Origin of the sequence: Brevibacterium sp. 239c (assembly GCF_900169365.1) — a bacterium.
GTDB lineage: Bacteria > Actinomycetota > Actinomycetes > Actinomycetales > Brevibacteriaceae > Brevibacterium.
The window spans coordinates 1-57158 of record NZ_FXZH01000020.1; the positions used below are offsets into that span (position 1 = coordinate 1).

The following is a 57158-nucleotide window of genomic DNA, read 5'->3' on the forward strand; positions in this document are numbered from 1 at the left end:
GTTCGGGGCTCAGAATTTTCCCCGCGCCACCTCGTTCAAAATGTCGATGGCCAGTTCCTTTTCCGCCACCAGCTTCTTCAATCGGGCGTTTTCTTTCTCGAGGTCCTTGACCGCTTTGGTCTGCGTGTCAACGACGCGTGAATAATGACCCCTAGACGACGAGTGAAAACTGACCCCCTGTCGCATGCTAGGAGGCATGATCACGATGGAGAACTGGGCCGAGATACGCCGACTACATAATGCCGAGAACGTTCCGATCAAGGAGATCGCTCGACGTCTCGGAATTGCGAGAAACACTGTGCGAGCAGCACTGGCAGCAACCGAGCCGCCCCGCTACACGCGTAAGCCCACCGGTTCGGTCGTCGATGCGTACGAGACCGAGATTCGGAAGCTGTTGCGAGACTATCCGACGATGCCAGCAACCGTCATCGCCGAACGCATTCACTTTCCTCATTCGTTGACGGTCCTCAAGGACCGTTTGCGCGACGTCCGTCCCGAGTACGTCGGCATCGACCCGGCTGACCGTTTGGTCCACGAACCCGGACAAGCAGCGCAGATGGACCTGTGGTTCCCCGAACCCCGGATCCCCACCGGGTGGGGCAACACGCTGATGCTGCCGGTGCTGGTGATGACGTTGACGTTCTCGAGGTTCCTGTCCGCGGTGATGCTGCCATCCAGGCAGTCCGGGGACCTGCTGGCCGGTATGTGGCAACTCATCGAGTCGGTCGGGGCGACGCCGAAGACGCTCATCTGGGACCGGGAGGCCGCGATCGCGCCGAAGGGCAAACCGTTGGACCCGGTGGCCGCGTTCGCCGGCACGTTGGCCACTCGCATGGTCATCGCCCCGGCGAGGGATCCGGAGTTCAAAGGCATGACTGAACGCAACAACGGTTACTTCGAAACCTCGTTCCTACCCGGCCGTAATTTCACGTCCCCGACCGATTTCAACACGCAACTGAGCGAGTGGATCCAGGCCACCGCGAATACTCGAAAGGTGCGTTCGCTGGGCGCCCGTCCTGTGGAGAAGCTTGACGAAGAGCTCGACGCCATGACACCTCTGCCGCCGCATGCCCCGACGACAGGGCTGAGGACCAGGGTGCGTCTGCTCCGGGACTACTATGTGCGCCTTGATAGCAACGATTACTCCGTTGACCCACGTCATGTCGGCAGACTCGTCGATGTCATCGCGACGCCGACGAGGGTGCGTGTGACCTGTGAGGGGCAGCTGGTCGCCGATCATGATCGGTGTTGGGATCACCATCAGGTGATCAGAGACGACACGCATGTTCAGGTCGCGAAACGCTTGCGCGCCCAGTACTCGGCTCGTCCGCTCAGGCCAGTGGTCGAACCGCGAGGCATTGAGGTTCCCACACGGAAGTTGACCACCTATGACAGTGTGTTCGGACTCGAGACAACCATTGTGTCCGGCGACGCGGAGGCAGTGGCATGAGCGGGACGGGGGTGCGGATCGAGTCGACGCTGGGACATCTGGTCAAAGCGCTGAAAACTCCGACGATCGGGCGGGTCTACGCCGAGCTGGCGGCCACCGCCCGTGACCAGGGGTGGTCGCACGAGGAATATCTCGCCGCGGTCCTCGAGCGACAAGTCACTGACCGGGAAGCCAACGGCACAGCACTGCGCGTCGCTGGTGCTCATTTCCCGGCGGTGAAGACACTCGAGGACTTCAACACCGACTACCAGCCGGGACTGCGCCGAGACGTGCTGGCACATCTGGCGTCGTGTGGGTTCGTTGCCAAGGCCGAGAACGTGATCCTGCTGGGCCCGCCTGGGGTGGGTAAGACCCATCTGGGGATCGGATTGGGGATCAAAGCCTGCCATGCCGGGTATCCTGTCGCGTTCGACACGGCCACAGGATGGGCCGACCGGTTAGCTGCCGCGCATAACAGCGGGGCCGGAGTCGAGAAGGAGCTGAAGCGTTTGCGTCGGTACCGGTTGCTCATCATCGATGAGCTCGGGTACCTGCCCTTCGATGCGCAGACAGCGAACCTGTTCTTCCAACTCGTCGCTGCCCGCTACGAGCAGGGATCAATCCTGATCACCTCGAACCTGTCCTTCGGGCGATGGGGCGAGGTCTTCGGCGACGATATCGTCGCGTCAGCTATGATCGATCGCCTGGTCCACCATGCCGAGGTCCTGCCCCTGGACGGGGAGTCCTACCGGACGAAGACGCGGCGTGAGCTGCTGACCGAAACCAACTGAAACTGATTGATCAACCAATGAAGAGGGGTCACAATTCATCCGTCGCTACGGGGTCAATTTTCAGCCGTCGTTGACACTGCGTGGCGTTCTTCTCGGACCCGTACTGCTGAAGCCACCGATACCAGGTCGCCTCGGTGATCTGCAGCTCCTTGATGACCTCGATCATCGGGCGACCTTCATTGAGCATCTTCTGGCCCTGACGCACTTTCGCGATGACCTGATCCGGGGTATGTCTACGTGCCATGATCTGTGAATTTCCTCCTTGCATCCATTATCGGATGCGAAACTCACATAGTCACCGGACTCCTACTCGGGGACCCAACCAGGGGCACTATGTAGTGACCGCTGACATCGAAGTCGGGCTGGGATCACCCGCTTGTCGCTTTGTACAACGCTGGGTGGTCTTAACGACGCCGCACTGGGGAAACTGTCGGGGCGACTTCACCAGCCCCGTACAGGTCCCTCGTCAGCCATGATTTGGGTCGGCAACTACTTCGGCGTTCGTCGAGTCAGAGGCACGGCCGTCGCAGCACCTGACGATCATCCCAGCGGATGCAGGCGCGGCCTACAGCCCAAAGCCCAATAGGGGGCGCTTCCTGTTGCTCAGAGCGCGAGGAGACGGCACTTCAGGGTCTATGGAACGTCCGTCATCTTCTTCAGCGGCATTCGCCCAGCGGTCGTCAGCTGTCAACAGTCGGTAGGAAATGCCCATAGGGGGTCACGAGAATTGCCCACCAGTGGCCAAGAGAACTGCCCACGGGCGGCCACGATTTCTGCCCATCCACTCCTCGTGATTGGTCGTGACCACCAGGCACAACGAGCTCACCGGCCCAGGCACGAAGCTGGCAGGAGAATTCTCGACAGCCGGCAGTCTCAGCGGGTGGGCAGATGCAGACGGAATCTAGCACCAAGGGGATGAGTACCCGCAATCGGCCGCCGTCCGAGATGGCAGAGTCTAACCCACTCATTACGCGGTGAATTCTCTAAGGCACAGGGGTCACTCGAGCAGCGGGGCGCTGAGGCAGTTCGCTGTGCAGAATAGGCGGAGCCCGATGCAGCGCAGCCGAGTCCAACGGAGTGCACCTCAGTCCAACGCAATGCAGCGCGGCCCTCCTGGAGGCATGAGGTGGCATCGTGACGTGGCTGAATCGGACCGCACTCTGCGACGGCACTGTTCACAGGTGATCCACTCTTCCGCCAGCTGCACCCTGTTTGTGCGCCCGCATTCTCAGACAGACCGGGCACCGTACGGGCATGGCTTCATGGCGTATTGGAAATTCTCTTTGGCCGCCGAGCGGAACTGATGGGAGGGAGAGCCCCGTGGGTACGAAAGAGGGGTCCAGCATTGATGCTGGACCCCTCGATCAATCGCCCGCTTTCTCAGGGCGCCGAGATTGGAACTCTGGCTCGATCAGTGACCGATCTGGTTGTGAGTGTCTGATTCAACCGAATCATGGTGGTGATGCGAGGCTTCGAGCTCCTGCTTCGTCACCGGAGCGACACGGTCTTCGAAGAAGAACTTGGAAAGCTTCGCACGGAACTTCTCGAGTCCGGTGATCTTACCCTCCGCGTTCGGCTCCGCAGGCGTGTACATAGGCGATTCAAATCCTGTCAGCTTCCACAGTTTGTGTGGAGGCAGAGCCTCGTGCCGCTCAAGGAACTCGCCGTGGGGGAGTCGGATGATGTTGGCCGTCTCCCGCCCGTGCAGTGCAATCTCGCGATCCTTGCGCTGCAGGCCGATGCACACACGTTTCGTGATCATGTAGCCGAAGATCGGTCCAAGGAAGAACAGAATTCGGAAAATGTAGATCATGTCGTTCAGTGACATCTGGAAGAACACAGCAACAATATCGCCCGAAGCTGCAGCCCACATGTTGCAGTAGAAGATGATGCCTGCAACACCGATGGCTGTACGCGTCGGGTTGTTGCGTGGACGATCCAAGATGTGGTGCTCGCGCTTGTCCTTCATCAACCAGGACTCGAAGAACGGATAGATGAACATGGCGCCGAAGACACCGCCCATGACAACGACCGCGCTGTTGATATTCAACGAGATCGGCCAACCGGCAATGTAGAACTCGAGCCAACCGGGAACAATGCGCAGGAATCCGTCGGCCCAACCGATATACCAGTCAGGCTGGGTGCCTGCAGACACTGGTGATGGATCATACGGGCCGTAGTTCCAGATCGGGTTGATCGTGAACAGTGCCGAGATCAGTGCCACCAGGCCGAAGATGAGGAAGAAGAATCCTCCTCCCTTCGCTGCGAATGTCGGCAGAACAGGCTCGCCGACCACATTCTTCTCGGTGTTGCCTGCACCGGGGTACTGCGTGTGCTTATGCACGACCACGAACACCAAGTGGATACCGATCAGAGCGATCAGCAGTGCGGGCACGATCATAATGTGGAGCGAATAGAGCCGGGCCACAATGTCATTGCCGGGGAACTCACCGCCGAAGATGAAGAACGACATATACGTTCCGACCAAAGGCAGTGACTTGACGATGCCGTCAATGATTCGCAGACCGTTACCTGACAGGAGATCATCGGGCAGCGAGTAGCCGGTGAAGCCAGCCGCCATACCCATGATGACCAGGAGCACACCGACGATCCAGTTGAGCTCGCGAGGGCGACGGAACGCACCGGTGAAGAACACGCGCAGCATGTGAATGCTGAGTGCGGCAACAAAGAGCAGCGCACCCCAGTGGTGCATCTGGCGGATGAACAGACCGCCGCGGATCTCGAAGGAGATCGCCAAGGTCGAGTTGTACGCCTCTGAGATCTCGATGCCGCGCAGTGGAGCCCAAGGACCTTCGTAGTGCATCTCTCCCATTGCGGGGGTGAAGAAGAAGGTCAGGAACGTTCCGGAGAGGATAACGATGACGAAGCTGTAGAGAGCGACCTCACCGAGCATGAACGACCAGTGGGAAGGAAAGATCTTCCGTCCGAACTCGCGCACGAGGACCGAAGCCCCGACTCGAGTCTCGGCGAAGTTCGCGGCCTTCCCGATGGTGGTTGTGGGTTGTGTAGTACTCATGGGTGATTGATCTCCCAGAACGTAGGACCGACGGGCTCAGGGAAGTCTGACTGCGCGACCAGGTAGCCGTCGCTGTCGACCGAGATCGGCAGCTGCGGCAGTGGACGCTTGGCCGGGCCGAAGATGACCTTGCAGTGTTCGGTCACATCGAACGTCGACTGGTGGCACGGGCAGAGCAGGTGGTGCGTCTGGTGCTCATAGAGTGCAACGGGGCAACCGACATGGGTGCAGATCTTGGAATACGCGACGATGCCGTCGTGCGACCACTCCTTGCGATCCGGATCCTCTTTGAGTTCCTTAGGATCGATGCGCATGAGCAGAACAGCAGCCTTCGCCTTCTCCTCAAGAGGGTGCTCGGCATTCTCTTCGTCGCCGATGCCGGCTGGCAGCACATGGTACGCCGAGCCGATGGTGATGTCGTCTGCCTTGATCGGTCGTTCAGATTCTACCGATGGAATGCCGCCCGGATCCTGGATCAGGCGAACGCCTTTGCCCCAGAGCGTGTTGAACATCTTGTCACCGGGCAGTGGGCCCAGGTCACGGAAGACGAGAACTGCAGGCAGGGGAGCGATGGCCAATGCGGCGATCAGCGTATTGCGCAGGAGAGGGCGTCGGGCGATCCCGGACTCTTCCTTCGCCTGGTGAAGAATCTCCAGGGCGACAGCCTGATCTTCTTCGCTGCCGCCGATGTCGTGGCGCTCGTCGATGCCCTCATGATCACTCATGAGGTTCTTCGCCCACAGCACAGCACCGACACCGATGGAGAACATCGCTACCGCGGCGCCGAGGCCGATGGAGGTGTTGTGGAGTCGAATGCTCTGCATGGTCTCGCCAGGGGTGAACAGGAAGTAGGCGACGATGAACCAGATGGTTCCGACCATCGACAGGACGAACCACAACGCAACCTGGCGTTCGGCGACCTTCGCGGCTTTCGGATCACGGTCAGCGAGCCGGGGCTTGTGTTCCGGCAGCCCCGGGTTCGTGAACCCATTCAACTCCTCGAGCTGGCTGCCGCCGCCGAAGTGGTCTTTCGAGGTCATTGAATTCCCCGTCTTTTCTCGTGGTGGTTACTGAACGACATTGACTGACTCACTTTGCCCTGGATGACAGCCATACTGTCAGTCCGATGACTGCGCTGAGTCCGAAGAACCAGATGAAGAGGCCTTCAGCCACAGGTCCCAGTGATCCCAGCTTGAAGCCACCGGGTGAGGGAGTATCCGAGACCTCTTTGACATAGGCGATCACGTCGCGCTTATCGTCGGGAGTCAGGTTTGCGTCGTTGAAGATTGGCATGTTCTGCGGACCGGTCTGCATGGCTTCGTACATATGCTTCTCGGATACATCCGACAGGTTTGGAGCGTACTTGCCTCGGGTCAGGGCACCACCGGCGCCGACCACGTTGTGGCACATGGCGCAGTTGGTGCGGAAGAGACTGCCGCCGACGGCAGGATCGCCCTTCGACGCGTCGAGGTCCTCGCCCTCAGGTACCGCAGGGCCAGGGCCAAGCGACGCAACGTAGGCAGCGAGCTGAGCCGTCTGCTCCTCATCGAACTGAGGTTCCTTGACACGTGCCTGCGGTCCATTCGCCTGCAGCGGCATGCGTCCGGTTCCGACCTGGAAGTCGACAGCTGCTGCGCCGACTCCGATGAGGCCCGGTCCGGATTTCGAGCCCTCGCCGCTGAGCCCGTGGCATGTTGCACAGTTCGCGGCAAAGAGCTTCTTGCCTTCGTCGACGTCCGATGCGCTGGCTGTATCTGCCTTGGCGCTCGAGGTCTGGGTGAAGAGTGCGTAGGCTCCGCCAGTCATCAGCAGGGCCACCAAGAGCAGCACAACCAGTGCCATTGGATGCCTGCGGCGATCTGCTAAAAGCTTCACGTGATCGTCCTTTGCTTAATATGTTGTGAGTCCGAATGGCCGAGCATCTCGAGCCGACTACTGGAGGAGGTAGATGACTCCGAAGAGACCGACCCAGACGACGTCGACGAAGTGCCAGTAGTAGGACACGCAAATCGCGAATGTGGCCTCATGATGACCGAACTTCTTTGCTCCGTATGCTCGTCCGATCACGAGCAGGAAGCAGATGAGTCCGATGGTCACGTGGATACCGTGGAACCCGGTGGTCAGGTAGAAGACAGAGCCATAGCCATCAGTGTTGATGGCGATGCCCTCGCTGACCAGGGTGGCGTATTCCATTACCTGACCGGAGACGAAGATCGCACCAAGGAGGAAGGTGAGGTAGAACCACTCGACCATCCCCCATTTGGCGATGTTTAACAGAGATCCCGTCCGGCGCGGCCGGAACTTCTCTGCTGCGAAGACGCCCAGCTGGCAGGTAAATGAAGACGACACCAAGATGAGCGTGTTGCCGAGCGCATATGGAATATCGAGGACCTCAGTCTGGGTCTCCCATAATTCCGGCACGACGGATCGAATGGTGAAGTACATGGCGAAGAGCGCGGCAAAGAACATCAGGTCGCTCGCGAGGAACACGATGAAGCCCACCGTGGTCACATTCGGACGATTGACAACCGGATGTGCTGGCGCTGTTTGAGATGCAGTGGCAGTTGACACAACCCCATTATTACTCGTCTCGGGGTAAGTTTTCATCTTTTACCCAGCATTCGGTGAATATTTTTCTACACGATGTAGCGAAACCCTTGATTTGATGCCGGAATCTCGTATTCGGACCGGCTGGCCCCCGCGTGTCGAAGACAGGATAAGATGCCGCAGGTAAGTTCCACCTCGTAGTCACTCGTAGTCAGAGGTGGTGGAAGTCCCTTAAGGAGAGTTCATTCGGATGACGGAGACACCGCGTACGACAGCCACGGAAACACTGGATTCCGGGTTCCGATCCGCATTTCAGGGCGCGACGTACAGCTGGCCCGATCTCCTTATGGCACTCATGCACCAGCAGGATCTCGATGAGACAGCTGCTGCATGGGCGATGGACCAGATCATGTCGGGTCAGACTCCCGATGTGACAATGGCCGCATTTCTCGCGGCCCACCATACGAAAGGTGAGACTGTCGCCGAAATAGCCGGCTTGGTCTCCGCCATGATGGAGCACGCGGTGCGGTTGCCAGGTCTCGAGGACTCCGTCGACATCGTCGGCACAGGCGGTGATCGGGCGAAGACCGCCAACATCTCCTCAACCGCGGCGATGATCATCTCTGCCAGCGGTCAGCGCGTCGTCAAGCACGGTAACCGCGCGACGTCGTCTGCCTCCGGCTCTGCCGATGTGCTCGAAGCTCTCGGAGTTCGCTTCGACATCACGCCGGAACAGACAGGAATCATCGCAAAGGAAGTCGGTCTGGCGTTCTGCTTCGCCAACGTCTTCCATCCCTCGATGCAATTCGTGGCGGCAGTACGTCGTCAGATCAGTGTGCCGACCGCCTTCAACATCCTGGGACCACTGACGAATCCGGCGCGTGCCCGTCACACCGCGATCGGCGTCGCTGATGCCCAGATGGCTCCCCTAGTCGTCGGTACCTTAGCCAAGCGGGGGCACCAGGCGCTCGTATTCCGATCACGCGACGGTCTGGACGAACTGAGCAACACCGACGTCAACGATGTGTGGGAGATTCGACACGGCGAGGTCGAACATATGACGTTCGATGCCTTGGACCTGGGCTTTGAACGCGTCACCAAAAACGATCTGCGCGGTGGCGGGCCCGAGCAGAATGCCGATATCACTCGGTCCGTACTCAACGGGGAGAAGTCGGCGGTACGTGACATCGTCCTCATCAATACGGCAGCGGCGCTCGTCGCAGCCGATGAGTCAGCGGTGGGGAGTCTGACCGAGCGGATGGCGGCGAAGGTCACCATTGCAGAGGAAACGGTCGATGCCGGTCTCGGTGCGAAGAAGCTCGATCAGCTGATCGAGGTCTCACACCGGGTCGCCGAGACGAACCGTTCCTGACTCCTGCGCGTGGAAGTTGGCCCCGGTGCGGGGGAGCGACCAGGCTCCCTCCATCGAGGTCGAGGTCGCGGACTGCAGCCATTGGGCCAGGAGCCGGGTCTCTTCTGGCAGAGGGTCGGATACTGCCGGAAGTCTCCCTGGGGCCTGAACCCATTCCGCGGTCGCACGGATGGCGGTGAAGCTCTCATCTATGCCCCGCGTACCTCGAGTGTGTGCGGCTGCCGCCAGCTTCCCATGTCGGATGACAGCGAGATCGAACCCGCCTTCGGCTCCTGGGCGGTAGGCGAGAACCTCAGGCAGGTCACGCAACGCACGAACAGACTCGGCCCGTGCGGCATTTGAGAGTGCCGCACGCATGGCATCACGGACCTCGGCGGCTGTTTCGTATCTGGCTTCGGTGGCCAGTCTCGCCATGCGCTGTGTACACAGACTGCGCAGCGATGAGAAGTCGCCGTCCATGGCAGCGAACAGCTCCGTGATGTCGGCGAGGTAGGCCTGTTTGTCGGTCACCCCGGCGCAGGGGCCTCCGCATTGGCCGACTTGAGAACTTACACACGGACGGTGAGATGCAATGTTGGCGGCTGTGATCTTCGCCGTGCACCTTTTGACCGGGTACAGGGTATCGAGGAGCTCCTTCACCGCTTGAGCCGTTTTTCGTGACCGGAACGGACCCAGGGGAGTTGCCGGTGACTTCTCCAACGCCGTGTTCGACCGGACAACTGAGAGTCGGGGGTAGGCCTCGTCGCTGAGCACGATCCAGGAATTGCGTTCGGGGTTCTTCGAACGACGGTTATAAGGCGGGGCGAGCTCTCCGATCAGTCGAATCTCTCTGACCTCGGCCTCAAGCGCGTGCACGCACGGAAGGCAGCTGACTTCTTGCGCTGCTGTGATCATCTCGGCCATCCGGCCGCGATTTTCCGAAGCATTGAAGTACCCGCGGACTCGGCGAGCCATATTGCCCGACTTGCCGATATAGAGGACCCGGCGAGTTCCATCGAGGAACATGTAGACGCCCGGTTCTGACGGAACTCCCTTGGCCAGATGCGATTTGGCTTGGCGCTTGGCCCACCCTGCCTGACGCACCGTCGCCAATTCTTCGAGAGTCGTGATGCCGTAGCCGCCGAATCGTTCGAGCACTCGATGCAGAACTTCCCCAGTGGCCTTGGCGTCGGAGAGTGCCCGGTGGTCGGGAGAGACTTCGGTCCCGAAGTGTGCGGCGAGAGTTGAGAGCTTGTGGTTGCGGACCTCATCGCGACTGACCACTCGCCGCGACAGGGTGACGGTATCTAGGACTCTCGGCTGGGGCCAGTGATAGTCGAGCTTCTCGCAGGCTGATCGGAGGAAGCCGATGTCGAAGGGGGCATTGTGTGCAACGAGAACTGCGCCGGCGGAGAACTCGAGGAAGCTGGGCAGCACTGAACGGATGGAAGGTGCATCGTCGACCATTGCATGTGTGATTCCGGTCAGGCGTGCCACAAACGGGCTGATGACCGATTCCTCAGGTTTGACCAAAGATTGGAACTCGCCGAGGACTTCGCCGCCGCAGGTCTTGACCGCTCCGATCTCTGTGATCTCCGACTTCCCGGCGGTCGTGCCGGTGGTCTCCAGGTCGACGATGACGAAGGTGACCTCGTGGAGCGGGGTGCCAAGACTGTCGAACGACAGCTGCGAGGACTCAATGGCTGTCGGAATACGGTCAAACGGGGTGGACATGCTCCCCAGTCTTCCACTCGCCCCTGACACAGAAGGACGTCGGGCATTCGACAGCGGCATCAGACCGACGCGCCGTTGTCTCCGTCGGAGGTTCGGCTCGTTGGGAGATGAAAGAAGAGTCCGACTGCTCCGCCGAGGCAGACGGTGATGCCGATCAGCAGAAACCACCCGGGCAGAGGTCGGAAGAAGATCGCGCCGAGGACCAGCAGCAGGACAGCCCCGAACGTGGCGACCACAGAGAGCACCAGAGTCGGCGAGGCGGTGCGCCAGCCGATGGGCTCGGCCGGTCCGGGTTCCCACCCTTCTTCCTCTTCGAGCCGCTCCCTTACTTCTTCGACGGGCATATCGCCCATGAACGCGCTGGGTTCGGCAATCTGATTGACGAGATCTTCCCAGTGACTGTCACTGATGCGCGAGGAATCGCCGAGTCGCTCCGATTCCGGAACCTCGTCGCGCCAGTCCTCGTTCTTCTCGTCGTCCATGTTCTCTATCAGCAATCTTCTCGGTGTCTCTATTCCCCGACTCCGGGGGTGTCTGTCGATGCACGATCGGCGGATGCAACCTTCTGCAGGATCGCCTCGGCGATGGTGTGGGCATCATTGTCCAAGGTGGCGACGTGCTTGGACCGACGCAGCGAGAGGATCGTCGGTCGCTGCGGCAGGCGCGACCTCAAGGTCCGGAGCGTACGTGGCCCGACTACGCCGTCACGGCCGGAGACGAAGAGAGTGACCGGGCACTCGATCCGCCAGAGATCTTCGCGCAGAGTCTTCTGTGCCGATGCGAACGAGGCGATGGCGGAGACAGGTGTGCGGTCGTAGGCATATTCACAGCGGTCCGGATGCTCGATATCTCCGGCGATCGCCGGCACCGAGGCGACGAAGTGTTTGAGGACCGGCAGCAACGGTGTCAGTGGGGAATCGATGTAGAGGGCCGGATTGATGAGGACGAGTTCGTCGGGGGGCGAATCGCCGGCCCCCAGCGCCAATGCCAGTGCACCGCCCATCGACAATCCGGCCACCACCACCCGGGAATGAGTGTGGGACAGCGTTTTCAGCTCTGCCCTCGCTGCGTCGAGCCAATCGGACCAGGGCGTGGCATTGAGGTCCTGCCAACGCGTACCGTGACCAGGAAGCAATGGCACGCTGACACTGATTCCGTACTGACTTATACTCCGTGCGATCGGGAACCACGCGGCAGCAGAACCCGTGATTCCATGGAGAAAGAGCACCGCAGACGAAGAGTCCGGAACAATCTGCCGGTAAGGTGCAGTCGGCACCGATTGTGGCGAGTAGTCGATCTCCATAGCTTCAGCATGGCATGAATGTGCGGTGATGGTGTCGATATATGATGTCCGAGGACGACAAAGAGTCGTGACAGGGAAGGGTGCTCGTGTTCTACTGGTTTCTCAAGCGAGTCGTGGCCGGACCCATTCTGCGGATCCTCTTCCGCCCTTGGGTGCGTGGGCTGGACAATCTCCCGTCCGATGGGCCTGCGATCATCGCGGGAAATCACAACCACTTCATGGATTCGATCTTCGTGCCTCTGCTGGCACCACGACCGGTCGTCTACCTGGCGAAGAAGGACTATTTCACGGGACGCGGGCTCAAGGGAGCCGTCACCCGCTGGTTCTTCAAACTCAACAATCAGCTGCCGATGGACAGGGCAGGGGGATCCGGGTCCCAGGCATCCCTGGAATCCGGTCTCAAGGTCCTGCGGGAGGGCAACTCCCTGGGTATCTATCCGGAGGGCACCCGGTCACCGGACGGCAAGCTTTACCGGGGCCGAACCGGCGTCGCCCGCCTGGTCCTCGAGTCTGGCGCCCCGGTCATTCCAGTCGCGATCATCGGCACGGACAAGATTCAGCCCCCTGGTCGCCTGATCCCGAAGTTCCGGCGCGTGGGCATCGTATTCGGGTCCTCGATGGACTTCTCCAAATATGAGGGGCTTCCGAACGACAGGTTCCTTCTTCGCTCGGTCACCGACGAGATCATGTATGAGATCATGCGACTGTCGGGGCAGGAGTACGTCGACAAATACGCATCGAGCGTCAAAACCAAACTCCTCACCAGTTCCAAGGCAAAGAAGGCAGAGGCACGGAAACCGGGGGATGAAAAGCCCCAGGGGCCTACTGCTGGCACCGACGGCCCAGCACAGCCTGAGGCTGACTGAGTGCGTCGCCAACCGGGTTGCGAACCCCTCGTTCGACCATGAATCAGGTGTTCGAATACTGCGATAACGGCGACACGCAGAAATTGTTACCTTGAGGTGTTTGTCCTGGAAGCCCGGGGAGAATAGCTTGGAGATGTTGAATCCCACTGTAGGTTCGCTGAGAAGAGAGCTAGAATGGATATGTTCTCTGCCCTTCAAAGCGACCTCGCTTCCCCCAGGGACTATAAGGAGGAGTCGGTGTGAACCGCTCAAGTCATGAAAGCGTCGAGCCGACGCCAATACCACCAGCCGCTCAAGGACTGTTGTTCGACGACGATCTGCCGGTCCTCGACGAAGAGGCTGGCTACCGTGGTCCAACGGTGTGCAAGGTCGTCGGCATCAGCTACCGCCGTCTCGATTACTGGGCGCGCACCGACCTGGTGACCCCATCGATCCGCAATGCAACGGGATCAGGCAGCCAGCGGCTCTACAGCTTCCGTGACATCCTCGTACTCAAGATCGTCAAGCGTCTCCTCGACACCGGCGTCGGACTGCAGTCGATCCGTACCGCAGTCGACCACCTGCGTTCGCGCGGCGTCCGAGACCTTTCACAGATCACCCTGATGTCAGACGGTGCGAGCGTCTTCGAATGCACCTCGCCCGATGAGGTCGTCGACCTCCTGCAAGGCGGACAGGGCGTCTTCGGCATTGCCGTTGGACGTGTCTGGAACGAAGTCGAAGGCAGCCTCTCCGAACTGCCGAGCGAACGGCTTCCCGAAGACGATTCCGTCAGCGTCGAAATGGATGAACTCGCACAGCGAAGAGCTCAGAAACTCGGCTGAACAGCATGTTGCCCGAATAACGGGCAGTCCCTTAACGGGACACCATGGGGGAATGATGAGTGTGGCCCGTCCGAAAGGACGGGCCACACTCATATTCATCAACAGCATTCAGGACCTCTAGGACACTGCACCACGTCTCCACAACACTGTGCCACGGCAAGGTACGTCTTGCCGTGGCACATTCTAGCCCGATGAGATTGGGCGTATGACTGGAAACCTACTGATTATTAGGTGCCTTGCGCGAGCGGATATTCTCCGAGCGCAGAGCACGTTCCAGCAGTGAGTCGAATGATGTCGCGACTTCTTCTGCTGGCTTCCCGGGCCACGAGTGGATCGGGCGGGCTGACCCCTGAGCCTGCTGCATCACAGCACGTTCGGCCAACGGCGGATTGAGCACCAGGGGACCGAACATCTCCCGCATCTCGCTGATGCGATAGTCATGCTCGTTCGAACCCGCGCGAACCCGGTTGACCACGAGCCCCAGAGGCTGGATATCCGAAGTTCCACGTTGACGCAGTTCGTCGGCAGCTCGAAGCGCGCGATCCGCGGCCGCCACAGAGAACAGGCTGGGCTCGGTCACGACGGCAACCCGACTGCTGGCCGTCCACGCTGTGCGTGTGAGTCCATTGAGGCTGGGCGGACAGTCGATGAGTACGAGCCGATAACCCTTGGCGACGCGACTCAGCGCATCTTCAAGGCGTCGGAGGTACCTCTCTGACAACGAGGGTCGATCGAACTCCGCGGCTCTGGGCGAGCCGGAGATCACATCGAGGTGTCCGAGCTTATCGCCCACCCACCCGGAGGGGATGATCGCCTCGGAGAGGATCTTCTGGGACTTAGGAGCAGCGAGTACATCGGCGATGTCGACACGCGTCGACGTCGGAACATCGAGGCCGGTCGAGGAGTCCGCTTGCGGATCCATGTCGACGACCAAGGTCGGAATTCCCCGGTTGTATGCGGCCGAGGCAAGACCGAGTGTCACGGACGTCTTACCGACTCCGCCTTTGAGGCTGCTGATACTTAGGACAAGCACTCTCCTACGTTAACGTATCCGGCCGTGCTGAGCAGTCACGACCACGCCGGGCGTGGCAGTCGAGCGAAAATGGGACCCCCTGTATTCGAGTGGCCTAGGTCACTGAGTAGAGTAGTTCCTCGACAGCCCGTCGAACATCGCTGTAGAGCGATCGATACAGAAGTGAGAGACACAGATGTTCTCTAAAGTTCTTGTGGCAAATCGTGGAGAGATTGCCGTTCGCGCGTTCCGTGCAGCGTACGAACTCGGTGCCTCCACTGTCGCTGTTTTCCCTTATGAGGATCGGAACTCCGAACACCGAATGAAGGCCGACGAGGCCTACATGATCGGCGAGGAAGGGCACCCAGTTCGTGCCTACCTCAGCGTCGAAGAGATGCTGCGCGTCGCGAAGGAATCCGGCGCCGACGCCATCTACCCCGGCTACGGCTTCCTGTCGGAGAATCCGGACCTGGCGCGAGCCTGCCATGAGGCAGGAATCACCTTCGTCGGCCCCAAGGCCGATGTGCTCGAACTCGCCGGGAATAAGGTTCAGGCTCTGACAGCCGCACGCAACGCCGGGATTCCCGTACTTGACTCGACTCGCCCCTCAGCCGACATCGCCCAGCTGCTGGCCGATGCGGAATCCATGGAGTACCCGCTCTTCGTCAAGGCCGTTGCCGGTGGCGGCGGGCGCGGAATGCGCCGCGTTGGGCAGTCTTCACAGCTGGAGGACGCACTCAAGGCCGCAATGCGCGAGGCCGAGGGAGCCTTCGGAGATCCCACGGTCTTCATCGAACAGGCCGTGCAGCGTCCGCGTCACATCGAGGTTCAGATCCTCGCCGACAACGACTCGAATGCGATTCACCTCTTCGAGCGTGACTGCTCCGTTCAGCGTCGTCACCAGAAGGTCGTCGAGATCGCGCCAGCTCCGAACCTGGACCCGGCCATCGCCGACGCACTGCACACAGATGCTCTGAAGTTCGCCGAGGCCTTGGGTTACCAGAACGCAGGAACCGTCGAGTTCCTCCTCGAGACCGATGGTCCACGCAAGGGTCAGCACGTCTTCATCGAGATGAACCCGCGCATCCAGGTCGAACACACGGTCACCGAGGAGATCACGGACATCGACCTGGTCGCCTCGCAGATGCGTGTCGCCTCCGGTGAGACTCTGGCCGAGATCGGTTTGGCCCAGGAAGACATGCGGATCAAGGGCGCAGCCCTCCAGTGCCGCATCACCACCGAGGATCCGGCCAACGCTTTCCGACCCGACACCGGAATCATCACTGCCTACCGCTCTGCCGGTGGTGCCGGTGTCCGCCTCGACGGTGGAACCGTCCACGCCGGTGCCGCAGTCAGCGCACACTTCGACTCGATGCTGGTCAAGCTCACCTGCCGTGGACGTGACTTCGAGCAGGCCATCTCTCGTGCACGTCGTGCCCTGGCAGAGTTCCGAATCCGCGGCGTTTCGTCGAACATCGGGTTCCTGCGCGCCGTCTTGGAAGATGAGTCCTTCATCGCAGGCGACCTCGCCACCTCATTCATCGAAGAACGCCCACATCTGCTCGACGCTCGTGTCAGCGCAGATCGCGGTTCGAAGATCCTCGACTACCTGGCCGGCGTCACCGTCAACCGTCCCCACGGCGAGCCAGATGTGCGCATCCGTCCGGGGGAGAAACTTCCCGACATCGACCTCAGCACAGATCCGACACCAGGAAGTCGTGACCGACTCCTCGACGTCGGTCCTGTCGAGTTCGCCCAGTCGCTGCGGAGCCAGACTCCGTTGGCAGTCACGGACACCACCTTCCGCGACGCTCACCAGTCTCTGCTCGCCACCCGCGTGCGTACCCGTGACCTGCTGGCCGTCGCCGGACACATCTCTCGGATGACACCGGAGCTGCTGAGCATCGAAGCCTGGGGCGGAGCCACCTACGATGTGGCACTGCGCTTCCTCGGCGAGGACCCCTGGGAGCGATTGGCCGCACTGCGAACTGCTGTGCCCAACATCAACCTCCAGATGCTGCTGCGCGGTCGCAACACCGTCGGTTACACCCCCTACCCGACCCAGGTCACCGACGCCTTCGTCGACGAGGCAGCACGTACCGGCATCGACATCTTCCGCATCTTCGACGCCCTCAACGACGTCGAACAGATGCGTCCGGCCATCGAAGCAGTCCGGGCCACGAACACCACGGTCGCCGAGGTTGCCCTGTGCTACACCTCCGACATCCTCGATCCGCGAGAAGAGCTCTACACGCTCGACTACTACCTGAAACTCGCCGAAGAGATCGTCGAGGCCGGAGCCCACGTGCTCGCGATCAAGGATATGGCCGGTCTCCTTCGCCCTGCTGCTGCGACGAAGCTCGTCACAGCGCTGCGGGAGAACTTCGACCTGCCTGTCCATGTCCACACCCATGACACTGCGGGTGGTCAGTTGGCCACCCTCTGCGCTGCCGCAGCAGCCGGAGCCGACGCAGTCGATGCGGCCTCTGCCGCCATGGCCGGGACCACCAGTCAGCCGAGCCTCTCCGCTCTGGTGGCAGCGTTTGAGAACACCGAACGCGACACCCAGATCAGTCTCAACGCCGTGAGCGATCTCGAACCGTACTGGGAGTCTGTCCGTAAGGTCTATGCACCCTTCGAGTCCGGACTGGCAGGACCCACCGGTCGCGTCTACCGGCACGAGATCCCGGGCGGACAGCTGTCCAACCTGCGCCAGCAGGCCGTGGCGCTGGGCCTGGGGGAGCGGTTCGAGGAGATCGAACGCATGTACGCGGCAGCGGACGCGATCCTTGGCCACCTCGTCAAGGTCACACCTTCGTCCAAGGTCGTCGGAGACCTAGCACTCCACCTCGTGGGTGCCGGCGTCGATCCCCAGGAATTCGCAGAGAATCCCGACAGGTTCGACATTCCGGATTCGGTGATCGGCTTCCTCAGCGGCGACCTCGGTGATCCTCCAGGCGGATGGCCAGAGCCGTTCCGTACGAAGGCTCTGGCAGGGCGCACACATAAAGCTGTGTCCGAAGACCTCGCACCCGAGGATGCGGCAGCTTTGGAGACGCCGGGCAGCGAACGACAGGCCAAGCTCAATTCGCTCCTGTTTCCTGGCCCGACCAAGGAATTCGAGGCGATGCGCGCCAACTATGGCGACCTGTCCGTCGTCGAGACCTCGGAATACCTCTACGGCCTGACTGCCGGCGAGGAGCACGCGGTTGAGCTGTCGAAGGGCAAGGATCTCCTCATCGGAGTCCAGGCCATCAGCGGCACCGACGAGCGAGGCATGCGATCGGTGATGTTCACCCTCAACGGTCAGCTGCGTCCGCTGCAGGTTCGCGATCATGCGGTCGAAAGTGACGTCAAGGCAGCTGAGAAGGCCGATCCAGCGAACTCAGGTCATGTCGCCAGCCCGTTTGCAGGCGTTGTCACTCTCCAGGTATCGGAGGGTGACCAGGTCGAGGCCGGCGCGACCGTTGCCACGATCGAGGCCATGAAGATGGAAGCCTCAATCACCACTCAGATGGCCGGCACGGTCTCGCGCATCGCCATCGGCGACGTTCAGCAGCTCGAAGGCGGCGACCTCGTCGTGGTCATTGGTGGCTGAGCGCGACATCCGCTTGTGGGGCGACCCGGTGCTGCGCAGTATGTGTGCACCGGTGACCGTCTTCGACGAGGGGCTCAAGGCCCTGGCCCAAGACCTCGTCGACACGTCTCTGCCGGAGGGTCGGGCCGCTGTGGCGGCACCGCAGATCGGCGTGGGCGTGCGGGCATTCGGCTATGACCTCGACGGCCGCACGGGGTATGTCATCAACCCCGAGGTTGTCGAGGTCAGTGGAGAGCTGCGTGACATCGAGGAAGGCTGCCTCTCAGTTCCGGGCCTGTTCTTCCCCACACCGCGCTACGAGTTCGCTCGTGTGCGCGGTGTCGACGCGGAGAACTCACCTGTGGAGATCTCGGGTACAGAGGTCTTCGCTCAGATGCTCCAACACGAGGTCGCTCACCTCGATGGTCAGGTCTACGTTCAGACCCTGCCCAAGGAACGTCGACGAGAGGCCATGAAGGCCATTCGCGGCTCAGACTGGTTCCTCGCCAGACAGCCGTGATGCAAATGACGAACAGACACCTCAACAGAAGGAGCAGCAGATGAGCATTCAACGTACCGCCGTCATCGGAAGCGGACTTATGGGAGCCGGCATCGCCGAGGTGCTCGCGAAGTCAGGTCTCGACGTCATCGTCCGCGAGATCAACGACGAAGCATCGTCCGCGGGCCGTGCTCGCATCGAGAGGTCCCTGGCTCGTGCCGTCGACAAGGGAAAGCTCGACGCCGAGGCCCGTGATGCGGCCTTGGGCCGACTGCGATTCACCACCGACATCGGCGAACTCGCTGATCGGCAGCTGGTCATCGAAGCCGCGAGTGAGAATGAGGACATCAAGAAGTCGATCTTCGCCGAGCTCGACGAAGTCGTGACCGATCCGGACGCGATTCTCGCCTCGAACACGTCATCGATGCCGATCATCCGGTTCGCACAGTCGACCTCACGTCCGGAACGAGTGCTCGGGGTTCACTTCTTCAACCCGGCCCCGGTTCAGCCACTCGTTGAGGTCGTGTCCTCCGTCCTCACCTCCGATTCGGTTCGTGACACGGTCACGGAATTCGTCGCCGAGGTGCTGGGCAAGAACCCGGTCCACGCACAGGATCGTCCCGGATTCATCGTCAACGCGTTGCTCATCCCATACCTGTGCAGCGCGATTCGCATGCTCGAGTCCGGGTTCGCAACGAAGGAGGACATCGATGCGGGAATGGTGGGAGGTTGCGCACACCCGATGGGCCCGATCAAACTGGTCGACCTGGTCGGACTCGACACCTGCCTGTACGCAGCAGAGAGCATCTACTCCGAGACCGGCGATCCTGCTGCCAAACCACCGGTGCTGCTCTCACGCATGGTCGATGCCGGTCTGCTGGGCGTCAAGTCCGGTCGCGGCTTCTACGAGTACTGAGGCGCGGCTCGTACAGCACAGCAAAAGCGCTGACAGCAGCCCCTGAGCCCTGACAGCACGAAAGAACTCCTGGTTGGCTATTGACACCGACCAGGAGTTCTTTTGTTGCATTGGCCGTTGGCCTCAGCCAGCCAGGAGCTTCTCGTAGCTGGCGAGCTTCACACAGGCGACGAGACCCTGTGCCGCCAATTCGACGTCCTCGGCGGTGGGCATGGTCGGAGCGATGCGGATGACATTGTTGTGCGGATCCAAACCATAGGGGTGTGTGGCACCGGCCGGAGTCAGCTTGACCCCCGCCTCGGCGGCCAATTTCACGATCCGATCCGCGGTGCCCTCCAACGTGGTCAGAGTGATGAAGTACCCGCCGTCCGGCTGAGTCCACTGAGCCAGATCCTTCCCACCCAGCTCCCGTTCCAAAGTGTCCAGGACAGCGTCGAACTTCGGCGCGATGATCTTCGCGTGCTGACGCATGTGCTCCTCGACTCCGGCAGGGTCTGAGAAGAAGCGCAGATGGCGCAGCTGGTTGACCTTATCGGGGCCGATCGAGATCTTTCCGAGATTCGCCCGGATCCAATCGCTGGTTTCCGGCCCTGCACCGAAGAAGGAGACTCCGGCACCGGCATGTGTGATCTTCGACGTCGATGCGAAGATCCACGGGCGCTCCGGGTGCCCGGCTTCGGCGCAGATGCTGAGGATGTCGAGAACCTCGGGATGCTGATCGCGCAGGTGGTGGAACCCGTAGGCGTTGTCCCACAGCAGGGTGAAGTCGGGTGCCGCTGCCGGCATGGCGGCCAGTTCACGCGCTCGCTTCTCCGTGATGGTGATGCCTGTCGGGTTCGAGTACATGGGCACCAGCCACATGCCTTTGACCGTCTCGTCTTCGGCCAGACGCTGCGCCTCTGTGACGACCGGGCCTTCGGAATCCATGGGAATGCTGAGGAGTTCGAATCCCAGAGATTCGGCCAGGGTGAAGTGACGGTCATAGCCGGGGACCGGGCAGATGAGTTTGTGCGGGCCTTGGCCCCAGGGACGTGAGTCCCCGACGGTTCCGTGCAGGAGGGCAAAGGTCAGCGCCTGAGCCATGAGAGTCAGGGATGCATTGCCGCCCGCCAGCAGCTGATCCGAGGGGACCTTGAGCAGGGGAGAGAAGAGTTCGCGCAGCTCGATGATTCCGTCCAGGCCGCCGTAGTTGCGGGTATCGACACCCCCTGGAGTCATGACGTCATCCCCGGTCACTGCGTTCAGAAGATCTGCCGACAGATCGAGTTGCGCGCTTGCCGGCTTGCCTCGGGTGATATCGAGTTTCAACCCGCGCGAAGCGAATTGTTCATAGGCGCGAGAAGCGCTCTCCAGCTCTGCCTGCAGCTCGGACGTGGGGGACATCGATGCTCCTTGTCACTGTTGTTTGACCGGTAGAACCATCTTAGTCACTTCCCGACATCTGTGCGGCTCGGGACCGCACACCGGAGGGCAGTTGGGGACGAGTTAGAGTTGACCACGATCAATGAACTTCACGAGTCAGGATGGGCGAACTGTGAGACCACGTGCGCAGGCAGCTCATGGGCGCAGCTTCGGCCAGCAGGCGGGCCTCTACGACGAGGTGCGTCCACATTATCCCGCTCCTGCCATTGAACTGGCGACCACGAGCTGGATGGGTCTCGACGTCTGTGACCTGGGCGCGGGAACCGGCATCCTCAGCAATGCACTGCTAGAGCGCGGCGCGAACGTCACCGCTGTCGATCCCGACGAGGTGGCCTTGGCGAAGAATCCTGCGCGCAGTCTCATCGGCAGCGCCGAGGATACGGGCCTACCGGAAGCCAGCGTCGATGTCGTGAGCGTGGCACAGGCCTGGCACTGGTTCGACGAATCATCTGCTGCGGCCGAGATTGCACGAATCCTACGACCGAGTGGTCACCTGGTCATCCTCATCAACCAGCTCGATGTGCGCATCGAATGGGTGCTGCGTCTGAGTCGGATCATGCACGCCGGCGACGTGTACCGCCCCGCATACCGTCCGAGTCCCGCAGGTTTCGATCTCATCAACCATGAACTGGTCGAGTTCACCACACCACTGACCGTCGACGGCATCATCGATCTGGCTCGGACCCGCTCCTATTGGCTGAGGTCGAATCTGACGACCAGAGACCGGGTCGAGTCGAATCTGCGCGAATACTTCACCCTCGAACATCCCGTCGACGGGGAGCTGGAACTTCCGTACATGTGTCTGGCATATGTTCTTCAGGTGGCTGGCTGAGCCAGGGCAGCTGTCGGGGCGTCTGCCGTGTTATGCGTCCAACCACACGACCTGCGCGTCTACCAACAACAAACGGGCCGCACCATGGGGTGCGGCCCGCTTCTACAGGTTGAGTCAAACGGCTACGTCAGCCGAAATGATTATGCCTTCTGATCAGGCGCTGGCCGGATCCTCATCCTGTGCTGGTGAAGTTTCGACAGCCTCGGTGACTCTGGTCGTCGGGTTTGAGTGCGAGACGGTGATCTTGCGCGGCCGAGCTTCCTCAGCCACGGGGATGGTCAGCGACAGCACGCCGTCCTGGTAGTCAGCCTGGATCCGGTCGAGCGCGACCCTGTTGCCCAGAGTGAGCTGGCGGGCATAGGTGCCGGTTGTGCGTTCCCGGGTCAGCCACTTTACATCCTTGTCCGCGACTTCGGACTGTCGCTGAGCACGAACTGTCAGCGTGCGATCCTCGACGTCGACATCGATGCTGGAGGGGTCAACACCGGGCATATCGATACGTGCGACGAAGACCTCTCCATCGCGGTAGAGATCCATGGGAAGCGAAGTGGAGTTCGGGGTGCGAGTCACTTCCGAGAAGAATCGATCGAGGTCACGGATGGGGTCAAAACGTGTAGCCATGAGCTTCCTTTCGTTTAGGTCGTTACATTGAGTCAAACACACTCAACTTTGAAATGATTCCCAACTCATGAAATTCTCAGTCTCGTGAGTCTGGTTCCGGTTCTTCTAGCCCTTGTTCCTGTCGCTGCTCTGATCCTCGGTGGCAGCGCACTCAAACGACTCCCAGGTTTCACGAACGCCGAATTCTGGTCGGGGGCAGAGAAGCTCGCCTATTTCGTCCTATTGCCGGTGCTGCTCTTCTCCTCGGTCGCAGAGGTCAGCGTCGCACATGTTCCGCTTGGGCGCCTGGCGATCGGCCTCATCGCCCCGACAGCGGTCATCTCTGTCCTCATCATCGTGCTGCGACGCCGCGTGGCACGTGATCTGCCGTCCTTCACGTCTGTGCTGCAGGGCGGGATCCGCTTCAACACGTATATCGGCCTATCGATATCAGCCAGCCTGTTCGGGGCCGAAGGCAGCGCCCTGGCTGCCATCGTGGCGGCGATCCTCGTGCCCACGGTGAACATCGTGTCCAGCCTTGGGTTCGAATTTCTGCGTACCGGTCCCAGCTCAGTTGTAGGGATCGTGCGCGTCGTCGTGACGAATCCGCTGGTCATCGGCTGTGCTGCCGGGGGACTGTTCAATCTCACCAGGGCTCAGGTGCCCGACGTCGTCGATTCGATCCTGTCGCCGCTGGCGGCCGCGGCCCTGCCGATCGGCCTCCTGTGCGTCGGAGCGGGCCTGCGCCGGTTCCCGCTGCGGACTCATCTGGCTGCAATGATCAATTCCACCGTCGCCAAGCTCATCGTCCTGCCTGCGGTGACCTTGCTCGTGCTGGTTCTGCTCGACGTTCCCTCCACGCCTGCCTTGATCGCCATGATCTTCCAGTCGATCGCCACGGCAAGCTCCGGCTATGTGATGGCCCGCCAGCTCGGTGGAAACTCGGAGCTGATGGCCGCGCTCATCGCGGTCCAGACGGCCCTGATGCTGTTGACCCTTCCCTTCGTGCTGCTCATCTCTCAGGCTGTGCTCGGAAGCTGAGCAGATGCCCGTGGTTGGCCAGAACATCCCGGGACCTTGGGCAGGACGAACAACAGCGAGCGGCCGAACCCCGTGTGGGGTCCGGCCGCTCGCTGTATCTGCGACGGTGACTATTCGGTCATTCGTCGCTGCTCATCACCTTTTGGTCACTCGTTGTCAGCCTTGATATCTGGGTGACGTGATCCGAGTTCGGAGTCGATCCGGAGCAGTCCGGATCCGCTGTCGCCGACGTGGTCCAGGCGGCCGATGATCTCGGAGATGGTTGATTCCTCTTCGACCTGCTCGTCGATGAACCAGTGCAGCAGCGGCAGAACGTCGAGGTCGCCCTCGGTCTGCGCGGTGCGGTAGAGGTTGCGGATCGATTCGGAGACCTTCTCCTCATGGGCCAAGGCTGCCTTGAAGTAGTCAATGGGCTGTGAGCCCGAGACCTTCGGAGCAGCGATGTCACCGATCTGCGGAGCGAAGTCGCGATCCTGGCAGTGCTGGATGAACTTCGCGGCGTGGACCTGTTCCTCTTCGGCCTGCGCACGCATCCAGCGTGTCATTCCGGGGAGGTCGTGATCATCAAGCTGGATGGACAGCTGCAGGTAGACCATCGACGCCTCGAGTTCGAGGGTGACCTGCTCGCCGAGTACTTTCTGCATTGCGGGGCTCAACTGCATATGTTTCTCCTTCGCGATACGAGACGGATTGGTTCCGTCCTTATGTTCTAAAGCCTGACACCTTTTCTAGAATCGTTCCAGTGTGGGAAGGCTCGGCAAACAATGCTGAGGCATGGCATACCTGACCTAGGTTTACCTGACCCAGTCGACTCGGCGAGTTTGCCGATCCCATGACTATGGACACCGCGCGGTCAGCGGTGCCAAGCTGGATCCATGCAGGATCGAATTGACGAACTCACACAATGGCAATCAGCCGACGATGCGCTCCACGCACGGTTCCTGACGGGGTCCTTCGTCAGTGGAGTGACCTTCATCAACGCTATCGCCGACGCAGCGGAAGCCGCAGGGCACCACCCGGATGTGGACCTGCGATTCCCGCACGTTGACATCTCGTTGACCACCCATGACGCCGGGTCGATCACCGACAAGGACATCGATCTGGCCACCGAGATCTCCCAGATCGCACAGTCTCAGGGAATCGACGCAGACAACTGAGGACGGCGGCGATGGAACTGCGTCACTGCTTCGAAGGCATGTGCCATGCGCAGCAGATCCACGTCGGCACCCGGCTTCGCGACGAGCTGGACACCCACCGGAAGGCCTGACTGCGAGAAGCCGGCTGGCACGGAGATGGCAGGACACCCAGTAGCCGAGATCAGACATAGAGCTCGCATCCAGTCGAGATAGTTCTCGAGTCCCACCCCGTTGATCTCCGTGGGGTATTCGATGCCCGCGTCGAAGGGGAGCACCTGGCAGGTGGTGACGACCAGCAGATCGTGCTCCCCGAAGAAGCGTTCGACCTCACCGTGGAGACGGGCGCGCGCACGATCAGCAGACACCACCTCGGCGCCGGTCAGCCTCAGTCCCATCTCGATGTTCCAGACCACAGAGTCCTTGATCTGGTCCGGGTGTTCTTCGAGCAACGGCCCCCAGGAATGGACGAAGTCAAGGGCACGGCGGACATTGAAAACCTCATCGGCATCGCCGAGGTCGGGGATCGTGTCGAGGACACCGGCGCCCAATGAGGAGAACACGTTTGCCGTGTCTGCCACGATCTCGTGGACTTCGCTTTCAAGCGGGAGCAACCCGTTGAGATCTGGGCTGAACCCGATCTTCACGCCGTTCAGATCGGGTTCGATGTCGGTGCCCAGACCGAACTCGGGGAGATCGAAGACGTTGCCGGGTTCGTCGATCGAACGGGGGCCACCCCGCTGCGGTCCGGCCGTCGCACTCATCGTCAGTGCCACATCGGAGACCGTGCGGGCCATAAACCCGCTCTGTGCCAACCATGCGAACGGATTACCCGGCAACGTATGTGGAATTCGTCCGTTCGAGGGGCGAAAACCCACCACGTTGTTGAACGACGCGGGGGAGCGCAGCGAACCTCCCGTATCCGAACCGTCTCCGGAGGCTTGGATGCCCGATGCCAAGACAGCACCGACTCCTCCGGAAGACCCCGAAGCTGATTTGGATGTGTCATAGGGGTTGAGGGTGGTGCCGAAGACCGGGTTGAAGGTGTGTGAGCCGGCCGCGAATTCGGGCACGTTCGTCTTGCCCGTGGTGTTGACTCCGGCGGCTTTGAGGCGGGAGATGCTCAGCGAGTCCGTATCCGGAACACGATCGGCCATGATCGGCGAACCCCACGTCGTGCGCAGGCCCGCGGTGTCATGTGTGTCCTTGTGAGTCATCGGCACCCCATGCAGAGGTCCGATCGGCTCGCCCTTGGCCACTGCCTGGTCAGCGGCGTCTGCCCGTGCCGCAGCGGCCTCATCGTCTCGGGTCACGACCGCGTTGATCGCCGGGTTGATCGCATCGATGCGTTCCAAGTGATCGCTGAGTGCTTCCCGGGCGGAGATCTCCTTCGTCGCGATCTTCTTCGCCAGTTCGCGTGTGGACAGCCAGCGCAGTTCCTCGCTCATCGTCACCTCACTTCCCGACCGTGCTGAGGACGGCGCTCAGTGCCGCGCGAATACCGGTCTCCAGCGTGGTCTCGACAGCGTCGGGGGCGAAGAACGGTGAATGATTGCCTGCTGGGGGTTCATCACCGTCGAATTTGGCGGGAGAGTAGCCCCCGAAGAACCAATACACGTAGGGCACGTCGATGTCATCTCCGAAGGCACCGAAGTCCTCGCTGCCGGTAACGGCTTGATCCAGGTGGACCTGATCCTCACCGAGTTCAGCTTCGAGCGCTTCGAGGAACTGATCCGTGGTTGCGGGATCGTTGTAGCAGCGCGGGAAGCGATACATGTCTTCGATGAGCGGTTCGGGTGCTCCGGAGGCCTGAGCCTCAGCGCGGATGATCCGTTCGACACGGTCGAGTACGACCGCGCGGACCTCCTCGTTGAAGGTGCGGATGTTGAGTTTGAATTCGGCGGAGTCGGGAATGATGTTCTCCTTCAGACCACCGTGGAAGGTGCCCACGGTGACCACAGCCATATCGCGACCCGAGATCTCACGCGACACGATGGACTGGAGCCTGGTGATCATATAGGCGCCGAGGACGATCGGATCGACCGCGCTCTCGGGTTGCGAACCGTGGGCCTGCTTGCCCTTGACGGTGACTTTGATGCAATCGGACATCGCCATGGCAGTTCCCTTGGCCACGTAGATGTGGCCCGCCTTGCCCGGCCACACGTGCTGACCGTAGATCACCTCTGGCTTGACGATCGAATCCCAGAGACCGTCGTCGAGCATCGCCCGCGCGCCCTCCCCGGTCTCTTCACCGGGCTGGAAGATCATGACCACGCTTCCCGACCACAGGTCCTTGTGCTCGACGAGGTAGCGGGCCAGATACAGTCCGACGGTGATGTGTGTGTCGTGGCCGCAGCCGTGCATCACCTTGGTCGTCGACCCGTCGGGCAGAGTCCCCTCCGCGGTCGATGCGTAGTCGTAGCCGGTGTCCTCAGTGATCGGAAGACCATCGGTGTCGGCCCGGTAGGCCACAACTGGGCCTTCGCCGTTTTCGATGACGCTGACGATGCCTGTGTCGCCGAAGGTGTGTGTCTTCAGTCCGAGCGCTTTGAGCTTGGAGGCAATCGCTGCAGCTGTCTGGGTCTCCTGCATCGACAGCTCAGGTGTGCGATGGAAGTCCTTGTAGTCGGCAACCGTCTGCGCGAGATTCGCCGCAATCGTGTTCCGGAGTGTGGTGTTGAGCGACATGATGTCCTTTCACGGTGGGTGTCTTCGATGATCTCAGGTATTCGGAACTGAGGTGCCAGGCGATCGTCAGTTGATTCCGACGTTGTCGCCGTCTGCCGGCCCCTTCTTGTCGGTCATGGCCTTGTTACGTGTGAACCAGGTGATAGCAATCGTCAAGATGACGACGATGGCGACGTCCCCGGAGGCCAGGATCGGGACGAACGGAATGAGGACGAGGATGACAAGAGCGGCCGCCCCCAACGCGATGAGCGTGGATTTGACCTGCCGGAGTGAAGCGATTAGCTGGACCGTGACTCCGCCGAGGATGGCGGGCAGGATATAGAGCTTGGCCACGAGTGTCACAGGCTCGGGAATGATCGAGACCAACCAGGTGCCGAGGATGCCGACGAAGAGGACCATGGAGGCCACGTGGATCAGTGCCGCACCGCAGATGGCCATGGTGGCCGCGTACTCGCCCTTGCGTGTGCCCGGTTTCACTCCGAGCGAGTCCTGGGCGACGATAGCCGAGGGCAGCAGCTTGTTCGAGATGTTGCCGATCAGGAATGCCTGGTACATGCCTGCTGGTCCCAGGATCGGGAAGTAGGTCAGCGGCTCGACGACGTAGAAGACACCGTAGACGGCGAAGACGGCAAGGAAGCCCTTGAAGATCTCCCCGAAATTGACGTTCGCATCGGCAACGAACAGGAGATAGAAGGGCACCGAGGTGGCGATGAGAAACCCGATGAAGAGCGTGAGAGAACCCCATTTGGTCGTCGTCCGCTCAAAGGCTGCGTGTGAAGGTGACGTGATGATGTTGGACATGATGTTCTCCTCAGGCTTCGGGGGCGCCGAGGCCGGCGTAGTGGGCGAAGTAGGACGCGATGAGTCCCACAAGCAAGGAGATTCCGAGTCCCCATTCCTTGAGCCACGGCTGTTTCAGGGTCTTGGCGAGGAAGAGACAGATCGTCATCACCACTGCAGACACGAGGATCGCGATGACATGTGTCGGTGACTTCGGAAGCTCCCGGAACGTCAGCGCCGCGAATGCTGCGAGCAGGGCTGCACCGGGAACGATGGACATCAGCGCAGGGTTGACCTTCTCCAGCTTGTGAGAGCTGCGTTTGAACACGGGAGTCAGAATCAGGGTGGAGATCATCCAGCCGGCGCCTGAGAGGCTCATGGCCATGAGCGCAACGATGAAGACGCCGCGGGTGAATGTCTCATCGCCGAGACTCGAGCCCATGGTGCCTGCCGCGATCGAGGCCGAAGCGACCTCTGTGGCTGCGGAGCCGATGAGCCCGACACGTACCACAACCGGGGGAGTGCCGAACAGGGGCAACAGGGCGATGGCAACAAGAACCACGGAGAGAGACGGCCCGATCGCTGCGACTCCGCCCGCCCTGAAGGCGGACCTGACCTCGTGTTGGCTCATTCCCGCCGACTCGGCGTTCTTCTTCACCGCATTCATATAGATCAATGACTGGACCACGACGACGCCCATGACTGCCATTGCCAGAATCCAGAGAACGGGGGCATTCGCGAGACCGAGATAATCGGCCGATCCACTTGCCATCACCATAACGGGGCTTCTCACTTCCTTGTCGGAGTTGCTCACAGCGACCGGGCTACCTCGTTGTTGCCCGCACCGCTGGTGTCAGTAACTTATCCCGAGGCACACCCCAAAAGATGCTCTTTACCGAGACTTCCCGATTGGCGAGAACAGACTTCTCAATGCTGACCATCAACGAATTCGATGAGTATCGTGAAGGGGACATCATCACAGTGAAGGGTGACTTGCACAATGGATCTTTCGGATATCGATAAGTACCTCGACCGGGCAGAGACCTGCTGGGAAACCGCGCTGTCACGAGTGGTCGAAGCGGACCTCGATTCGCCGAGCGGATGTCGGGAGTGGACCAATGAGCAGCTGATCAACCACCTCATCGGCGGGGGACTGCGCTATGAGAAGCTTCTGGCCCAGGCTCCGCCCGCAATAGTCGAGGCAACGCGCGGGCAGAACCACCTCGGCGAGGATCGATTGGAGTCCTTCCGGGCACATGAACGAGCGTTCCGAAAGACCACGGGGGAGTGTGACCTCGACGCCGAGGTACCCCATCGGATCGGCCCGATATCCGGCCACCAGCTCGTGAAGATGCGCATCCTCGAACTAGCCCTGCATGCTGCCGATCTCTCGGCCGGAACCGGCGATGAGTGGCCGATCGATGACTCGCTCGCCGAATTCATGTCCACAGAACTCAGCGGCCTCATCGTCGAGCTCGGGTCGACCGGGGGATACGCGCCTCCGAGCGCCGACGACCACGCGGACGAGGGCGCCCCAGTCTCATACGCGCAACGAGTGCTCAACATATCCGGCCGCGGAGAAATAGCGATTGCCGTGCTGCCAGGTCATTGAGGCAAAGCCACCCGGCCACGCACTGCGGACTTGTCTCTCTCAGGATCTGCAAAGATGAGGGTCAGAACCGCGGAGACAGCGGAGGTGAGCCCGAGTGCTTGAAACGCCTTCGCATAACCGAGGCCAGGCGTCGCGGCGGCATCGACGATGAGACCGGTGACATACGGGCCGACGAGTCCGCCGATGGCCATGAGTGCCAGGAAGATCCCGAGCGTTCCTGCCGTCTGTTGTGGCGGGCAGATCTCAGAGACGGCCGCGTTGCACAACGGCAGGACGACCACACCGACGCCGTATCCGATGGACACGATGGCAACAGCTCCGGGCGAACTGGAGATCGAGGGCAGGAAGAAGAGCATCCCGCCGCCGATCACCACGCAGATCGAGGGAGCTGCGATGCGCACGAATCGTGACGACCATCCTCTGGCCGACAGCCGATCGGAGAGCAGAGTCCCGCCGATGAGGCTGATCAGTCCTGCAACCGAGGGAATTGCCAGCATGGATCCAGACTGCAGGCGACTGTACCCGAGGCCGACTTCGAAATAGGACGGCAGCCAGGTGAGGACAACGGTCACGAGCGCATAGATGCTGGCGACCAAGAAGGCTGCGCTGATGAATGTCCGAGTCAGCAAGATCTTGTGCCAAGGAACTCGTGGCTCCTCGTTGGGATCAACCGCATCCTTGGACGCCTTGGCAGGAATATAGGGGCCGACCTCCCAGTGCCGGGTCCAGAAGAAGCACCAGACTACGCCGATGACGGCCATCGCCACCAGCGCGCTGCGCCATCCGAGAGTGACCGAGAGATAGGCCAGCAGCGGGGCAAGCGCGATCTTGGAAATCGACGCGGCACTCGCGAGCAGCGCGCCAGGGAACCCACGCCTTCCGGGCGTGTGCCAGGAATAGGTAGCTGTGTGGATGAGGGCAGAGCTCGGCCCTTCAGCAAGGCCAAGGACCATCCGCGAGACAAGCAGGACTCCGAAGGTGGCAGCAAAGACCATCGGAAGCATTGCGAGTGCCCAGACAATAGCCAGGACGATGAGGACCGTGCGCAGAGACAGCCACTTATTCAGCGCCCCGGCGAAGAAACCGCCGACGGTGAAGGCGAAGAAGAACAGGCTGCCGACCAGCCCGACCTGCGAGGCGCTGATGCCGAGTTCGTCCTTGAGGGACTGGGCGATGATGCCGAAGGCCGCCTTGTCGCCATAGTTCACGACATAGAGGACAACGAGCAGCGCGGTCAATGACCAGGCTTTGCGTCGAGATTCTGTCCCTGGAGTGACAGTTCCAGCTGGGGGAGAGGTGAGCTTGGAGGAGACCATGATGCTTCCTTGCGTCGTGGTGACAACGGTGACAACCGGCCCTGAAAAGTTCGGCCAGCCTCACTCAGCTTATTGAACGATCGTTAGGCCAGTCAATCCACGCACACAGAAAACGTCAGGGGAGTCCACCTGAGGACACCACTCAGAGGTGTAGGCACACAGCTCGACGCAGCGCATGATGGCGTCAGTTAAGACATCTTCTTTCGAGAGACGTTCATGGTGATCTGTGCGGAGACGAACACTTCGCCGGCAGCATCGAGGACATCGACCGGCACGATCAGCTCCATCGGATCGTCGCCGAACTCAGGGATCGTGTCAAGATGCGCGATCGAGGTGACACTCGTGGTGGCCTTGGCCTTGTACTCAACGGTCATGCCGACCGGAATCCAGCGGTGCGTGGATGGAATCGTCGCCTCCATCATGATGCCGCCGGCGATCTCTGCCATATTGCATGAGGCAATGGCGTGATACGTGCCGAGGTGGTTGTGCACGCCGCGACGATTCGGGGCGCTGACTTCGCAGAGCCCGGGACGCAGTTCGCGGATCAGTGGATGAACGGTACGGAAGTACGGGGCCTTGAAGCACACAGCCCGTGTGAAGAGCCAATTGCCGAACGGCACCTTCTGCAGCTTCTGCCAGATCGTGTAGATCGCACCCGAGGCGTCTGTGGTGTCTATGACCTCTGCTGTGCCTGCTGTTTCTGTGGTCATGGGTTCTCCTTTGGCCATGGGCCGGTCGCGTCAGAAGTGGCGGTCAATCAGTTTACTTAACATAATGTATATTATCGGCGTTATGCCCATGGTTGCGCTGAGCCACGAGACAGCGCCCGTTTCGGATATCAGTTCTGGTCGACCATAGCAGTTACTGGTCAGTCACTAGATTACAAAACCAGAGTACAAAAACGTGACGGGCGCGGATAGCCCTTCAGCTATCCGCGGCCGTCACTGTGCTCAACATATGTCAGCTGACTGCGTGTTTCAGCGGTTGACTCAGCTGCCGCCGAGTCCGACCTTGCCGTCGTCCTTGGATCCACCATCATTCTTGGAGCCGCCGCCTTCGTCTGCAGCGCCGTTGGATTTCGTCAGGCCGGCCTTCTTACCGCATTCCGGCCAAGCCCCGGGACCCTGCTTCTTGAGAGCCTTCTGCGCAACGTCGATCTGCTCGGCCTTGCTTGCCTTATGTGGCATGCCGTCGCCGCCGAAGGCCTTCCAAGTCTGCTTAGAGAACTGCAGTCCGCCGTAGTAGCCATTACCGGTGTTGATGTGCCAGTCACCGCCGGACTCACACTCGGCGACCTTGTCCCAGACGCCATTCGAAGACTGAGCCCCTGTGGAGGCCTGGGCCGGGCCGCTCATGCCAGTCATTCCGGCGGCGGCGACCGCGCCGGCTCCTGCGACGAGGGCGACTTTGCGGAAGCTTGTGCTCAAGAGGTTCACTGTTTCATCTCCGTAATACGAGTGCATTTCGGTTCTGTAACTTGGCCACTCTATCGTTACCAAGCCGTTACACACGGTAGTGGACCGACAGTCGGGTGTGAACCTGATTTCAAGCCTCAGCGCTCAGAATCGACTCACAGAAGTCACAACCCGAACTGAACGCATAGAACCCGAATTCGACTCCCCTGACTGTGCTCGACTCCCCTTGCAGACAGGGACACTTGCATGTGCGGACTGGCTCAGGCACCCGTGACATAGGCCGCCAGGTGGACCGCGGTCAACGGTGCGTCGGGCTCGGGAGCGGCGGCGACCAGCTGCTCCGGGGTGCCTTCGAACACGATTCGACCACCGTCATGACCCGCACCAGGCCCCAGATCGATGATCCAATCGGAGTGGGCCATAACAGCCTGGTGATGTTCGATGACGATGACTGTTCGCCCGGCATCCGCGAGGCGATCCAACATGTGAAGCAGATTCTCCACATCTGCAAGGTGCAGACCCGTTGTCGGTTCGTCGAGGATGATGACAGATGCAGAATCTGCAGCTTTGGCCGATAGGTGCGTGGCCAGCTTGAGGCGCTGCCGCTCGCCACCTGACAATGTCGTCAGTGGTTGCCCCAGGCTCAGGTACCCAAGCCCCACCTCGGCGAGGTGGCCGATGATCTTACTGACTGCAGGTATCCGCGACTCCTCTGTGGCAAAATACTCGACGGCGGCCGTCACCGACAGATCGAGCACCTCACGAATGTTCTTGCCGCCCAGGGTGTAGTCGAGGACCTCTGCCTGGAAGCCCTTGCCTTCGCACACATCGCACGGTGCCGACATTCCGGCCATCATTCCGAGGTCGGAATAGATGATTCCGGCGCCGTTGCAGACCGGACAGGCGCCTTCCGAGTTGGCGCTGAACAAGGCGGGTTTGACGCCGTTGACCTTGGCGAAGACCTTGCGGATGGGTTCGAGCATGCCGGTGTAGGTCGCTGGGTTGCTGCGTCGTGAACCCTTGATCGGTGCCTGATCGATCATGATCACACCTTCGCGCTGACGCAGCGATCCTGCGATGAGTGTGCTCTTTCCCGACCCGGCGACACCTGTGATTGCGGTGATCACGCCGAGGGGCACATCGACATCGACGTCGCGCAGGTTGTGGTCCTTCGCTCCCCTGATCTGAAGTTTCCCGGCGGGTTCGCGGGTTGTCGTCTTCACCTGGGTGCGGTCATTGAGATGTCTGCCGGTGAGAGTATCGCTGGATGTAAGTTCGTCGACGGTTCCGGTGAAGCAGATGTGCCCGCCGTTCGTGCCGGCCCCCGGTCCCAGGTCGACGACGTGGTCAGCGATCCTGATGGTCTCGGGCTTGTGTTCGACGACGAGGACGGTGTTGCCTTTGTCTCGCAGTGCGATGAGCAGCTCGTTCATCGCTGCGATGTCGTGCGGATGCAGCCCGATTGTGGGCTCGTCGAAGATATACGTGACATCGGTCAATGAGGATCCAAGGTGACGCACCAACTTAATGCGCTGCGCCTCTCCTCCGGACAAAGAGCCGGCTGAACGGTCAAGGGAGAGATACCCGAGCCCGATGTCGACGAAGGCCTGCACATCATTGGTCAGCGATCTCACCAGGGGACGGACTCCCCCGTCATCGATCTGCGCCAGCCAATCAAGGAGGTCAGAGATCTGCATCGCACACACCTCGGCGATGGACTGGCCGGCCAGCAACGATCCCCGTGCTGCCGGGTTCAGTCTTGTGCCGGCGCACTCGGGGCATTGGGTGTAGATGACCGCACGGTCGACGAATTCTCGCACATGCTTCTGCATCGCGTCGCGGTCCTTGGACAGGAACGAGCGCCGAATCCGTGGGATGAGGCCGTCGAAGGTCATGTTGGTGCCGTTGATGACGATCTTCTCGCTTTTGGCGTAGAGGAGATAGTGCCGCTCGTCCTCTGTATAGTCAGCGATCGCTTTGTCCGGGTCGAAATAGCCCGATTCCGAGTAGAAGCGCACACTCCAGCCCCCGGGTTTGTAGCCGGGTATCGTGATCGCACCCTCGTTGATTGATTTCGATTCGTCGACCACCTCGGCGATGTCGATGTCGGTGGCTGTGCCTATCCCCTCACAGTGCGGGCACATTCCTCCGTTGACGGTGAATGTCCGTCGCTCGATTTGCTTGTCGGCACCTTTGTCGATCGTCACGGCGCCTTTGCCGCTGATCGATGCCACGTTGAACGAGTAGGCGTTGGTCGACCCGAGATTCGGCTGTGCCAGCCGGGAGAAGAGAGTTCGCAGCTTCGCATTGATGTCGCTGACGGTGCCCACTGTTGAGCGTGGATTCGCTCCGATGCGTTCCTGGTCGACGATGATGGCCGTCGTCAGACCCTCCAACACGTCGAACTCTGGCCGTACCATCGCGGGCATGAAGCCCTGGACGAAGGCACTGTAGGTCTCGTTGATCAGGCGTTGGGATTCTGCGGCGATCGTAGAAAAGACCAAGGATGACTTACCTGAGCCGGAGACGCCGGTGAATATGGTGAGTCGTCGTTTGGGGATGTCGACGGAGACGTCCTGGAGATTGTTCTCGCGAGCTCCCTGAACGCGGATCAGCTCATGATGATCGGCTGGATGCACCACGGCGATCAGCCGCGCTGCTGGACACGGATCATGTTTCCGGCCGGGTCACGCAGTGCAAAGTCACGCAAACCGTAGGGCTGGTCCATCGGCTCCTGCACGATCTCCGCTCCCCTGGCCTCCACCTCGGCGAAGGCGTCATCGACATTCGTGCTGGCCAGAACTATGGCGGCATAGCTGCCTTTGGCCATGAGGGACTCAATGACCTCACGCTCGGCGTCGCTGATGGTCGGGTCGGTGATTGCGGGGGTGAGCACGATCGAGGTGTCAGGTTGGCCAGCAGGGCCAACGGTCAGCCAGCGCATCTGCCCGGATCCGACATCGAGACGAACCTCGAAACCGAGAATGTCGCGGTAAAAGGACAACGAGGCCTCGGCATCGGTGTGGGGCAAGAAGCTGGCGTTGATTGAAATGTTCATGATCGTCATCCTAGTGCGGGTCAACGGGTGGAACTTCTCGATTCCTGACCGGTCTGAGCACATTCTTCACGATGAGAGTGGGCAGGTCATGATCGCCTTCGACAACACCGGCACGGTACCGCGAGGGTGAGAGTCCCACGAGTTCGCTAAATTGGGTGCTGAATGTTCCCAACGATGAGAAACCGACCGAGAAGCAGACATCCGTGATCGAGAGGTCACCCCTGCGGATCAGCGCCATTGATCGTTCGATGCGACGGGTCATGAGATAGGAATAGGGCGACTCACCGTAGGCGGCTCTGAACTGGCGACTGAGGTGACCGGCCGACATGTGCACCCCGGCTGCGAGCTCCTCCACATTGAGCGGTCGGTCGAACTCCCTGTCGATTCTGTCCCGTACGCGTCGCAGGAGGACCAGTTGGTGCCTGGGCACATGGTCGTTCCCGGACGCGTTCACTCTGTGTGGACTCCCTGGGTCAGGGTCTCACCGCGGAAGTAGCTCGGATGCATCCGCGATTGGATGATCATGATGACCACGCCCAGGAGCAGAACTCCGATGCCCAGCACGAAGACCAGTCCGATGCCGAAGACCGAGGATCCAGATCCGTAGTTGGGGTCGAGGGAGTCGATCGCGGTGGTCACGAAGATCACCAACAGTGTCACTCCGCCGACGAGTGGGAAGAGGAACCTGAAGAAGAAGTGCTTGGCACCCGTGAACAGTGACCGGCGGAAGTACCAGATACAAGCCAGACCGGTGACCCCGTAGTAGAAGCAGACCATGAGACCCAGCGCGGTGATCGTGTCCCACAGTGCGTTCTCCGACAGCAGCCGCATGACGACGTAGAAGATGATCGCGGCCGCCGCCGAGGTGACGGTGGCCACCGATGGCGACTTGTACCGGGGCGAGATGTTTCCGTATTTCTTCGGCAGCGCGCCGTAGTGGCCCATGGCCAGGATCGTGCGTGAGGGTGAGACCATCGTCGACTGCAGCGAGGCCAGAGAACTGGAGAGGACGGCAATCGACACGAGGACCGCGAACGGCCCCATGACAGGGCCGGCGAGAGCCGCGAAGATGGATTCCTGGTTCTCCGGATTCCCTGCGCCCAATCCGTCTGTGCCGACTCCGGCGAAGGAGATGACGGCAACGGTGCAGGCGAGGTAGATGATGACGATGGCAACGATCGTGAGAATTGCGGCACGGCCGGGAGTCTTCTGTGGATCCTTCGCCTCTTCGTTCATGGTGATGACGGTGTCCCAGCCCCAGAAGAGGAAGATCGACAAAGACACAGCCGCAGCAACCGTGGAGAAGTCTCCGGCTTCGGCAGGGTTGAACCAGCCGAGCTCGATCGGTGTCGGGTCGAAGGCGGTGCCGTTGGACACGTGGACGAATGCCGCGATGACGAACCAACCGAGGGCGAGGACTTGGAACGCGACAAGCCAGACCTGAATCTTCTGGGTGGCTTCGACTCCGCGATAGGAGATCCAGGCAGCAGCCGCGGTGAGGATGATGGTGACAGGAATGTTGATCCACAGCACTCGGGTCAGATCAGCGATGCCGGGCTCGCCGAAGACCTGAGCCAGCAGCAGGAACAGGAAGTCCACGGCCACGGCGGCCAGGTTGGACAGCACAAGGACCGTGGCCGAAATCAGACCCCAGCCTCCCATCCAACCCAGCCAGGGCCCGAAAGCACGGGTCGCCCACGTGAACGTGGTGCCGGAATCGGGCATAGCCGTGTTGAGTTCGCGGTAACCGAAGACGACGAGCAGCATCGGAACGAAACCGATCAGCAGGATCGCCGGAGTGTGGACTCCGACCTGGGAGATCGTGGGTCCCAGACCCGAGGTGAGCGTGTAAGCAGGAGCAATGCAGGAGATGCCGATGATGGCACCGCCGATCGCCCCGATCTTGCCTGCGGACAGTCCCTTGGAGCTCAGGCCCGAGCCGGAGTCTCCAGGCTGGCTTCCGGCCGGGCTGGGAGGTGGAGTCGCCGAGGTCATCAGCTCAACCTTTCAGACGCGATTTCAGGTGCTCAAGATCTTTTCGGCAGTGTCCTGCCCGATCCTGATCGCACCGTCGACGTGCTGGTATCCGTGAGCTGCGATGTCCGAGCTCGCGAAATGAATGGGACCGACTGGATCGTTTTGGAACTGTCCCCATCGGTGCAGTCCCCCGAGGTCATAGCTTGTCGCATAGGCGCCTCGAGTCCATTCCTCGGAACCGAAGTCGGACAGATAGAACACCTCGGGTACCAGTGCCTGTGGGCCCAGGAAGTCGGCGAGTGATTCGAGGATACGCTGTCTGCGTGAGTCCTCGTCGAGGGCGAACATGGCATCGGCGTTGACGTCGGAGATGAAGCCAACGAGAGTACCCTGGCTTTCACCGTAGTTGGTGTTGTCGTAGACCTCCTGCACCAGTTGCCCTGCACCGAAACCGGTTCCGCTCAAGCCGTCTTCGCGCCAGAACGGTGTCTTGTATGTGGCGTGGACCTTGATCACGAGGCCCATCGACTGGTGTTGATGGAAGACCTGTTGCAGGCGCGGCAGGTGCGGAGTGTAGCTGATGCGCGAGTACAGATTCGGTGGGACGGCCACGATCACACGGTTCGCTGACACCTGCATCGAATCGGTGCCCACCGTGACGGAATCTTCGCTCCATTCGATGGTGCGCACCGGGCTTTCGAGGTGAACAACGCCTTCGCCGAGATCGGCCGCCATCTGCTCGGACACCGACTGCATTCCTCCTACGACGCGGCGATCGAGGATGAAATGGTCGTCCACGAGATTGGTGAACGATCCCGCCGAGGCGGCCATGAGGATGGCCTGCAGTGCGGAGAATGCGGTGGCCGGCTTCGTCAGCATTCCTCCAGCGATGAACATGCCGATGTTCGCACACGCGACCTCATCATCCGATTGGGTTCGCAGCCAATGGTGGAACGACACAGAATCAAGCTCACCGGCGTCTTCGGCTGCCCAGGGTGCGGTGGGTCCGATGCGGGCTGCGAGCTCGTCTAATTGGGTGATCAGACGTTCCATCTCTGCCTGTGTGGACTCGGCCACCGGGAACATATCGCCGGTGTAGACGGAGCGTGTGCCGTCGGGAGCAATGTAGACGCTCTCGCCCTCCCGGTAGCGCTGATAAGTCTCTTTGCCCATATCAGCGACGAGTTCGAGGAGTGCCGTTTGGTCAGGTGAGATCCACTGACCACCGATTTCGTACATCTGACCGTCGATGTGGTTGGTCCATGTCCGACCCCCGACACGGTCCCTGGCCTCGAGGACCACAACGTCTTTGCCTGCCGCCTGCAGCGTTCGGGCCGCGCTCAGGCCGGTCGGCCCAGCTCCAACGATGACCACATCGCATGTTCGATCCGACATTCTGCTCTCCTTCGAAAGTTCCGCTTATGTGCTCAGAGTAGCCAGGGAACATCAGCCTGCCAAGGCGGGTTCAGGATCGCCTGCGGCGGTGCGAAATCGGTTTCAGCGGTAGTCACGTGCGTCCGCGCCCGAGTCGGCCTCCTTGGCTGCCATGAACGCCCAAGAATCCGGCCGGGAACCATCGATATCGTCGATGTCATAGAGATCGCCCAATTCGCAGCTGTTGAGGGTTCTCGTATTGAAGCGGTGTCGGTCGGGATCGGATGCGAGTGCCACGAGCGTTCGTCCCAGAAATTGCGGAGTCTCCGAGATCGCGAAATCTGCAGGCGGCAGCTCACGTGTCGGGTCGAGGGAATCCTCGAGCCAGCTCTGCTCGGTCGTGTCGAAGAGCTCGAGCATCATCTCCGATCTCAACCAGCCGGGGGTGATCGCTACAGCTGTGCACCCAGATTCCGCGAGTTCGTGGCCGAGCCCGAATGCCAGTCGGCTGACTCCGGTCTTCGTCAGATCGAGATAGATGCTCTCCCGGTAGTGCGAAGCATTGAACTCGTCCGTTCCATCGGTGATCTCGATGTGCAGACCTCCGGGTCTGCGAGTGAGCAGCGGCAAGGCGGCGTGCGCCGTGTTCAGATGCGTGATCAGTCCTGCATTCACCAGCCGCATTCCGGATTCGAAGTCGGTGTTCCAGAATTTCTCGCCCCAGGAGACATAGGCCTCTCCCCCGATGTCGTTGAGCAGAATGTCGAGTCGTCCGTGCTGCTCATCGATCCGCCGGATCACCTCGTCGATCATCGGCAGTTGCAGGTGATCGCAGACGATCGCCTCAGCGCGGCCGCCCTCTGCGCGTATCAGTTCGGCAGTGCCCTCGATGGTTTCGCTCCGGCCGTAGTCGGAGGGCCGCCTCGAGGTTGACCGACCAGTGCAGTACACGAAGGCACCGGCTTGGGCGAGATCCCGGGCGATGGCACGTCCGGCACCGCGTGTGGCGCCGGCGACGAGAGCGACTCGGTCAGTGAGTGACTGCTGGTTGAGAGGAGCGAACTGGGATGCTGTCGATGCGTTGCGAGAAGTCATGGTGACACCGTCTCGTGCAATCACTGACATGCTATGTCAGTGTCCATGATTATTCTTGGTGGTTATGAAGGCAGCACGCTTGGTCTCCGAGATCGTCATCCTCAGTGCGCGGACGGTGCCCATCACTGCTGCACGTCTGGCGGCTCGCCTCGAGGTCACGCAGCGCACCGTCTATCGCGATCTCGGTGATCTGTCTCGTATAGGGGTCCCCGTCGTGACGGAGTCCGGACCGGGCGGTGGTATCAGTCTGCTCGGGTCCTGGACCTCTCCCCTGTCGGGGATGACCCGTGATGAGCTGGATTCCGTGCTCATCGGAGGTTTCGCTGCGGCTGATCTCGGCTACTCCGGGGAGCTGGCGACCGCACGGGAGAAGATCCTCTCCGAGACGGATTCAGTCTTCTCATCGGATGTGCTCATCGACGGGCCCGATTGGTTCATGACACACGAGCGTCCGGAGGAGCTTTCGGTCATCGTGGCGGCGCTGCGTTCGCACCGGGGTCTGCGAATCGACTACGCAAGCGGCAGTGATTGCCTGATTCGCACCGTCATACCATTGGGACTCGTCGTCAAGGCAGGGCGGTGGTATCTGGCCGCGCAGCCACCTGGTGGCAGGCCACGGACCTACCGGGTCTCGCGCATCACTGAGATCAGACTGCACTACGTCTCAGTCTCACGCCCGCCGGGCTTCCACCTCGGCGACTACTGGGCGAGGTCTCAGATCGACTTCGACCGTTCGATCCGTTCTGTGACGGTAAAGCTGCGGGTGTCCAGCGACAGCCTCGGCGATCTGCGACGTGCGATTCCCGGTCAAATCACGGACGAGGCGATCGAGGCCGCCTCAATCGCAGATGGTGTCTCCTCAGCAGAGGAAGAAATTGTCGTCGACCTGCCGATGGAGCCATTGGATGTCGCCGTATCGCAGCTGATCACCATTCGCGGGGTCGAGGTGATATCACCGCTGGAAATCCGTACGGCGCTGCGCGAGCAGGCACGTCACACTGCTGTATGCAACGGCCTCTGAGGAATCAGAACGACGTTTACTGAACCTCGTATTTGCCGTTGATCTGTCCGGCTCCGACTCCGCCGACAGCCTCCATGGCTGCCTTGGACAGGTCGATGCAACGGCTGCCATGGTAGGGTCCACGGTCATTGATGCGCACGGTCACGGATTTTCCATTGGCGGTGTTGGTGATCTTGACCTTCGAGCCGAAAGGCAGTGTCTTATGCGCTGCGGTCAGCTTGTTGGTGTCGAAGCGCTCGCCGTTTGCGGTCTGCTCGCCATCGAATCCGTCTCCACCGCCGTAGTACGACATGGGGCAGGAACCGGACTCACCGGCAGACTCGCCGGACTTCGACGGTTCGTCGTTGGCATCGGGCGTCGACTTCTTCGACCCTGAGTCACCGCTGGCAGAGTCCTTTGTCGCCGAGTCCTTCGACGCGGTTTCTGATGGCGTCGGGCTTGGGGTCTCGGTTTTGGACTCGAGAGAGATCTCGGCCGGCTTCTCCTTGGCCTGCTTCTTCGCTTTCGCCAGGAAGTCGTCCGGGGCCTGCGTCACTTCGGCATCCGCGACTATTGGAGTTTCGGCAACGACCTGTTGGTCACCGCCTGTGTTGTCGGGGACCATCGCCATGCTGGAAGCGACGACTGCGAAAGTCGCGGCCGTGGGAACGATGAAAGCAGAGAGGACCGGGCGTGAGCGTACCGATGCCAACACTCCCCCGGCGGTGTTCGCAGCGGCATGGGCTCGTTGCGGCGAATGCCGTCCGGGCTTCTTCTTCGCCGGTTTGAGCGCAGAGAAGAGCGAACCCGTCGTTGCCGAACGGGGTGAAGAGTGTTTTCCCACAGTGAAGTCCTCGTAGTCAGTGGCCGGTGTTATCGGCAACCAAGAGTCTCTAAGGTTGAGGCCACCTCAACACCGACTCCAAGTTATCGGATCGTTACCTGGCCACAGTCTAGTTAAGAAACTGTTACAAAAGCAATGCGGCGCGCTCAATGAGCGTGCCGCATCGGTGAGTATCAGGTCACTTGGACTTGCGTGTGACCAGTCTGCGCATGCCATCGGCGCCAGTGGTCACAGACTCCTGGGCCTTGTCGAAAGCGCGTTCGACTTTCCCGCTGCGCACGGCATCGTCGATCGCGTGGGAGACATTGCCCAGCGCCTTCTTCACGTTTGTCTCGGTTGCCTCGATGAGGCGCGACCCCTTCGTCGCCTCGCGGGCGTTCTTCACACCGCTGCTGGCAGCACCGTAGGCCCTGGTGGCAGCCGATCGCACCTTCTCCGTTGGTGTCCTCTTCGTGGAATCGATGACGTAATCAGGTTCGATCGGATCTTGTGTTCGGCTCATATCTCCATAGTTGTCGACCCCGACCGCAAGGTCAACAGCAACATAGGATTGGATCATGAATTCTCAGCCAGAAATCATCGCCCACAGAGGCGGTCAATGGCCCGGCATGAGTGAGAACACGCTCGAAGCATTCACTTCCGCCCATCGGGCAGGGGTGCACTGGATGGAGACCGACGTCCACGCCTCCGCCGACGGCATCCTGTTCGCAGCACATGATGCCGATCTCGACCGCATCGCCGGCCGTCCGCACAGCATCCGCGATCTCAAGGCAGCTGAACTCGACTCGATCGAACTCCTTGCAGGAGGCCATCTGCCTCGACTGACGACTCTCTTCGAGTCACTTCCCGAGGCGGCGTGGAACATCGATGTCAAGGCGCCCCACAGCATCGCACCGATGATCCGCACTATCCGCGGCACCCACTCCGAGGACCGACTCCGGCTCGCCTCATTCTCGTCTTCGACTCTGCGCAGACTGCGAGAGGCGCTGCCCGGCGTTCGCACATCGACCGGAGTGCAGGAATCCGCACTGTTTGCCGCCGGCAGCCTACCGGGTGTGGCCCCTGCCGGACCGTGCCCTCTGCCTGTGGGCCTCGATGCTCTGCAGGTGCCGATGTCATTCAAGGGCCTGCCCGTCGTAACGGCAGGGTTCGTCTCCCGCGCCCACGAGGTTGGACTGCTGGTGCACGTGTGGACCATCAATGATGCCGCTTCTATGCGCCAACTCCTGAGCCTCGGCGTCGATGGCATCGTCACAGATGACGTCCCAAAGGGCCTGGATGAGCTCGCGGCATGGACCTGAGTGTCGGGAATAGGCACAGACGGTAGACTGTTCCTTCGTATGAGACGTCTGCAGTCGAGTCGGAAGGTGAGAGAGATATGAGCGAACGCAGTCTCCGCGGAACACAGTTGGGCTCACGCAGCCTGGAAACGGAAGAGGGAGTCGAACCGGCACCTCGCCAAATGGTCGAATTCGAGTGCGAAGACGGAACCAGGTTCAAGGTTCCTTTCTCGATCGAAGCCGACGTGCCCTCCACCTGGGATTCGGGCATCCACGGCGTCGGCACTCGTGTCGGCGTGAACGAACCCGATGGTGAGCCAGGCAAGCACGTGCGGTCCCACTGGGACATGCTGCTCGAGCGCCGGTCCTTCGACGAACTTCAGGTCCTGCTCGACGAGCGACTCGCTGTTCGCCGTGGTGAGGTACCTGCACAGGTCTGAGAGCCTCTGCACTCAATCACAACAGCGCACCTGAGCATGAAGGCGGGGTGCAGGTCCGATGACCTGCATCCCGCCTTCATGTCTGCCCCTGTGTCGTGTCTGCTGCTGGGCTCCTTCAGCCTGTTCGACCTGCCAACAGCGCCCGAAGGTGAATCAGCCCTCAGGCGGCCGGTCTGCGCGCGGTGAGGCGTTCGAGCACGCCTCGAGCCTGTCGTCCGCGGCGCGCCAGGCCCCAGCTGGCCACTTTGGTGAAGGCCTCGGAGATGATCGACCCACTCATCTTCGACTCCCCCAGTTCACGTTCGACGAAGACGATGGGAACCTCTGCCACCCGGAATCCGGCTTCGACGGTGCGGTAGGTCATGTCGATCTGAAAACAGTATCCCTGAGACTGCACGCCCGAGAGGTCCAGGTTCTTCAGTACCTCGCGCGAATACGCACGGAATCCGGCCGTCGCATCCTTGACTCCGAGACCCATCATTGCGTTGACGTAGATGTTGGCACCGCGGGAGAGGAAGAATCGTGAACGAGGCCAATCGACGATCGCCCCGCCCCTGACCCATCGTGAACCGATGACGAGATCGGCATGCCCCGCCTGGGCGACTGCCAAGAGCTGCCCGAGGTCCAATGGGCGGTGGGATCCGTCAGCATCGAATTCGCAGATGATGTCGTAGTCGCGCTCCAGAGCCCATTCGAATCCAGCGATGTAGGCCATGCCCAGACCGGATTTCTCGCTGCGGTGCAAAACATGCAGACGTGGATCTGTGCGTGCCTGCTCAGCAACCCAGTCACCGGTGCCATCGGGCGAGCCGTCATCGACGACGAGAACGTCGACGTCAGGCTGATTCTCAAACAGCCCGGACAGCGTCACGGGCAGAGCGAGTCGTTCGTTGTAGGTCGGGATGACCACCAGAGTCTTAGAAACCACGGCCACTACGATACGCCGCGCGGTGTGAAATATATGAGCCGACACTCACGCCTTCGGACCACGTTGGGAAACGAGTTATCTAATGACGAGAGTGCCGGCTCCATCCCAGCTGCTGTGGAATGCCAACCACGAATCTAGTACCTGCCGCGGTCTTTGCAAAATCGCTCTGACCTGGGGTTATGCTCAAATCTCCAGGTCAGACGCAAGGCAGAATGTTGAAAATACTTAGCCTTCGGCGTGTCGCCTTGACTCCTTCGAACGTCACCGAGAGGTGCCGTGCATATGGGTTCTAAGCATCCCCGACGGTTGCGATCCGTGTCGGCAGTGCAACCTCGGGTGAAAGTTCCGGCAGGCCGGGGGTGCCCGAGCGCGGATCGGTGCTCCACGCGGCTACGCGTTCATCTGCGACCTGAACCACGAGTCGATCGACCTGCCACCGCACGAGGTCCGCCTCAGCTCCGGGCGCGAGGACTCCCCCATCTGGGTTGCCGGCGGCCCGATGAGCGAACCGGGTGCCTGCGTTGAACGCCGCGCGCGCTCCGATTCCGTTCTCACCGACGACGGCAGAACGCACGGCGGCCCACGGAGATTCCTGGGAGTCGGTCCACGACACCTGGGCCCCTGCCGACAGCAGCTGCGCCAGAGGCTGCGGCTGTGCGGGGTCGAGGGTGATCGCAATGCCGGAGTAACCCAACGGTGTGACGAAATCATCGTCGACGCTGAAATTCAACAGCAGACGATATCCATTGCGCTGTGCAAGTGCTGCATGTTCGCGCACCCGGTCGAGGACCTCGCCGAGGCGGCGGTTCGACTCGACCTGGATGTACAGGGACGTTTCCGGCATCGTATCGAGGGCCAGGAAATCCGCGGCGGCGATACTTGCTCGCTCGGCGTCCGTATCCGACGCGGGACCGGCTTCGGAACTGAACTCGGGATACCCGATGACCCTCAGCCCCTGCGGTGCGCGGGCACGGAAGTCTGCCACTGCCTCGGCGCCACCGAGGACGTGGACGTGGGTGAAACCGGACTCGAGAAGACGGTCCCCGCCGGGCACGCTGTCCCCAAGAGTCAATCCCCCGTGGACGAAACCGGGGGTGAGGAAGTCACCGTCAAGGTTGATTGCGTCGGGTTCTGCAGCCAATGCGGCTTCATCGGAGCCGATGAACGAGACCTTTCCGTCCTTCGTGCCCAAGGCAGTCGCAAAGGGGTCGACACTGCTGTATACATCTCCACCAAAGTACATAGTCACAGCCGACAGGCTACACCTCTCTCAGACTGTCTTTGCACTCGAGTCAGTGGTGTCGGGTATCGTCATCGAGTGTGAAGCCCTTGGTTCTGATCGACACGCCCGCCCTGTACTACCGTGCCTTCTATTCGGTTCCCGATTCGATCGTCAACGACGAAGGTCAGCCGGTCAACGCCGTGCGCGGCGTCCTCGATGCGATCGCGCAGATGATCCGCCGCTTCGACTCCCCACGAGTCGTGGCGACTATGGACGCCGATTGGCGGCCGGCCTTTCGCACCGCGATCATGCCCGAATACAAAGCAGCCCGGGTCAAGGACGCCGAAGCAGGCACTGAGATCCCACCCGAACTGGCTGTGCAGCTGCCGATCATGACTCGCGTCCTTCGTGCTGCCGGAATCCCCATCGCCGAGGTGGATGGCACCGAGGCCGACGATGTGATCGCGACCATGGCCGCCCAGTCCCGTACCCCGGTGGTCATCGTCTCCCCGGACCGTGACCTTCTCGCCCTCATCGACACCACCACGGACGTCAGCGTGCTCCGCCCGCGCAAGGGCGGCGAGTGGGAGGCCATCACGCAGGCCGATCTGCCCGAAGCCTACGGTGTGCCGGATGGAACCCGGTACCGTGAGCTCGCCGCGATGCGCGGTGATCCCTCGGACGGGTTGCCTGGTGCCCCTGGGATCGGCGAGAAGACCGCTGCAACGTTGCTATCGAACTTCGGTTCCTTCGAGTCGATCATCAAAGCTGCGAAGGCGGGAGTGAAGACGGGTGGTCTCAGCCCCAAGCGAGCCACCACTCTGATCGAAGAAGAAGAGAATCTGCACAAGACCATCGAGGTCATGCGCTGTCTGACCGATGTCGCTCATGGACTCGACCTCGAATCCGTTCCGGGCGAGCTCGATCGCATTGCGGTCGAGGCGGCTGCTCGCGGCCAGAACATCCGTCGCTCGGTCGACAATCTCATTGCTGCTCTCGGCAGTGCCGACACGGAGTCCGGTGCCGACAGTCACCCCACTGGCACCAGCGCACCCGCTTCAGCTCAGACATCTGGTGCAGATTCGCCGACCGCGCCGCCTCCGGGACCGGTCTCTGCCGATTCGTGGTCGCAGTCTCGTCTGGTCGGATTCGATCTGGAGACTACCGGAGTCGACCCATCGACTGCCAGAATCGTGACCGCTGCATTCGTCGAATCCGCTGAGGACTCACGCACTTGGCTGGCCGATCCGGGAGTCGAGATACCCGAACCTGCCCGGGCCGTTCACGGAATCACCACCGAATTCGCCCAGGCCAACGGTGCTCCCGTGGCAGACGTGGTCGCCGAACTCTGCACTGTCCTGGCCGATCTAAAAGCCGATGGTGCCGTGGTCGTCGGCCACAACATCGTCTATGACCTCAGTGTCATGGCGGCCGAGGTCAAGCGTCATCAGCCTCACATCGATCTTGCGGGCCTGCTGCCGACGATCGTCGACACCTTTGTTCTGGACAAACGCGTCGAGCAGTTCCGTCGCGGCAAAAGGACTCTGACTGAGACGGCCAAACGGTGGAAGGTGACGCTGCTCGATGCCCACGATGCGGCTGCGGACGCCCTTGCCGCCCTGGACATTTCCCGAGCGTTGGCCGAGAACTCGAAGGAGATCGCGAGCCTGACTCGGGACGAGATCATGGCCGCCCAGGGCGATTGGAAACGCGCCCAAGCCGCTGACCTGCAGTCGTGGTTACGCCGAAAGGGCAACGCCGATGCCATCGTCGATGGTTCCTGGCCCATGGCCTGAACGATAGAATCAACTGCGACCATCACTCGACAAAGGACGATAATGGGTTTCTTTTCACGACTGCTCAACCGACCTGGTGCTCAGGCTGACAAAGCCACGGGGTGGTTCGATAAGGCCGCCGACGATCTGGCGACCGCGAGTCGTGAGTATGCGGAGTTGGATGACAACGAGCTGACCGAGGCCGCTGCCGATATCTTCACCTCAGGCTCGGTGCAGGACAACCTCGTTCGCTACTGTGCGCTGGCCCGCGAAGCTGCCGAACGGGCCCTCGACGAGCGTGCCTATGACACGCAGATCAAGGGCCTCGTCGGGCTCCTGCAGGCGAATGTCGTGCAGATGGCCACGGGTGAGGGTAAGACCCTCGTCGGTGCTCTCGCCGCCGCCGGTTACGCTCTGCAGGGTCGCCGAGTCCACGTCGTCAGCGTCAACGACTATCTGGCTGTCCGCGACCGCACGTGGATGAAGCCTCTCTTCGATCTCCTGGGTGTGAAGTCAGCATCGATCTCCGGAACTCAGAGTGAGACCGAGCGCCGCGAAGCCTATGGCGCTGAGGTGCTCTATGCTTCCGTGACGGAAGTCGGCTTCGACGTGCTGCGCGATCGTTTCGTCACTGACGACGCCCAGATCCGCGTCCCTGAGCGTGATGTCGTCATCGTCGACGAGGCTGACTCGGTACTCATCGACGAGGCCCGTGTCCCACTCGTCCTCGCTGGATCTGCCAGCGTCGAAGACGCCAATGCTGCGATCGCGGCACTTGTCGAGACGCTGGAGCCTGGTGTCGATTACGAAGTCAGCCAGGATCATCAGGCCGTCTCGCTGACCGACGAAGGAATCAATCACGTCGAGGCCGAACTCGAAGACGAGCTCTTCGGTGAAGACGCGTCCAATCTCGCCGCAGTCAACCTGGCCCTGTATGCGAAGTCCTTGGTCAATCGTGATGTCGACTATCTTGTCGTCGATGGACGGGTCAAGCTCATCTCAGCCTCCCGTGGGCGTGTGGCCGAACTCCAGCGTTGGCCTGACGGACTGCAGGCTGCGGTTGAGGCGAAAGAGGGTGTGGGCACCACCGAGAGCGGTGAAATCCTTGACCAGATGACCGTCGAAGAACTCATCCACGGCTACGAGACCGTCTGCGGAATGACCGGCACCGCGCTGGCTGTCGGCGATGACCTACGTGAGTTCTACAACCTTGAGATCGTGCCAGTCGACACGCACCTACCTGTCATCCGAGTCGACGAACCCGACCGGCTCTACACCTATCAGGAGTCCAAGGAACGCGCGATCGTCGACGAGGTCGCCGAGAACCACGCCAATGATCGTCCCGTGCTCATCGGGACGTCCTCGGTGGCAGAGAGTGAGTCACTGGCGGCACGGCTCATCGAACGCGGCATCGACGTCACGGTCCTCAACGCCAAAGACGACTCTCTTGAAGCCGACGTCATCGCTGCCGCCGGCGCCCCCGGAGCCGTCACAGTCTCGACCCAGATGGCCGGACGCGGCACCGATATCCGCCTGGCCGACGACAGCGTCGCCGAGTCCGGCGGCCTGCTGGTCATCGGCGCCGGACGTTACCTGTCCTCACGCCTTGATGACCAGCTGCGTGGGCGCGCCGGACGTCAGGGTGACCCTGGGACCTCTGTGTTCTTCACCAGCCTCGAAGACGAGCTCTTGACTCGTGTGCCGGAGATCCAACGCTTCGTCTCCGAAGGTGACGAGACCGGGTGGATCGAATCGAAGCGTGCACTGGGCCTCGTCGAACACGCTCAGCGCGTGGCCGAAGGCCAGAACACAGCTCTGCACCGCGACACCTGGAAGTTCAACGAACTCATGGCCAAGCAACGTGACCTCGTCCTGTCCCGACGCAAGGAGCTGCGTGACGATGACGAGGCCATCAACGAGCTAAAGGAACGCCTGGGCGATGTGGCGACGGACCTGTCGGCCGAGCACTCACAGGAACTTGTCGACGCCACGCTGCGCGAAGTGATGCTCTTCCATCTCGACGCCCGCTGGGTCGATCATCTCGCCTTCCTCAACGATCTGCGTGAGGGTATCCATCTGCGCACCTTCGCACGTGAAAAACCCCACGAGGCGTTCAATACGGAGTCGATCCGCGTCTTCTCCTCATTCTGGTCAGACGTCATCGAAGATTCGGCGTCGACGGTCGAAGAGGCGGAGTTTACGGATACCGGAATCGACCTGGAATCCCACGGCCTCAAGCGGCCGTCGTCGACGTGGACCTATCTGACCACGGAGAGCGCATTCGGCTCCGACATCGAGAACATCGTCAAGAAGGTCAAGCGCTGAGAAGTTCCTGGGCCCGCCTCCATCTCCGAAGGCGGGCCCAGATTCTCGGTTGCCCAATGCCCGGTTGCTCGATTGCCCAGCACCGTAGGCGAACTGCTGCTCAGGAGTCTGCGACGACTCCGCGGCGGATGGCTTCGATGGTGCGACGGATACGCACAGCGGTCTCCAGTTCGGCGACCTCGGCAACCTGACCGAGTAGGTCAAGGCTCTGTTTGGCCCACCGTACGAAGTCTCCGGCAGCGATGTCTGTGCCGCGAAGGGAGTCTGCGAGGTTCTTGCCTTCGGTCCACCGATACATCGGTTTGAACAGCCCCCGGTCGGGTTCCTGCGTCGTTGACAGGGCGTGCTGCTCCTCAAGTTGGAACAGTTTGCGCCAGATCGTCACTGCCTCATCACCGTTGACTTTGAGGTCGCGGCTTGGGGCCCGTTCAGGATGCAGGGTGTCACCGCGTCGGGACTGGAAGACGAAGCATGAGGCGAATCCCGCGAGCTCAGGTTCGACGAGGTTGTCCCACAGCCCGGCCCGAATGGTCAGCGCTACGAGCAGGTCCCGTTCGCCATAGATGCGACGCAGCATGTCCGACTGCTCGGGATCGAAGCCGAGTGTGCGCAGCACGTCTTGAACACGTTCGAACACGAGAGCGATCGACGTGGTTCGTCCTTCGATCCGGGCGATGAGCGAATCGTTCTCCTTGACCAGTTTGGCCGCTCGGCTGGCCCACCTGGCGTGCATCTCGCGGTCCGGGCAGTCGTGACAGGGATGAGCGCGCAGCTGCGCGGTCATCTCGGACACGCTCGAGCTGATACCGGAGGCACCGGATGAGGATTGCCACTGCGCCTGCGAATCGACCTTGCCGTCGTGTTTGGCGTCGTTAAGGATGCCCAGCAGCTGCCTGCGGTCCCCTGCCTGCCTGTGATTGAATTTCTTCGGCACACGCACCCGGCCCTGTGCTGCCAGCGGCTCTGTCACCTCATGGGGGCGCAGATGCCAGACCTTCCCCTGCTCGGTGAGCACCGTCGGCAGGCGTGATTCTCCATCGCGGGAGCTCATGGGTGCAATGATGACGGCAGTGCCCTCAACGCGTTTCGCAGGCAGGGTGACGACATCGCCGACCTTGAGTGCGCTCAGCGACTCGACGATCTCGCGCTGCCGGTTCTTCGACTTGGTGCGTGTCTCCTGCTTCTCGGCGTCGCTGATGGCCTGCCGCAGACGCGCGTATTCGGCGAAGTCGCCGAGCTCGCACTGCATCGACTTCTCATAGGCTGCGATCGTTGTTTCGTTCTTCCGCACCTTCTTCGCCAGCCCCACGACGGCCTTGTCGGCCTGGAACTGTGCAAAAGAGGTCTCGAGGACCTTCGCGGCCTCGGCAGAACTCATTCTCGACAGCAGATTCGCCGTCATGTTGTAGGTGGGTCCGAACGCGGAGTTTAGCGCATACGAACGGTTGGAGGCCAGCCCCGCGATCTCATTGACCTCGAGGCTGGGGTGCCAGACGACGACGGAATGCCCGATCTTGTCAATGCCGCGGCGCCCGGCTCGGCCCGTCAGCTGGGTGTACTCCCCCGGCGTGATCGATACGTGGGCCTCACCGTTGAACTTCACCAGCTTCTCCAGGACGACTGTGCGGGCAGGCATGTTGATGCCCAAGGCCAGAGTCTCCGTGGCGAAGACGACCTTGATGATCCCCTGGGAGAAGAGTTCCTCGACGAGCTGCTTGAACTGCGGGATCATTCCGGCGTGGTGGGCGGCGACTCCCAGCAGCAGACCTTCCCGGAACGAATGGAATCCGAGAATGCCGAGGTCCTCGCTGGCGAGCTCATCGCGCAGCCTCTCGAGTGCTGCATTGATGATGACCTTCTCTTCGCGGGAGTTCAGGTCATAGCCGGAGGCCAGATACTGTTCCACCGCCTCGTCGCAGGCATTGCGGGAGAAGATGAACATGATCGCCGGCAGCATGCCGGTCTCTGCCAGGGAGGACACGACCTGAGTGCGGCTGGGCCTGCGGAAGCGCGCTCGGGTGGCTCGCTCACGCCGCGAGCGGGGACCACCATGGGTCCGGGTCGCGTGGTTGAGGGCTGGATCGATCCGTTCGGAGTCGTGATGGGTGAAGAGATCGTACATGCGGTGGCCGACGAGGACATGGTTGACCAGCGGGACCGGGCGATGAGTGGTGGAGATGACGGTTGTGGGTCCGCGCACCTCGCGCAGCCAGGCACCGAACTCCTCGACGTTGGATACGGTCGCAGACAGGGACACCATCTGCACCCGATCCGGCAGGTGGATGATCACTTCTTCCCAGACGGGTCCGCGGAAACGGTCGGCCAGATAGTGCACCTCGTCAAGGACGACGAACCCGAGGTCGGCGAGTCCCGACAGGTCGTTGTAGAGCATGTTGCGCAGGACTTCTGTCGTCATCACGATGATCGGCGCATCGCGTCGGATCGAGGTGTCACCCGTGAGCAGCCCGACGTTCTCCACACCGTGAACATCCATGAGGTCATTGAACTTCTGGTTGCTCAGTGCCTTGATCGGCGTGGTGTAGAAGACTCGCTTGCCTTCGTCCCTGGCCAGTTCAACGGCGAATTCCGCGATCAGGGTCTTGCCAGCACCTGTGGGTGCCGTGACGAGGACGTCTTTGCCTTCCTGCAGCTGTGTGCAGGCTTCGAGCTGGAAGTCGTCGAGCTCGAAGTCTGTTCTGGCTGAGAATCGGCCCAAGGGAGTCTGCGCCTTCTTCGTCCTGTCCCGATAGTCGGCATAGGCGGCCGAAGGGCTCAGCGGCTTCGCATCTGCCGAAGGTTCGGCCGGGCTCGAGGATTCAGTCATGCTTCTCTCAGTCAATCGGTTCGTCGGGGTCGACCCACAGGCCTTGTGCGATGAGGCGCTTCTTGCGTCTCCTATCGTTGAATACGCAGATCACCCACGCCAAACAGAAGAGCGTCATCATCGGGATCACAAGGAAGAACATCGACATCGCGTCGGGAGTGGGGGTGGCAATGGCGGCAAACAGGAAAACGAGCATCACGATGATCCGCCAGGACTTCTGGATCCTGACCGCTGAGAGGATTCCCATCATGTTGAGCCCGACCATGAGCACCGGAAGGACGAATGCCAGACCGAAGACCACGATGATGACCATCACGAAGCTCAGGTAGTCCTGGGCAGGGATGATGTTCGTGCCGCCAGCTGGGGTGAATGACGTCAGTGCTTTGACAGCGTTGGGAAGGGCGAAGAAGGCCATCGTCGAACCCGCGAGGAACAGCGGAATGGCTGCACCGAGGAAACCGACGGAGTACAGCTTCTCCTTCTTCGTCAGTCCAGGCACTATGAATGCCCAGATTTCATAGAGCCAGATCGGGCAGGACAGAAAGATGCCGATGAAGAACGACAGTTTGATCTTCAGATCAAACGGTGAGGCGACTCCGGCGAAATTGATCTCAGCGGTTCGGTCGCCGGAGGCACGGATGCTGCGGATCGGTTCCTGCAGGATGTCGAGGACCGGATCATAGAGGAACCATCCGGCGACGGCGCCGAGGGCGATCGCGATCGCCGCGACAAGGGCACGATTCCGGAGTTCGATGAGGTGCCCGACGACGGGCATCTTCCGTTCGGGGTTCTTCCTCCGTGCCGAAGACGACTGCCGGTCGTTTTGCTCTTTCACTTCTCGTGAGACTGCGGATCCTGCTTTTCCTGCGCAGGCTGCTCAGGCTTTCGGGTAGCCTCGGCGGTCGACGAGGTGTTGTTTTCGGTGGCTTCGCGGTTGAGCTCGCCCGGTTCCGTCTTCTTGGGCTCATCGTCATCACGGAGATCCTTGACCTCTGCTTTGAAGATCTTCATCGACTGACCAAGGCTTCTGGCCAACGCCGGCAGCTTGGGTGCGCCGAAAATGATCACGATGATGAGGATGACGATCGCGATCTGCACGAAACTCGGTTTCATGGGGACTCCTTGACTATTGTCTGCTCTGAAAGATTCTACGCTGTGTGGCTGTGCCTTTCATCCTCGCGCCACGGCCAGACCCCTGTGCGAAGTCCAGACTCAGCCCAGCCGTGTCAGCGCGGCTTCGACCGCTTCGCTGTCGTCGATGTCGGTGATGACGTCGGCGTGGCACAGCAGGAACCGACTCAGCCAGTCCACGGAGTGCACAAGGAATCTGATTCGCACATTTGGTTCCCCGTTGGTGAGGTATTCACGCTCGCTCAGCTCAAGTTCATCCGCGAGCCATGCACCGGCCGCGGACAGAGTCATGGTGACTTCGTGGGTGTTCGACTGCTTGTTGCTCACGGCCAGCGGCGGATGTGCGGCCGGTGACCAGGAGCGGATGCTGCTCAGCGCGAATCGGCGTGGAGCCTGCGCGCCGTAGCACCAGGCGTCCAGGTACCAGTCGGCCCCCGGAACCAGCTTGCTGGGGGCAATGGTCCGCCGTGTCAGTTCATCTCGGGAACCGACGTAGTAGTCGATCTCGATCGCTGCTTCCGTGTCGATCGCGTGCTTGAGGAACGTCATGAGGTCTTCGTCCGCGGGAATGGGGCTGACCTCGACCGGTGTGTGGAGGTTCTCCCCCGCAGCTAGTCGCAGTTTCTGTGCCGCCGTCCGCACAGCCTCGGTGTCGAGCCCCGGCAGGGTGTCGATGAGCTCAAGGGCCAGGACAAGGACGCCTGCTTCCTCCGCGCTGAGACGGACCGGGACGGAGACCTCCTCGGCGTTGGAAATGTAGATCTTGCCACCCTCCCAGGTGGCGTCGATGAGGTCATCGGGCATGTGTCCGGGGCGACCTGTCACGAAGAGGAGCTGCAGGTCATCGATGAGCGTGTCCGAATCGATGTTGAAATAGGAGGCTGTCTCTTCGAGGTCAGCACCTGGATGGGCGTCGAGGTAGGGCACCAGGCTGAGCAGCCTGGTGAGTCGTTCACGCGCTGAGGACATTGCGGCCTCCAAGTCGTTCGAGGGAGACTCGGACCGTCTCACGTCGGTCCTCGACGGCCTGTGCCAGTTCTGCAGGGGCAAGCACCTCGACGGCGGTGCCGAAGCTCACGATCTCCGCTGCCAAAGACGCCGTATCGGTGAACTCGATGACCACGCAGTCATCTTCTGTGCGGACCTGACGTCTGCGCAGCGGGTCCGCACGGTGGGCACGGATGCGCAGCTTCGCCTCGGCGACGACAGCCATCTCCGTACTCGAGTTCAGCGCCACATGCGGTGCGAAGTCGGTGGGAATGTCATAGTCCCCGGGGTCCCGCCCGCCGAGCTTCGTGATCTTACCCTCGACGCGAGAGAGTCTGAAGGTGCGTTCGGCTTCGCGGTCGATGTCGTGTCCCAGCAGGTAGACCCGGTCTCCACGGCTGAGCAGCGCATAGGGTTCCAGCTTGACCTTGCGAGGGTTCTGTCCGGGCTTGTGGTACTTGAAGCTGATCGCCTCGCGAGCGTTGATGTGGTGGAGCGCAGTGGCGAAGTTCGCACTGCCGAGCTTGCGTGCCGCAGGTCCCTGATTCTCTTCGACATGCCCTGGGCCCGCCTCGGTGAGATCGATGCCCAATGCCCGCAGCTTCGTCAGCGCCTGTGCGCTGGACTCGCCGAGTTCGGTGTCGGACCAGAACTGAGCGGCCACGGCTACCGCTGCGGCCTCGGATGGGGTGAGCTCAACATCGTCCATCGCGTAGTCGTCGGCAGAGATCCGGTAGCCCGTCTCGCCGACATCCGAGTAGGCGTCATGTTCAGCGCGGGTGGCGATCGTGATCCCCATATGCCGCAGGAGCTCCTTGTCGCGGGAGAATTTGCGGTCGAAGGCGATGTCGTCGAGGCCCGCATAACCGTCGATGGCGCTCATCAGAGTCTTCCGGGAGACCCATCCGCGGGCGGCTCTGAGAGCGATCAGCAAGTTCATCAGACGCTCGGTCTGCTGCCTCTGTCTGCTGGGGCGGGGTGTATTCACAATTCCACCGTAACCTAATGCGGGCGATAGTCTTAGGACCATGATTCATTGGCGCAGAGGAACCGTGACCACGATTCGCTCCACCCGGCCAGGATACACAGAGGTCGAGGCCGATATTGACCAGGCATTGCCGGGCACGACGATCACACATATCAAGGCCGTCGCCTATACGGAGGCGGTCGGAGACCCGCAGATCGGAGATATCGTCCTGCTCAACGTTTCGGCGCTGGCCAAACGTCTTGGCACAGGCGGATTCGGTCTCGTGGTGGCTCTGCCCGATGCGCTGCCGGCCGACCCCCCAGAGGGGCCAGGGCATCTGGTCAAGGACCGTTACTCCCCTCTGCAGACGATGGTCCTCGGTGTCGACGATCAGGAGTCGGAACACCATGAGACCCTCGCTCGGGAAGAGTCTCTGGGTGGGATGCCTGTGCTGGCGGCGGATCTGCATTCGGCTCTGCCAGCCATCATCGCCGGCGTCCGTGCGGTCAACCCCGAGCTGCACATCGCCTATGTCCTCAGCGACGGTGCAGCTCTGCCGGCCAGCTTCTCTCAGGCAGCAGCTGGACTCAAGGACGCAGGCTGGCTGCACGGCACCATCAGCACCGGTCAATCCTGGGGCGCCGATCTTGAGGCTGTGACGATTCACACGGGTCTGCTCGCCGCCAGACATGTCCTCGGTGCCGATATCGCCATCGTCGCGCAGGGTCCGGGAAATCTGGGGACTGGAACCAAATATGGCTATTCGGGTCTCGTCACCGGTGAGCACCTCAATGCGGCCGCTCTGCTGGGTGGCACCCCGATGGGTGTCCTGCGCATGTCCAATGCCGATGCCCGTGGCAGGCATTTCGGCATCTCGCATCATTCTCTGACGTCTCTGACCGAGATCGCTCGTCCCGGAATGACGATCCCGGTCCCAGACTTCTCCACCCTCGCCGAGGCGGACCGTCGTGAGATGGAACCCGACCCTTCCGTGGTGGTTGAGGTCGCTGCCGCGCAGATGTCGCTGCTGCACATGCACGATCAGGTCGACGTCAGCCTCGAGGGCCTATGGGCCGGTTTGAAGTCCTCACCGGTGGGTCTGTCGACGATGGGACGAAAACTGCCCGCCGATGCGGCAGCGTTTCTCGCTGCCGCCGCGGCGGGCAGAATGGCTGCCGAGATCTGAGTCTCGGCAGCCGATTCACAGTT

Annotated in this window: 51 protein-coding genes and 1 pseudogene; 18 read left to right on the forward strand and 34 right to left on the reverse strand. The window is 61.2% G+C overall.

Translation table 11 applies throughout. The annotated features are described in order from the left end of the window. The first annotated feature begins 196 nt into the window (after positions 1-196). Together istA and istB are read left to right on the forward strand one after the other, a co-directional pair. Positions 197-1450: an IS21 family transposase gene (istA, locus tag BSP239C_RS16165; protein ID WP_101574391.1), complete on the forward strand. Its 1254-nt coding sequence runs from the start codon at positions 197-199 to the stop codon at positions 1448-1450. Next, positions 1447-2220: an IS21-like element helper ATPase IstB gene (istB, locus tag BSP239C_RS16170; RefSeq protein WP_101574392.1), complete on the forward strand. Its 774-nt coding sequence runs from the start codon at positions 1447-1449 to the stop codon at positions 2218-2220. Before istA ends, istB begins: the two co-directional genes overlap by 4 nt. A 52-nt stretch (positions 2221-2272) precedes the next feature. On the opposite strand, the pseudogene BSP239C_RS16175 reads toward istB, so the two are convergent. The 5 genes and pseudogenes from BSP239C_RS16175 to BSP239C_RS16195 all read right to left on the reverse strand — a co-directional run. Then, positions 2273-2464 (reverse strand): annotated as a pseudogene (locus BSP239C_RS16175) (IS3 family transposase); the annotation flags it as partial. 1167 nt (positions 2465-3631) lie between these two features. Continuing rightward, positions 3632-5257, reverse strand: a complete 1626-nt coding sequence (locus tag BSP239C_RS16180) for a ubiquinol-cytochrome c reductase cytochrome b subunit (protein WP_101574393.1) — start codon at positions 5255-5257, stop codon at positions 3632-3634. Further along, on the reverse strand, positions 5254-6297 hold the full coding sequence (locus tag BSP239C_RS16185) for a ubiquinol-cytochrome c reductase iron-sulfur subunit (protein ID WP_101574394.1): 1044 nt from the start codon (positions 6295-6297) through the stop codon (positions 5254-5256). The genes BSP239C_RS16180 and BSP239C_RS16185 overlap by 4 nt, the downstream gene beginning before the upstream one ends. 49 nt (positions 6298-6346) lie before the next feature. Further along, complete coding sequence (locus BSP239C_RS16190) at positions 6347-7132, reverse strand: c-type cytochrome (RefSeq protein ID WP_101574395.1); 786 nt, start codon at positions 7130-7132, stop codon at positions 6347-6349. 57 nt (positions 7133-7189) lie between these two features. Further along, positions 7190-7759, reverse strand: coding sequence for a heme-copper oxidase subunit III (locus tag BSP239C_RS16195; RefSeq protein WP_101574396.1), 570 nt, complete (start codon positions 7757-7759; stop codon positions 7190-7192). A gap of 295 nt (positions 7760-8054) precedes the next feature. On the opposite strand from BSP239C_RS16195, the gene trpD reads away from it, so the two are divergent. Beyond that, the gene (gene trpD, locus BSP239C_RS16200) at positions 8055-9176 is read left to right on the forward strand and encodes an anthranilate phosphoribosyltransferase (RefSeq protein WP_101574397.1); all 1122 of its coding nucleotides are present in this window, start codon (positions 8055-8057) and stop codon (positions 9174-9176) included. Here the strand turns inward: trpD and BSP239C_RS16205 are convergent. From BSP239C_RS16205 to BSP239C_RS16215, 3 genes are read right to left on the reverse strand one after another with little or no spacing between them, the layout of a single operon-like run. Beyond that, positions 9144-10889, reverse strand: coding sequence for a DEDD exonuclease domain-containing protein (locus tag BSP239C_RS16205; RefSeq protein ID WP_101574398.1), 1746 nt, complete (start codon positions 10887-10889; stop codon positions 9144-9146). The genes trpD and BSP239C_RS16205 overlap by 33 nt on opposite strands. Positions 10890-10948: 59 nt before the next feature. Beyond that, on the reverse strand, positions 10949-11371 hold the full coding sequence (locus BSP239C_RS16210) for a hypothetical protein (protein WP_101574399.1): 423 nt from the start codon (positions 11369-11371) through the stop codon (positions 10949-10951). Positions 11372-11400: 29 nt separating this feature from the next. Next, positions 11401-12192: a carboxylesterase gene (locus BSP239C_RS16215; RefSeq protein WP_101574400.1), complete on the reverse strand. Its 792-nt coding sequence runs from the start codon at positions 12190-12192 to the stop codon at positions 11401-11403. Between the two features lie 86 nt (positions 12193-12278). On the opposite strand from BSP239C_RS16215, the gene BSP239C_RS16220 reads away from it, so the two are divergent. Further along, complete coding sequence (locus BSP239C_RS16220) at positions 12279-13058, forward strand: 1-acyl-sn-glycerol-3-phosphate acyltransferase (protein ID WP_101574465.1); 780 nt, start codon at positions 12279-12281, stop codon at positions 13056-13058. Between the two features lie 239 nt (positions 13059-13297). Continuing rightward, positions 13298-13879: a MerR family transcriptional regulator gene (locus tag BSP239C_RS16225; protein ID WP_101574401.1), complete on the forward strand. Its 582-nt coding sequence runs from the start codon at positions 13298-13300 to the stop codon at positions 13877-13879. A 217-nt stretch (positions 13880-14096) separates the two neighbouring features. Here BSP239C_RS16225 and BSP239C_RS16230 read toward each other — a convergent pair whose 3' ends face one another. Continuing rightward, positions 14097-14912 (reverse strand): ParA family protein, encoded by an 816-nt coding sequence (locus tag BSP239C_RS16230; RefSeq protein ID WP_101574402.1) that lies wholly within the window; start codon positions 14910-14912, stop codon positions 14097-14099. 175 nt (positions 14913-15087) lie between these two features. Here BSP239C_RS16230 and BSP239C_RS16235 point away from each other — a divergent pair, with 175 nt between their 5' ends. Genes BSP239C_RS16235 through BSP239C_RS16245 form a run of 3 tightly spaced genes read left to right on the forward strand, consistent with a single transcriptional unit; the run spans position 15088 to position 19883 of the window. Next, on the forward strand, positions 15088-18489 hold the full coding sequence (locus BSP239C_RS16235) for a pyruvate carboxylase (RefSeq protein WP_101574403.1): 3402 nt from the start codon (positions 15088-15090) through the stop codon (positions 18487-18489). After that, positions 18482-18988 (forward strand): peptide deformylase, encoded by a 507-nt coding sequence (locus tag BSP239C_RS16240; RefSeq protein WP_101574404.1) that lies wholly within the window; start codon positions 18482-18484, stop codon positions 18986-18988. The genes BSP239C_RS16235 and BSP239C_RS16240 overlap by 8 nt, the downstream gene beginning before the upstream one ends. A 40-nt stretch (positions 18989-19028) precedes the next feature. Next, positions 19029-19883 carry a 3-hydroxybutyryl-CoA dehydrogenase gene (locus BSP239C_RS16245; RefSeq protein WP_101574405.1) on the forward strand — a complete coding sequence of 285 codons (855 nt, stop codon included), beginning with the start codon at positions 19029-19031 and terminating at the stop codon, positions 19881-19883. Positions 19884-20006: 123 nt separating this feature from the next. Here BSP239C_RS16245 and BSP239C_RS16250 read toward each other — a convergent pair whose 3' ends face one another. Further along, a complete protein-coding gene (locus tag BSP239C_RS16250) occupies positions 20007-21266 on the reverse strand; it encodes an aminotransferase class I/II-fold pyridoxal phosphate-dependent enzyme (protein ID WP_101574406.1) in 1260 nt (419 codons plus the stop codon). Between the two features lie 151 nt (positions 21267-21417). Here BSP239C_RS16250 and BSP239C_RS16255 point away from each other — a divergent pair, with 151 nt between their 5' ends. After that, on the forward strand, positions 21418-22137 hold the full coding sequence (locus tag BSP239C_RS16255; RefSeq protein ID WP_257930249.1) for a class I SAM-dependent methyltransferase: 720 nt from the start codon (positions 21418-21420) through the stop codon (positions 22135-22137). A 153-nt stretch (positions 22138-22290) separates the two neighbouring features. Here the strand turns inward: BSP239C_RS16255 and BSP239C_RS16260 are convergent, their stop codons facing one another. Then, a complete protein-coding gene (locus BSP239C_RS16260; protein WP_101574408.1) occupies positions 22291-22758 on the reverse strand; it encodes an Hsp20/alpha crystallin family protein in 468 nt (155 codons plus the stop codon). Between the two features lie 84 nt (positions 22759-22842). On the opposite strand from BSP239C_RS16260, the gene BSP239C_RS16265 reads away from it, so the two are divergent. Further along, positions 22843-23778 carry an AEC family transporter gene (locus tag BSP239C_RS16265; RefSeq protein ID WP_101574409.1) on the forward strand — a complete coding sequence of 312 codons (936 nt, stop codon included), beginning with the start codon at positions 22843-22845 and terminating at the stop codon, positions 23776-23778. A gap of 146 nt (positions 23779-23924) precedes the next feature. Here the strand turns inward: BSP239C_RS16265 and BSP239C_RS16270 are convergent, their stop codons facing one another. After that, positions 23925-24440 carry a ferritin gene (locus BSP239C_RS16270; RefSeq protein ID WP_101574410.1) on the reverse strand — a complete coding sequence of 172 codons (516 nt, stop codon included), beginning with the start codon at positions 24438-24440 and terminating at the stop codon, positions 23925-23927. Between the two features lie 213 nt (positions 24441-24653). Between BSP239C_RS16270 and BSP239C_RS16275 the strand changes: the two genes are divergently transcribed. Then, on the forward strand, positions 24654-24935 hold the full coding sequence (locus BSP239C_RS16275) for a 4a-hydroxytetrahydrobiopterin dehydratase (RefSeq protein WP_101574411.1): 282 nt from the start codon (positions 24654-24656) through the stop codon (positions 24933-24935). Here the strand turns inward: BSP239C_RS16275 and BSP239C_RS16280 are convergent. The 4 genes from BSP239C_RS16280 to BSP239C_RS16295 all read right to left on the reverse strand — a co-directional run bounded on the left by BSP239C_RS16280 (position 24911) and on the right by BSP239C_RS16295 (position 29157). Continuing rightward, a complete protein-coding gene (locus tag BSP239C_RS16280) occupies positions 24911-26359 on the reverse strand; it encodes an amidase (protein ID WP_101574412.1) in 1449 nt (482 codons plus the stop codon). The genes BSP239C_RS16275 and BSP239C_RS16280 overlap by 25 nt on opposite strands. A 7-nt stretch (positions 26360-26366) precedes the next feature. Next, a complete protein-coding gene (locus BSP239C_RS16285; protein ID WP_101574413.1) occupies positions 26367-27599 on the reverse strand; it encodes an amidohydrolase in 1233 nt (410 codons plus the stop codon). 66 nt (positions 27600-27665) lie between these two features. Further along, a complete protein-coding gene (locus BSP239C_RS16290; protein ID WP_101574414.1) occupies positions 27666-28400 on the reverse strand; it encodes a hypothetical protein in 735 nt (244 codons plus the stop codon). A gap of 10 nt (positions 28401-28410) precedes the next feature. Continuing rightward, complete coding sequence (locus tag BSP239C_RS16295) at positions 28411-29157, reverse strand: DUF5058 family protein (protein WP_101574415.1); 747 nt, start codon at positions 29155-29157, stop codon at positions 28411-28413. Positions 29158-29379: 222 nt separating this feature from the next. Between BSP239C_RS16295 and BSP239C_RS16300 the strand changes: the two genes are divergently transcribed. Beyond that, positions 29380-29991 (forward strand): maleylpyruvate isomerase N-terminal domain-containing protein, encoded by a 612-nt coding sequence (locus tag BSP239C_RS16300; protein WP_101574416.1) that lies wholly within the window; start codon positions 29380-29382, stop codon positions 29989-29991. On the opposite strand, the gene BSP239C_RS16305 is transcribed toward BSP239C_RS16300, so the two are convergent. The 9 genes from BSP239C_RS16305 to BSP239C_RS16345 all read right to left on the reverse strand — a co-directional run bounded on the left by BSP239C_RS16305 (position 29985) and on the right by BSP239C_RS16345 (position 40226). After that, complete coding sequence (locus tag BSP239C_RS16305) at positions 29985-31307, reverse strand: MFS transporter (protein WP_101574417.1); 1323 nt, start codon at positions 31305-31307, stop codon at positions 29985-29987. The genes BSP239C_RS16300 and BSP239C_RS16305 overlap by 7 nt on opposite strands. A 188-nt stretch (positions 31308-31495) precedes the next feature. Beyond that, positions 31496-32017 (reverse strand): hotdog fold domain-containing protein, encoded by a 522-nt coding sequence (locus tag BSP239C_RS16310; protein ID WP_101574418.1) that lies wholly within the window; start codon positions 32015-32017, stop codon positions 31496-31498. 279 nt (positions 32018-32296) lie between these two features. After that, complete coding sequence (locus BSP239C_RS16315) at positions 32297-32743, reverse strand: transglycosylase family protein (RefSeq protein WP_308298075.1); 447 nt, start codon at positions 32741-32743, stop codon at positions 32297-32299. Between the two features lie 239 nt (positions 32744-32982). Then, the gene (locus BSP239C_RS16320; RefSeq protein ID WP_101574420.1) at positions 32983-35364 is read right to left on the reverse strand and encodes an excinuclease ABC subunit UvrA; all 2382 of its coding nucleotides are present in this window, start codon (positions 35362-35364) and stop codon (positions 32983-32985) included. Between the two features lie 5 nt (positions 35365-35369). Next, positions 35370-35789 carry a VOC family protein gene (locus BSP239C_RS16325; RefSeq protein ID WP_219618917.1) on the reverse strand — a complete coding sequence of 140 codons (420 nt, stop codon included), beginning with the start codon at positions 35787-35789 and terminating at the stop codon, positions 35370-35372. Position 35790: 1 nt separating this feature from the next. Further along, complete coding sequence (locus tag BSP239C_RS16330; protein ID WP_101574421.1) at positions 35791-36234, reverse strand: helix-turn-helix transcriptional regulator; 444 nt, start codon at positions 36232-36234, stop codon at positions 35791-35793. Then, positions 36231-37775, reverse strand: coding sequence for an APC family permease (locus BSP239C_RS16335; RefSeq protein ID WP_101574422.1), 1545 nt, complete (start codon positions 37773-37775; stop codon positions 36231-36233). The genes BSP239C_RS16330 and BSP239C_RS16335 overlap by 4 nt, the downstream gene beginning before the upstream one ends. Positions 37776-37799: 24 nt before the next feature. Next, positions 37800-39152: an NAD(P)/FAD-dependent oxidoreductase gene (locus BSP239C_RS16340; RefSeq protein WP_101574423.1), complete on the reverse strand. Its 1353-nt coding sequence runs from the start codon at positions 39150-39152 to the stop codon at positions 37800-37802. A 102-nt stretch (positions 39153-39254) separates the two neighbouring features. Further along, entirely contained in the window at positions 39255-40226 is a 972-nt protein-coding gene (locus tag BSP239C_RS16345; RefSeq protein WP_101574467.1) for an SDR family oxidoreductase, read from the reverse strand. 64 nt (positions 40227-40290) lie between these two features. Here BSP239C_RS16345 and BSP239C_RS16350 point away from each other — a divergent pair, with 64 nt between their 5' ends. Next, on the forward strand, positions 40291-41247 hold the full coding sequence (locus BSP239C_RS16350) for a YafY family protein (protein ID WP_257930250.1): 957 nt from the start codon (positions 40291-40293) through the stop codon (positions 41245-41247). 16 nt (positions 41248-41263) lie between these two features. Here BSP239C_RS16350 and BSP239C_RS16355 read toward each other — a convergent pair whose 3' ends face one another. Beyond that, a complete protein-coding gene (locus tag BSP239C_RS16355; protein WP_257930251.1) occupies positions 41264-42109 on the reverse strand; it encodes a septal ring lytic transglycosylase RlpA family protein in 846 nt (281 codons plus the stop codon). Positions 42110-42248: 139 nt separating this feature from the next. Then, the gene (locus BSP239C_RS16360; protein WP_226830508.1) at positions 42249-42572 is read right to left on the reverse strand and encodes a hypothetical protein; all 324 of its coding nucleotides are present in this window, start codon (positions 42570-42572) and stop codon (positions 42249-42251) included. Between the two features lie 55 nt (positions 42573-42627). Between BSP239C_RS16360 and BSP239C_RS16365 the strand changes: the two genes are divergently transcribed. Next, positions 42628-43371 (forward strand): glycerophosphodiester phosphodiesterase family protein, encoded by a 744-nt coding sequence (locus BSP239C_RS16365; RefSeq protein ID WP_101574427.1) that lies wholly within the window; start codon positions 42628-42630, stop codon positions 43369-43371. A 77-nt stretch (positions 43372-43448) separates the two neighbouring features. After that, entirely contained in the window at positions 43449-43790 is a 342-nt protein-coding gene (locus BSP239C_RS16370; RefSeq protein WP_101574428.1) for an RNA polymerase-binding protein RbpA, read from the forward strand. A gap of 160 nt (positions 43791-43950) precedes the next feature. Here BSP239C_RS16370 and BSP239C_RS16375 read toward each other — a convergent pair whose 3' ends face one another. Both BSP239C_RS16375 and BSP239C_RS16380 read right to left on the reverse strand, forming a co-directional pair. After that, complete coding sequence (locus BSP239C_RS16375) at positions 43951-44724, reverse strand: polyprenol monophosphomannose synthase (RefSeq protein WP_101574429.1); 774 nt, start codon at positions 44722-44724, stop codon at positions 43951-43953. Between the two features lie 283 nt (positions 44725-45007). After that, positions 45008-45961, reverse strand: coding sequence for a metal-dependent hydrolase (locus BSP239C_RS16380; RefSeq protein ID WP_101574430.1), 954 nt, complete (start codon positions 45959-45961; stop codon positions 45008-45010). Between the two features lie 77 nt (positions 45962-46038). Between BSP239C_RS16380 and BSP239C_RS16385 the strand changes: the two genes are divergently transcribed. Continuing rightward, positions 46039-47736: a 5'-3' exonuclease H3TH domain-containing protein gene (locus BSP239C_RS16385; RefSeq protein ID WP_257930252.1), complete on the forward strand. Its 1698-nt coding sequence runs from the start codon at positions 46039-46041 to the stop codon at positions 47734-47736. Positions 47737-47778: 42 nt separating this feature from the next. Continuing rightward, on the forward strand, positions 47779-50040 hold the full coding sequence (gene secA2, locus BSP239C_RS16390) for an accessory Sec system translocase SecA2 (RefSeq protein WP_101574432.1): 2262 nt from the start codon (positions 47779-47781) through the stop codon (positions 50038-50040). A gap of 100 nt (positions 50041-50140) precedes the next feature. Here the strand turns inward: secA2 and BSP239C_RS16395 are convergent, their stop codons facing one another. The 5 genes from BSP239C_RS16395 to BSP239C_RS16415 form a co-directional block, all read right to left on the reverse strand. After that, a complete protein-coding gene (locus BSP239C_RS16395; protein ID WP_101574433.1) occupies positions 50141-52864 on the reverse strand; it encodes an RNA helicase in 2724 nt (907 codons plus the stop codon). 7 nt (positions 52865-52871) lie between these two features. Continuing rightward, positions 52872-53699: a twin-arginine translocase subunit TatC gene (gene tatC / locus BSP239C_RS16400; protein ID WP_374701042.1), complete on the reverse strand. Its 828-nt coding sequence runs from the start codon at positions 53697-53699 to the stop codon at positions 52872-52874. Beyond that, the gene (gene tatA / locus BSP239C_RS16405) at positions 53696-53977 is read right to left on the reverse strand and encodes a Sec-independent protein translocase subunit TatA (protein WP_101574435.1); all 282 of its coding nucleotides are present in this window, start codon (positions 53975-53977) and stop codon (positions 53696-53698) included. Before tatA ends, tatC begins: the two co-directional genes overlap by 4 nt. 99 nt (positions 53978-54076) lie before the next feature. Continuing rightward, a complete protein-coding gene (locus tag BSP239C_RS16410; RefSeq protein ID WP_101574436.1) occupies positions 54077-54964 on the reverse strand; it encodes a WYL domain-containing protein in 888 nt (295 codons plus the stop codon). After that, positions 54948-55970, reverse strand: a complete 1023-nt coding sequence (locus BSP239C_RS16415) for a YafY family protein (protein WP_257930253.1) — start codon at positions 55968-55970, stop codon at positions 54948-54950. The genes BSP239C_RS16410 and BSP239C_RS16415 overlap by 17 nt, the downstream gene beginning before the upstream one ends. A 40-nt stretch (positions 55971-56010) precedes the next feature. Between BSP239C_RS16415 and BSP239C_RS16420 the strand changes: the two genes are divergently transcribed. Next, positions 56011-57135 carry a DUF3866 family protein gene (locus BSP239C_RS16420; RefSeq protein ID WP_101574438.1) on the forward strand — a complete coding sequence of 375 codons (1125 nt, stop codon included), beginning with the start codon at positions 56011-56013 and terminating at the stop codon, positions 57133-57135. The last annotated feature ends 23 nt before the right edge of the window (positions 57136-57158 follow it).

What these genes read in the sequence shown, in the direction of transcription:
- istA (WP_101574391.1), top strand. Translation starts at nt 197, where the DNA reads ATGATCACGATGGAGAACTGGGCCGAGATACGCCGACTACATAATGCC.
- istB (WP_101574392.1), top strand. Translation starts at nt 1,447, where the DNA reads ATGAGCGGGACGGGGGTGCGGATCGAGTCGACGCTGGGACATCTGGTC.
- BSP239C_RS16180 (WP_101574393.1), bottom strand. Translation starts at nt 5,257, where the DNA reads ATGAGTACTACACAACCCACAACCACCATCGGGAAGGCCGCGAACTTC.
- BSP239C_RS16185 (WP_101574394.1), bottom strand. Translation starts at nt 6,297, where the DNA reads ATGACCTCGAAAGACCACTTCGGCGGCGGCAGCCAGCTCGAGGAGTTG.
- trpD (WP_101574397.1), top strand. Translation starts at nt 8,055, where the DNA reads ATGACGGAGACACCGCGTACGACAGCCACGGAAACACTGGATTCCGGG.
- BSP239C_RS16205 (WP_101574398.1), bottom strand. Translation starts at nt 10,889, where the DNA reads ATGTCCACCCCGTTTGACCGTATTCCGACAGCCATTGAGTCCTCGCAG.
- BSP239C_RS16210 (WP_101574399.1), bottom strand. Translation starts at nt 11,371, where the DNA reads ATGGACGACGAGAAGAACGAGGACTGGCGCGACGAGGTTCCGGAATCG.
- BSP239C_RS16215 (WP_101574400.1), bottom strand. Translation starts at nt 12,192, where the DNA reads ATGGAGATCGACTACTCGCCACAATCGGTGCCGACTGCACCTTACCGG.
- BSP239C_RS16235 (WP_101574403.1), top strand. Translation starts at nt 15,088, where the DNA reads ATGTTCTCTAAAGTTCTTGTGGCAAATCGTGGAGAGATTGCCGTTCGC.
- BSP239C_RS16245 (WP_101574405.1), top strand. Translation starts at nt 19,029, where the DNA reads ATGAGCATTCAACGTACCGCCGTCATCGGAAGCGGACTTATGGGAGCC.
- BSP239C_RS16250 (WP_101574406.1), bottom strand. Translation starts at nt 21,266, where the DNA reads ATGTCCCCCACGTCCGAGCTGCAGGCAGAGCTGGAGAGCGCTTCTCGC.
- BSP239C_RS16260 (WP_101574408.1), bottom strand. Translation starts at nt 22,758, where the DNA reads ATGGCTACACGTTTTGACCCCATCCGTGACCTCGATCGATTCTTCTCG.
- BSP239C_RS16270 (WP_101574410.1), bottom strand. Translation starts at nt 24,440, where the DNA reads ATGCAGTTGAGCCCCGCAATGCAGAAAGTACTCGGCGAGCAGGTCACC.
- BSP239C_RS16275 (WP_101574411.1), top strand. Translation starts at nt 24,654, where the DNA reads ATGCAGGATCGAATTGACGAACTCACACAATGGCAATCAGCCGACGAT.
- BSP239C_RS16280 (WP_101574412.1), bottom strand. Translation starts at nt 26,359, where the DNA reads ATGAGCGAGGAACTGCGCTGGCTGTCCACACGCGAACTGGCGAAGAAG.
- BSP239C_RS16285 (WP_101574413.1), bottom strand. Translation starts at nt 27,599, where the DNA reads ATGTCGCTCAACACCACACTCCGGAACACGATTGCGGCGAATCTCGCG.
- BSP239C_RS16290 (WP_101574414.1), bottom strand. Translation starts at nt 28,400, where the DNA reads ATGTCCAACATCATCACGTCACCTTCACACGCAGCCTTTGAGCGGACG.
- BSP239C_RS16295 (WP_101574415.1), bottom strand. Translation starts at nt 29,157, where the DNA reads ATGGTGATGGCAAGTGGATCGGCCGATTATCTCGGTCTCGCGAATGCC.
- BSP239C_RS16300 (WP_101574416.1), top strand. Translation starts at nt 29,380, where the DNA reads ATGGATCTTTCGGATATCGATAAGTACCTCGACCGGGCAGAGACCTGC.
- BSP239C_RS16305 (WP_101574417.1), bottom strand. Translation starts at nt 31,307, where the DNA reads ATGGTCTCCTCCAAGCTCACCTCTCCCCCAGCTGGAACTGTCACTCCA.
- BSP239C_RS16310 (WP_101574418.1), bottom strand. Translation starts at nt 32,017, where the DNA reads ATGACCACAGAAACAGCAGGCACAGCAGAGGTCATAGACACCACAGAC.
- BSP239C_RS16325 (WP_219618917.1), bottom strand. Translation starts at nt 35,789, where the DNA reads ATGACGATCATGAACATTTCAATCAACGCCAGCTTCTTGCCCCACACC.
- BSP239C_RS16335 (WP_101574422.1), bottom strand. Translation starts at nt 37,775, where the DNA reads ATGACCTCGGCGACTCCACCTCCCAGCCCGGCCGGAAGCCAGCCTGGA.
- BSP239C_RS16340 (WP_101574423.1), bottom strand. Translation starts at nt 39,152, where the DNA reads ATGTCGGATCGAACATGCGATGTGGTCATCGTTGGAGCTGGGCCGACC.
- BSP239C_RS16345 (WP_101574467.1), bottom strand. Translation starts at nt 40,226, where the DNA reads ATGACTTCTCGCAACGCATCGACAGCATCCCAGTTCGCTCCTCTCAAC.
- BSP239C_RS16350 (WP_257930250.1), top strand. Translation starts at nt 40,291, where the DNA reads ATGAAGGCAGCACGCTTGGTCTCCGAGATCGTCATCCTCAGTGCGCGG.
- BSP239C_RS16360 (WP_226830508.1), bottom strand. Translation starts at nt 42,572, where the DNA reads ATGAGCCGAACACAAGATCCGATCGAACCTGATTACGTCATCGATTCC.
- BSP239C_RS16365 (WP_101574427.1), top strand. Translation starts at nt 42,628, where the DNA reads ATGAATTCTCAGCCAGAAATCATCGCCCACAGAGGCGGTCAATGGCCC.
- BSP239C_RS16370 (WP_101574428.1), top strand. Translation starts at nt 43,449, where the DNA reads ATGAGCGAACGCAGTCTCCGCGGAACACAGTTGGGCTCACGCAGCCTG.
- BSP239C_RS16380 (WP_101574430.1), bottom strand. Translation starts at nt 45,961, where the DNA reads ATGTACTTTGGTGGAGATGTATACAGCAGTGTCGACCCCTTTGCGACT.
- secA2 (WP_101574432.1), top strand. Translation starts at nt 47,779, where the DNA reads ATGGGTTTCTTTTCACGACTGCTCAACCGACCTGGTGCTCAGGCTGAC.
- BSP239C_RS16395 (WP_101574433.1), bottom strand. Translation starts at nt 52,864, where the DNA reads ATGACTGAATCCTCGAGCCCGGCCGAACCTTCGGCAGATGCGAAGCCG.
- tatA (WP_101574435.1), bottom strand. Translation starts at nt 53,977, where the DNA reads ATGAAACCGAGTTTCGTGCAGATCGCGATCGTCATCCTCATCATCGTG.
- BSP239C_RS16410 (WP_101574436.1), bottom strand. Translation starts at nt 54,964, where the DNA reads ATGTCCTCAGCGCGTGAACGACTCACCAGGCTGCTCAGCCTGGTGCCC.
- BSP239C_RS16420 (WP_101574438.1), top strand. Translation starts at nt 56,011, where the DNA reads ATGATTCATTGGCGCAGAGGAACCGTGACCACGATTCGCTCCACCCGG.